Raw genomic sequence first — 46,399 nt, 5'->3', positions numbered from 1 at the left:
CCCTTTCTCCTTGCGCCCGCGCCCGCCCGCCCCCCCCCCCCCGCCCCCCGCCCCCCCCCCCCCCCCCCCCCCCCCCCCCCCCCCCCCCACGGTCCGTTCACGCCATCTTCACCACCGGAAGGCGGCCTAACCGGGCCAGTACGTACGGCCCCACGCGCGCGGCCCCGGCTGCGGCAGCGTCCGCCGCGCCACCCGGGCCGGCGCCGACCATTCGTCCGCCACCCGCGGCGCGCCCGACGGTGCCGAAGCCAGCACCGCCGCGCGCGCTTGGACCACCGCCAGTGCGGCGGCCAGCTCCTCGGGCGTCGGATTCCCCTTGACGACCTTGATCACCACAGGACTGCCTCCTAGCGTCCTAGAGGGGGATGTTGCCGTGCTTCTTCGGGGGCAGGGACTCGCGCTTGGTGCGCAGCTGGCGCAGCCCCTTGACCACGTGGGCCCGCGTCTCGGACGGCATGGTCACCGCGTCGATGTACCCGCGCTCGGCGGCCGTGTACGGGTTCAGCAGCGCGTCCTCGTACTCGCTGATGAGCCGCGCCCGGGTCTCCTCGGCGTTGCCCGCCTCCTCCGCCTCGGCGATGGCGCGGCGGTGCAGGATGTTGACCGCGCCCTGCGCGCCCATGACGGCGATCTGGGCCGTCGGCCAGGCCAGGTTCAGGTCCGCGCCGAGGTGCTTGGAGCCCATGACGTCGTACGCGCCGCCGAACGCCTTGCGGGTGATGACGGTGATCAGGGGGACGGTGGCCTCGGCGTACGCGTAGATCAGCTTCGCGCCGCGCCGGATGATTCCGTTGTACTCCTGGTCCGTGCCCGGCAGGAAGCCCGGCACGTCCACGAACGTCAGCACCGGGATGTTGAAGGCGTCGCACGTCCGTACGAAGCGGGCGGCCTTCTCGGAGGCGTTGATGTCCAGGCAGCCGGCGAACTGCATCGGCTGGTTGGCGACGATGCCCACCGGGTGCCCCTCGACCCGGCCGAAGCCGGTGAGGATGTTCGGCGCGAAGAGCGACTGGGTCTCCAGGAACTCCGCGTCGTCGAGCACGTGCTCGATCACGGTGTGCATGTCGTACGGCTGGTTCGCGCTGTCCGGGATCAGGACGTCGAGCTCGCGGTCGGCCTCGTTGACCTCGGTGTCCGCATCCTCCGGGAAGGCGGGCGGCTCGGAGAGGTTGTTCGACGGCAGGTACGCCAGCAGGTTCTTGACGTACTCGATGGCGTCCTTCTCGTCCCCGGCCATGTGGTGGGCCACGCCCGAGGTGGAGTTGTGGGTGCGGGCGCCGCCCAGCTCCTCGAAGCCCACGTCCTCGCCGGTGACCGTCTTGATGACGTCCGGGCCGGTGATGAACATGTGCGAGGTCTGGTCGACCATCACGGTGAAGTCGGTGATGGCGGGGGAGTACACGGCGCCGCCGGCGCAGGGGCCCACGATCAGGCTGATCTGCGGAATGACGCCCGAGGCGTGCACGTTCCGGCGGAAGATCTCGCCGTACATGCCGAGCGCGCTGACGCCCTCCTGGATGCGGGCGCCGCCGGAGTCGTTGATGCCGACGAGCGGGCAGCCGGTCTTCAGCGCGAAGTCCATGACCTTCATGATCTTCTGGCCGTAGACCTCGCCGAGGGCCCCGCCGAAGACGGTGAAGTCCTGCGAGAACACGGCCACCGGGCGGCCGTCCACCGTGCCGTAGCCGGTGACGACGCCGTCGCCGTAGGGGCGGGTCTTCTCCAGCCCGAAGTTGGTCGACCGGTGCCGGGCGAACTCGTCGAGCTCGACGAAGGACCCCTCGTCCAGCAGCAGGGCGACCCGCTCACGTGCCGTCAGCTTCCCCTTGGCGTGCTGCTTCTCCACCGCGCGCGCTGACCCGGCGTGAGTGGCTTCGTCGATGCGGCGCTGCAGGTCCGCGATCTTGCCCGCGGTCGTGTGCATGTCGATCGGCTCTGAGGGTTGTGACATCGGGGTCGCGGCTCCCTGTGTGGTGTCAACTGCCTGGTCAATTGATTGACTACTGCTGGCTACTGGTGCGTAGCGTATCGGCGGGCATGGCGCTCGGCAGTGCGGCGTTTGACACACCTGATGTGGCTTGCTTGGCCTCGCCGTCTTCCCTAGGGGGCGGATTACCGCCCTCGCGGGCGGGCCTTCCTGCTTCATCACGGACTGCCGCGCCGGGATGACCCCGGCGCGGTCTTCCATCCGCTCCACAGGCAGACACCGCCAGCCCGGCGGTCAGAAGGTTGACTGCCGCGTTGCCGTCCCTGTCATGGGTGCTTCCGCAGCGCTCGCACGTCCAGGTGCGGACATTCAGGGGCATCGTGTCGGCTGTGGCTCCGCAGGTCGAGCACCGCTTCGAACCGGGGAACCAGCGGTCCGCGACGATCAGCTCACGCCCGTACCAGTCAGCCTTGTACCCCAGCATCCGCCGCAGCTCACTCCACGCCGCGTCGGTGACGGCCCGGGCCAGCCCGCGGTTCTTCAGCATGTTGAGGACGCGATCCGGGCGTGGATCCTTCCGATGCGGATCCGGGCCTTGGCCCGGTTGCCGCTGCCCTTCTCCTTCCGTGACATGGATCGCTGCGCGCGGGCCAGCCGGTCCCGGTCCCTGCGCTCGTGCTTCGGGTTGGGGATCTTCTCGCCGGTCGACAGGGTCACCAGCGACGTCAGGCCGACGTCGATGCCCACGGCTCGTGTCGAAGGCGGCATCGGGGCAGGGATGTCCTCGCAGAGCACGGAGACGAACCAGCGCCCGGCTGGATCGCGCGAAACGGTGATCGTCGTCGGCTCGGCGTTCTCAGGCAGCGGCCGAGACCAGACGACGTGCAGCGGGCCGGGCACTTTGGCGAGCGTGAGCAGTCCGTCCCGGTAGCGGAACGCCGAGCGGGTGTACTCGGCCGAGGCCCGGGACTTCCGCTTCGACTTGAACCGCGGGTGCTTCGCCCGCTTTCCCCAGAACGCTGCGAAGGCGCTCTGAAGATGCCGGAGGGCCTGCTGAAGGGGGACGCAGGACACGTCGGCCAGGAAGGCCAGCTCCCGTGTCCGCTTCCACTCCGTGAGCATCGCGGAGGTCTGTGCGTAGTTCACCGGCTGCCGGAGCTTCCAGGCCTCGGTGCGGGCGGCGAGTGCAAGGTTGTAGACCTTTCGCACGCACCCGAACGTCCGGGACAGCTCCGCGGCCTGCGCATCGGTAGGGTAAACGCGGAACTTGAATGCCCGCTTCACCGGTGAACTCCCCACGGTCCGGAAGCTAGGGACAGTCATGATCCGAACACAAGCCCGGGTCAAAGCGTCACGTGGCGACACACCGCCGCTCCGTGGCTCCGGCCTCATGGTGTGTTTCCTCCCCGGCCTGAAGGCCGGGGCTTCCACGCAAGGGGAATCTCGATGCCGTCAGACGCTTCCACAGGCCGCTGGTCGAGCCTCGACCGGCCGCCGCTGAACGCCGCCGCGCTGGAGCGGGCCCTCGTCGGGGACGGAGGGCTGTGGTCCTCGGTCGAGGTGGTCGCCGCCACCGGGTCCACCAACACCGATCTCGCGGCCCGGGCCGGGCAGCTGCCCGAGGGGGCCGTGCTCGTCGCCGAGGAGCAGACCGCCGGGCGCGGGCGGCTCGACCGGAGCTGGGTCGCGCCGGCCCGGTCCGGGCTGTTCTTCTCCGTCCTGCTCAAGCCGGGCGACTCCGTACCGCAGGAGCGGTGGGGGTGGCTGACCCTGCTGGCCGGGGTGGCCGCCGCGACCGGGGTGTCCCGGGCCGCAGGCGTGGACACGGCCCTCAAATGGCCCAACGACCTGCTGATCACCGTGGAGGGGGAGGAGCGCAAGACCGGCGGCATCCTCGCCGAGCGCGTGAGCGACGGGGTCGTCCTCGGCATCGGGCTCAACGTCACCCTCACCGAGGACGAGCTGCCCGTACCGGAAGCCGGGTCGCTGATCCTCGCCAAGGCCGCCGTGACGGACCGGGAGCCCCTGCTGAAGGCCGTACTGCGGTCCCTGGAGCACTGGTACGGGGAGTGGCGGGCGGCGGGCGGGGACCCGGCCGCCAGCGGCCTCCAGGAGGCGTACGCGGCGGACTGCGTCACGCTCGGCCGGCACGTACGGGCGGACCTGCCCGGCGGCCGCACGCTCACCGGGACGGCGGAAGCGGTGGACGCGGACGGGCGGCTCGTCGTCCGGACCGCCGAGGACCGGCACGAGACCGTGGGGGCCGGGGACGTGGTGCATCTGCGGTCGGTGCGGTAGCCCGGCCGCAGCTGCGGGAGTGGGGAGTGAGCTACGGCACACCTGCCGTATGGTTTAGGCGATCCCGGTCCTCCCGGCGATCACCCGGTTCGGCAGGGCAGTGCGCACGGAATGGACAGGAGGCGGCCCTTGACCGTCGACGACTCTACGTCCAGCGCGTCCGCCCCCCGGCCCGGCGGCTCGGGGCACACCGGCTCGGGGTCCACCGGCTCGGGGGCCACCAGTCCGGGCACGCCCATCGGGCGCGACCAGCACACTCCCCACCACGAGGTGGACCACACCGCACAGCCGACGGCGGACCCGCTCGCCATCCGGCTGGAGCAGCTGATCCTGGGCGCGGAGCGCCGCTACACCCCCTTCCAGGCGGCCCGCAGCGCCGGCGTCTCGATGGAGCTCGCCTCCCGCTTCTGGCGGGCCATGGGCTTCGCGGACATCGGCCAGGCCAAGGCCCTGACGGAGGCGGACGTACTGGCGCTGCGCCGGCTCGCCGGCCTCGTCGAGGCCGGGCTGCTGAGCGAGCCGATGGCCGTGCAGGTCGCGCGGTCCACCGGGCAGACCACCGCCCGGCTGGCGGAATGGCAGATCGATTCCTTCCTGGAGGGGCTGACGGAGCCGCCGGAGCCGGGAATGACCCGTACGGAGGTCACGTACCCGCTGGTCGAGCTGCTGCTGCCGGAGCTCGAGGAGTTCCTCGTCTACGTGTGGCGCCGCCAGCTGGCTGCGGCCACCGGCCGGGTCGTGCAGGTGGCAGACGACGAGGAGATGGTCGACCGGCGGCTCGCGGTGGGCTTCGCGGACCTGGTGGGCTTCACCCGGCTGACGCGGCGGCTGGAGGAGGAGGAGCTCGGTGAGCTCGTCGAGTCCTTCGAGACGACCTCCGCGGACCTGGTGGCCGCGCACGGCGGCCGGCTGATCAAGACGCTCGGCGACGAGGTGCTGTACGCCGCCGACGACGCGGCGACCGCGGCGGAGATCGCGCTGCGGCTGATCGAGACGATGGAAGCCGATGCCCAGATGCCGGAGCTGCGCGTCGGCATAGCGTTCGGGACGGTGACGACCCGGATGGGCGACGTCTTCGGGACCACCGTGAACCTGGCCTCGCGGCTGACGTCGATAGCGCCGAAGGACGCGGTGCTGGTCGACGGCGCGATGGCGGAGGAGCTGGGCCGGACGGGCGCGGCGCCGGTTTCGGAGAAGGAGGCCGAGGCCGAGGAGGGCGGCGGGGCGTACCGCTTCGCGCTCCAGCCGATGTGGCAGCGCCCGGTGCGCGGGCTCGGGGTCGTGGAGCCCTGGTCGCTGACGCGGCGGAAGCCTAAGATCCCCGGGTAACGTTCGTTAACCGGGAGGGTCTCTGTGTCTGAGTTCGTGGCTGTGCGCCGGCATGAGGACGGGGTCGCGGAGCTGGTCCTGGACCGGCCGAAGGCGATGAACGCCGTCTCGACGGACATGGCGCGGGCCATCGGCGACGCCTGTGCGGCGCTCGCGGCGGACGCGTCGGTACGGGTGGTCGTGCTCGCGTCGACCGCCGAGCGGGCGTTCTGCGTCGGGGCCGACCTCAAGGAGCGCAATTCCCTGTCGGACGCCGAGCTGGTGCAGCAGCGGCCGACCACGCGGGGCGCGTACGGGGGCGTGCTGGAGCTGCCGATGCCGACGATCGCGGCGGTGCACGGCTTCGCGCTGGGCGGCGGCTTCGAGCTGGCGCTGGCGTGCGACGTGATCGTGGCGGACGAGACGGCGGTGGTCGGCCTGCCGGAGGTCTCCGTGGGCGTGATCCCGGGCGGCGGCGGCACGCAGCTGCTGCCGCGGCGCGTGGGTGCGGCGCGGGCGGCGGAACTGATCTTCACGGCGCGGCGGGTGGAGGCGGCGGAGGCGCTGTCGCTGGGCCTGGTCGACTCGGTGGTCCCGGCGGGCACGGACCGGGCCGAAGCGCTCGCCCTCGCGGCCCGCATGGCTGCGAACTCCCCGGTCGGCCTGCGGGCGGCGAAGCGGGCCCTGCGCCTGGGTCACGGTATGGACCTGACGGCCGGCCTGGAGATCGAGGACGCGGCCTGGCGGACGGTGGCCTTCTCGGGAGACCGCGCGGAGGGTGTGGCGGCGTTCAACGAAAAGCGCAAGCCGCAGTGGCCGGGCGTCTGACGGGGCCACTCGGCGGCGGTCCTGCACGGGGCGTTCGTGGCCCCGGGTCCGGATGTCCGCTTCGATTTTATGCGCGGGGGTGTGTTCCGGCAGGTCGGGCGGCTTCTCCCTGTGGTCCTGCCCCGCGCTCCGATGCTGCATCGAGCAGCACGAGATCGGACGAAACTCCCTAACCTGGGGTGATGGGAGTCGACGGGCGGCTGCGAGCCGTCGTGGGCCTGGCGCAGGCCATGGCCGCCGCGTGCGCGCCGCGGGACAGTGTCCGGGCAGCCGCCCGCGGGGCCCGCCTCGCGATGGACGGCTCGTTCGCGGCGATCTCCGCGTGGGAGCGCGAGCGGGGCCGGCTGCGGGTCCTCGTGAACGAGGGGGAGCTGCGGGCCGGGGAGGAGACGTTCCCCGAGGACGAGTCGTACCCCGTCCACGACTTTCCCGAGATCACCGAGTTCCTGCACGAGCGGTGGGTCGGGGGCGGGGGGCCGCACGCCTGGGTGGAAGGGGCCGGCGGCGGGCGGCCCGGCAGGCGCGGCGAGGCCCTGCGCCGCCGCGGCCGCGGCACCTGCGTCGTCGCGCCCATCGTCCTCAGCGGGCGCGCCTGGGGCGAGCTGTACGTCGCCCGCGACGACGGCCTGCCCGACTTCGACGAGGACGACGCGGAGTTCGCGACCGTCCTGGCCGCCGTCGTCGCGGCCGGGCTCGCGCAGAACGAGCGGCTCGAAGAGGCCCGCCGCCTCGCCTACACCGATCCGCTGACCGGCCTGGCCAACCGCCGCGCCGTGGACATGCGGCTCGACGAGGCCCTGGAGGAGCACCGGCGCAGCGCCGCCGTGGTCAGCCTGGTGGTGTGCGACCTGAACGGGCTCAAGAAGGTCAACGACACCCTCGGGCACGCCATGGGCGACCGGCTGCTGGAGCGGTTCGGTTCCGTGCTCAGCCTCTGCGGGGCCATGCTGCCGGGCGCCCTCGCCGCCCGCCTCGGCGGCGACGAGTTCTGCCTGGTGAGCGTCGGGCCCCCCGCCGACGAGGTGGTCAGGGTGACCGAGGAGCTGTGCCTGCGCGCCGCCGAGCTGGAGCTCGGGGAGGGTGTCGCCTGCGGGGTCGCGTCCACCGGGGACCCGATCGGGCTCGTGAAGTCCTCCCGCCGGCTGTTCCGGCTTGCCGACGCCGCCCAGTACAAGGCCAAGGCCGCCCGCTCGCCGAAGCCCGTCGTCGCAGGCCGGGACACCGCCGTCGTCCGGCTGGCGGATGCCGCCCAGCAGGAGGCGCCCGGAGAGCGCCGCCGCTTCCGCGGCCGGGCGTAGGGCCGGGGGCAGGCCGGGCGTAGGCCTTGTGGCGGAGGCGTAAGGGTCCCTCGTGAAACTTGCTAGTGACATGAAGCGATTCAGTCCGTAGGCTGCTGAATATGGATATGCACACTGTCGTGGTGGGGACCTCCGGGACCACCGCCGAGGACGTCATCGCCGTCGCCCGCGGCAACGCGCGGATCGAGCTGTCCGGCGAGGCGCTCGACGCCCTCGCCCGCGCCCGCGAGATCGTCGACGCCCTCGCCGCCAAGCCCGAACCCGTCTACGGGGTGTCCACCGGCTTCGGGGCCCTCGCCTCCCGGCACATCAGCCCCGAGCTGCGCGCCCAGCTCCAGCGCAACATCGTCCGCTCGCACGCCGCCGGCATGGGCCCGCGCGTCGAGCGGGAGGTCGTGCGCGCCCTGATGTTCCTGCGCCTGAAGACCGTCGCCTCCGGGCACACGGGCGTCCGGCCGTCCGTCGCGCAGACGATGGCCGACGTGCTCAACGCCGGCATCACGCCCGTCGTCCACGAGTACGGCTCGCTCGGCTGCTCCGGCGACCTCGCGCCGCTCTCGCACTGCGCGCTCACCCTGATGGGCGAAGGCGACGCCGAGGGTCCTGACGGGGTCGTGCGCCCCGCGGGCGAGCTGCTCGCCGCGGCCGGGATCGAGCCGGTCGTGCTGAAGGAGAAGGAGGGCCTCGCCCTCCTCAACGGCACCGACGGCATGCTCGGCATGCTGGTCATGGCCCTCGCCGACCTCGACAAGCTGTACAAGTCCGCCGACATCACCGCCGCGCTGACCCTCGAGGCGCTGCTCGGCACCGAGAAGGTGCTGGCGCCCGAGCTGCACGCCATCCGCCCGCACCCGGGCCAGGGCGCCTCCGCCGCCAACATGGCCGCCGTGCTGAAGGGCTCCGGGCTCACCGGGCACTTCCAGGAGGAGTCCGCCCCGCGCGTGCAGGACGCGTACTCGGTGCGCTGCGCCCCGCAGGTCGCCGGCGCCGGCCGCGACACCATGGCGCACGCCGCCCTGGTCGCCTCGCGCGAGCTGGCCTCCGCCGTCGACAACCCGGTGGTGCTGCCCGACGGGCGCGTGGAGTCCAACGGCAACTTCCACGGCGCCCCGGTCGCGTACGTCCTGGACTTCCTGGCCATCGCGGCGGCCGACCTCGGCTCCATCGCCGAGCGCCGCACCGACCGGCTGCTCGACAAGAACCGCTCGCACGGCCTGCCGCCGTTCCTGGCGGACGACGCCGGTGTCGACTCCGGTCTGATGATCGCCCAGTACACGCAGGCCGCCCTGGTCAGCGAGATGAAGCGGCTGGCCGTGCCGGCCTCCGCCGACTCGATCCCGTCCTCCGCCATGCAGGAGGACCACGTCTCGATGGGCTGGTCGGCCGCGCGCAAGCTCCGTACCGCCATCGACAACCTGACGCGGATCATCGCGATCGAGCTGTACGCGGCCACCCGCGCCATCGAGCTGCGTCACGGGCTCACCGCGGCCCCGGCCAGCCTGGCGGCCATCGCGGCTGCTCGGGCGGCGGGCGTGGAGGGTCCCGGGCCGGATCGTTTCCTCGCCCCCGACCTGGCGGCCGCCGACGCGTTCGTCCGTACGGGCGGCCTCGTGGCCGCGGTGGAGCCGGTGACGGGTCCGCTCGCCTAGCCGTATCGCTGCCGCGAAGGGCCGGCCCCGGGAATCGTCTCCCGGGGCCGGCCCTTCGGTGTCTTCGGTGTCCTTCGGTGTCTGCTCGTACGGGCCTACCCGCGCGAGCGGCGTACGGAGAAGGTGACGAACCCGGCCCCGAGGCCCAGGCAGAGCGTGCCGCCCAGCAGGTACGGGGTGGTGTCGATCCCGCCGGTGTCGGCGAGCCCGAGGGGGATCTTGCCGGCGCTCTGCGGGGAGGCGCCCGCGGGATCGGCCTCGAGGGTCGTCACCGATCCGGGCCCGGACACGGACCCGGACACTGATCCGGGCGCGTTCGCGGACTCCGGCGCGGCGGAACCGGAATCGGACGCCGTGGAACCGGGCGCCGCGGACCCCGGTGCGGTGGCGTTGGCCGAGGGCACGAACCAGAGGGCGGCGAGAAGGGTGGTCGCTCCGAGAGCGGTGAGCAGCGGTCGACGTGCGGACACGGGGCGATCCCCCTTGCGGAAGCAGCGAATTGGCCGTGTGCGGTGATGCTACGGACAAGGGCGGGTCGTGGGAAAGTCGGGGCTTCCTCGGGCTTAGTCTCCGTCGTATGAACCCTTCTGACACATCACGATACGTACGGCTTCGGGTGGATTTGGTACTGGAGGTGCCCGACCCCGAGGCGCTCACCGGAGCCGCACTCGAGCACATCGACGCCGACGAGTTCATGCCGGACGAGGAGCGCGGCCACGCCGAGTCGGCCGTACGGGAGGACGAGTCGGAGGCCCTCGCGTACCTCGTCGACCCCACTGACCTGGTCGCGGACATCCCCGGCGTGGAGCTGGCGCAGGCCTCCTGGAGCAGCGAGCCCGTCGAATACGACCCCGAGTCCATGGAGTGGGACCTGGGCGAGGAAGATGGGGACTTCGACGAAGAGACGACCGACAACGCCTGACCGTGTGGTTGCCCACATTCAAACGGAATGTGGAACCGATCCGGGCCTCCAACGCGTTGACTGGTGCGAGGCAGGGGGCGTGTCTCCCTGCCTTGATCGGGGCACCACCCGGCGGCAGCCGGGGGAAGCTCGGGGGTTCAGGCAACGATGGAGTGGCGTGTGAGGACGGACAAGAAGCGGCGGAGAAGGTCCCTCGTGGCCATATCCGCCGTACTCGGTGGCGTGCTGGTGCTCTCGGCGTGCGGCGGTGGCGACGACAAGCCCAAGGGCGGCGGGGACGCGAGCAGCAAGTCCCAGTCGGACGTGGACGCGGCCGCGGCCAAGGACGCCTCCAAGGCCAAGATGACGATCACGCCCAAGGACGGCGCGACCAACGTCGGCCTCAACGACGCGACCGCCGTCGCCGTCAGTGACGGGACCCTCACGGCGGTCGAGCTGAAGACCTCCGAGGGCGCGGCCGTGCCCGGCAAGATAGCCGCCGACGGCAAGAGCTGGAAGCCGGACGCCGCGCTGAAGCGCTCCACGAAGTACGCCCTGTCGGCGACCGCCAAGGACGCCTCCGGCAAGGAAGCGCACGAGAACGCCTCCTTCACCACCATCTCCCCGGAGAACAGCTTCGTCGGCTCGTTCATACCGGACGACGGCCAGACCGTCGGCGTGGGCATGCCGGTCTCGATCACGTTCAACAAGGCGATCAAGGACCAGAAGGCCGTCCAGGCGGCCATCTCCGTCACCTCCAGCAGCGGCCAGGAGGTCGTCGGGCACTGGTTCAGCCCGCAGCGCCTGGACTTCCGCCCCGAGCAGTACTGGCAGGCCGGCTCCACCGTCACGCTGAAGCTGGCGCTGGACGGGGTGCAGGGCGCCCCCGGCGTCCAGGGCGTGCAGAACCGGACCGCCACCTTCAAGATCGGCCGCAGCCAGGTCTCCACGGTCGACGCGAAGACGAAGAAGATGACCGTCACCCGGGACGGCGCGGTCCTCAAGACCATCCCGATCTCGGCGGGCTCCCCGGAGAACCCGACGTACAACGGCCAGATGGTGATCTCCGAGAAGTTCAAGGAGACCCGGATGGACGGCTCGACCGTCGGCTTCAAGAACAGCGAGGGCAAGGGCGAGTACGACATCAAGGACGTTCCGCACGCGATGCGGCTGTCCCAGTCCGGCACGTTCATCCACGGCAACTACTGGGGATCGGACTCGATCTTCGGCAGCGTGAACACGAGCCACGGCTGTGTCGGTCTGAACGACGCCCAGGGTGCCAACGACCCCAACCAGCCCGCAGCCTGGTTCTACGACAACTCGCTGATTGGTGACGTGGTCACGGTGGTCAACTCGCCGGACAAGACCATCAAGCCGGAAAACGGCCTCAACGGCTGGAACATGAGCTGGGCGGACTGGAAGGCCGGCGCGGCCTCCTGATCCCCTGACCTGCGGACCTCTGGTCCCGATCGAACCCCGCGGATGGCGGGGAGCCCCTGACGGAGGCTCCCCGCCATCGGCCGTTTTTCCAGGGGTCAAAGGCCCGTTTCAGGGGCTAAGGTCCGGATCATGCCCCAGCACCTTGCCCCCACCCAGCTGTCCGTACCGCCGACCGACGCCGAGGTGGACGCCTGGGCGGCCGTCCTGACCGCTGCACAGGCCGCCGACCTGCCCGGCGTACCCGTACCGACCCGGACGGAGATCGCGGGGCGGCTCCGCGTGGCGCCGACCACCGGCCGCTTCGCGCACTTCGCGGCGGACGGGGGCGTGGCGAGCCTGCTCCTGTTCACGGACGCCGCCAACGCGCACACCGCCTCGCTGGACGTGCTGCAGGTACGTCCGGACGCGCGGGGGCGGGGGATCGGCACGGCCCTGTGGCACCGGGTCCGCGAGGAACTGCTGGCCGAGGGCCGCACCTCCGTCTCCACGATGGCCGACCTGGGCGGGGCGGGGCAGGCGTTCGCCGAGTCGCTGGGCTTCGAGAACGTGCTGCCGCTCGCCTGGTACGTGCAGGACGTGCGGGACGCGCGGGACGCGCGGGACGTGGCGGCGGGGCCGGGGGCCACGGAGCCCGAACTCCCCGCCGGCTACGAGCTGCTGTGCTGGGAAGGCCTGGTCCCGGACGCGTGGGTGGCCGCGGCCGCCGTCGCCCACGGGTCGATGGAGGACGCGCCGACCGGGGACATGGACGAGCAGACCCCGACCTGGACCCCGGAGCGCGTGCACACGGTGCAGCGGCTGGTCCTGGACCGCGGCGGCCGGATGCTCATGGCCGCGGCGGTGACCCCCGCCGGCGAGGTGGCCGCGTACACGTCCCTGGTGCTCCCGGACCCGGCCGCCCTGCGCGCCCTCCAGTACGACACGGTGGTCGTCCCCGCCCACCGCGGCCGCGGCCTCGGGCGCGCGGTCAAGATCCGCATGCTGGCGGAGGCCGCGGCCCGCTTCCCCACCCTCCGCGAGATCGCCACCTCGGTGGCCGACGAGAACACCCCGATGCGCGCCGTGAACGCCGCCCTGGGCTACCGCCGCGAACGCGGGGCGGGCATCTTCCAGATCAAGCTGTAGCCCCGTCCGGGGACGAAGCGGCGGACGGGGCCGCAGGGGCGGCAGACGGAGCCGACCAGGAGGCCAGCAGCTGGAGCGCGTCCGCCGAGGGCGAGCCCGGCACGGCGTGGAAGGTCACCAGGAACTGCGCCGAATCGTCCGGCAGCGCCAGCGTCTCGAAGGCCAGGTCTAGCTCACCCACCAGCGGGTGCCGCAGCCGCTTCACCCCGTGCGTCTTGTTGTCCGCCACCGTGTGCGCCGCCCACAGCCGCCGGAACTCCTCGTTCTTCACCGACAGTTCCCCGACCAGCGCGGACAGCTGCTCGTCCTCCGGGTGCTGGCCCGCGTACATGCGCAGGTTGCTCACCACCTCGCAGGCCCGGCACTCCCACTCCACGTACAGCTCGGCCGTCGCCGGGTCCAGGAACACCTGCCGTACGAGGTTCCGCTCCTGCGGCGGCAGCGCCCCGAAATCGCCGAAGACCGCGGCCGCCAGCCGGTTCCAGCCGATCACGTCCTGACGCCGCCCCACCAGGTACGCCGGCACCCCCTCCATCGCGTCCAGCAGCGTCCGCAGCTCCGGGCGGACGTGCTGCGCCCGGTGCTGCTTGCCGCGGTGCCGGCGGGGCCGGGGGCTGGCCAGGTGGTTCAGGTGGGCCGTCTCCGTGCCGTCCAGGCGCAGGGCGCGGGCGATCGCGTCCAGCACCTCCGCCGACACGTTCTGCCCGTGCCCCTGCTCGAGCCGCGTGTAGTACGCCACCGATACGCCCGCCAGCTGCGCCAGTTCCTCGCGGCGCAGCCCGGGCACGCGGCGGTGGCGCCCGTAGTCCGGCAGGCCCACGTCCTCGGGGCGCAGCCGTGCACGGCGGGAACGGAGGAACTCGCCGAGCTCGGCACGCTGATCAAGCTGGTCCATGACGCCAGTATCGCCGGGCGTCCCGCGCGGCGCGGTCCTGTTCCTGACCCCGCCAGGGGTAGGACCGCCAGTCCTAGGCAGGACAGGGGCGTGGTTGCCGACGACCCGAGCCGGGATCGTTCGTTGCACGCAGACCGTCCGAAGCAGTGTTCGAGGAGTCTTCACCCATGTCCGTCACCCAGGTCGCCGCCTACGCCGCTCCCGCCGCGAAGGCCCCGCTGGAGCGCACCACCGTCCCGCGCCGCCCCGTCGGCGAGCACGACGTCCTCATCGAGATCAAGTACGCCGGCATCTGCCACTCCGACATCCACCAGGTCCGCGACGGGTGGGGCGAGGGCATCTACCCGATGGTCCCGGGCCACGAGATCGCCGGCGTCGTCACCGAAGTCGGCCCGGGCGTCACGAAGTTCGCGGTCGGCGACCACGTCGGCGTCGGCTGCTTCGTCGACTCCTGCCGTGAGTGCGAGTACTGCCTGCGCGGGCAGGAGCAGTACTGCGCGCAGGGCATGACCGGCACGTACAACGCCCGTGACAGGAAGGGCGACCCGACGTACGGCGGCTACTCCACGCACGTCGTCGTCGACGAGAACTACACCGTCCGCATCCCCGACGGCCTCGCCCTCGACGTCGCCGCCCCGCTGCTGTGCGCCGGGATCACCCTCTACTCGCCGCTCAAGCACTGGCAGGCGGGCCCGGGCAAGAAGGTCGCGATCGTCGGTCTCGGCGGCCTCGGCCACATGGGCGTGAAGATCGCGGCCGCGCTCGGCGCGGAGGTCACCGTCCTCTCCCAGTCCCTGCGCAAGCAGGAGGACGGCCTGCGGCTCGGCGCCTCGCACTACTACGCCACGAGCGACGAGACCACCTTCGAGAAGCTGGCCGGCAGCTTCGACCTGGTCGTCTCGACCGTCTCGGCGCCGCTCGGCCTCGACGCGTACCTCGGCCTGCTGAAGGTCGACGGCGCGCTGGTGAACGTCGGCGCCCCGGAGGAGCCGGTCGAGCTGAACCTGTTCTCCGTCATCACCGGCCGCAAGACCCTCGCCGGCTCGATGATCGGCGGCATCGCCGAGACCCAGGAGATGCTGGACTTCTGCGCCGAGCACGGCCTGGGCTCCGAGATCGAACTGATCCGCGCCGAGCAGATCAACGAGGCCTACGAGCGCGTCCTGGCGAGCGACGTCCGCTACCGCTTCGTCATCGACGCCTCGACGATCTGACGGGCCTGCTCCAGCGCGGCCGCGAGCCGGTCCCGGGCGGCCGTCTGCACGGCGATCCGCGCCTCCAGGACCGCGAGCCGCTCCCGGGCCACCGCCAGTCCCTTCGGGGACGGCGGCCCGGCGGCCACGTCACCGTCCAAGCAGTCCAGGAAGACCCGTACGTCGTCCAGCGTCAGCCCCGCGTCCAGCAGGGTCCGGATGTTGCGGACCCGTACGGCGGCTCCGGCGTCGTAGACGCGGTAGCCGTTGGGACTCCGCCCGGAGGAGATCAGTCCGGCCTGCTCGTAGTGGCGCAGGGCGCGCGGGGTGGTCCCGGTCGCCTCCGCGAGTTCCCCGATCAGCATGCGTCCATGGTGGCCGAGGGGCGGCACCGCCGGGCCGCCGGGGTCGGGCCATCGGGGTCAGGCCGACAGCGCCCCGCCGTCCACCGGGAGCACGACGCCGGTCACGAACGACGCCGCCGGGTCGGCGAGCCGGGTGACCGCCCACGCGACCTCCTCCGGCCGGCCCACCCGCCCCATCGGGGTCCGGGCCACCTGCCAGGCTCGCACCTCGGCGGCCCGTTCGGGGCTCAGCCCCTGGTGCGCGGCGATCGGGGTGTCCACCGCCCCTGGCGCGACTGCCGCGACCCGGACGCCGCGCGGGGCGAGCTCCACGGCCCAGCTGCGGGTCAGGGTGTCCAGAGCGGCCTTGGTGGCGGCGTAGAAGGAGTTCCCGGGCCAGCCGCGCTGCCCGATGGTGGTGGTGATGTTCACGACGACCCCGGCCGCGGCGGCCTCCAGGGCGGGGAGCGCGGCCTGGGTGAGGAGCACGGGGGCCAGCAGGTTGGTGGCCAGCTGCGCGGACAGGTCCGGCTCGGTGAGGCTCCCGAGGGGGCCGCTGCGTACGATCCCGGCGTTGTTGACGAGCACGTCGATGCGGCCGTGGGCGGCCAGGACGGCCCGGACGATCCGCTCGGGCCCGCCGGGGGCGGTCAGGTCGACGGCCAGCGGGTGGATGCCCGGGTGGCCCTCGGCCGTCCCGGCGAGCGCCTCGGGGCGCCGACCGACGACGACCACACGGTCGCCGCCGTCGGCGAAGGCGCGTGCGGTGGCGCGCCCGATACCGGTGCCCCCGCCGGTGACGAGGATGAGCCGCTGTGGGGTCCTGCTGCTGATGTCCATGGAGAGAGGGAACAACCCTCCCCCCAACGACAAGGTCAAGCGTCCGACCTGCAGCCGCTGCCGAACGGGGGGAGCAGCGGTGGATGCTGCGCTCCGTCCGGCGGCGGACTCAACCGTCTACTGCTACGACCAGCCCTGATCAGTACCCGCTGGGGTGGGCGGAAAGCCAGGCGGTATGCCCGTCGCGGATGCGGTTGCGCTCCTCGGGGGTGGCGAGGATGACGTCCGCGCCGCCGTCGTACGGGTGGTGGATGCGGGTGAGGTGGGTGTCCGTCACGAACACGCCGGCGAGCGCGTCGTCGGCCACCGCGCGGAGCAGCCGGTCGAGGCAGCCGTGCTGCCAGCGGCGGCGGTCGGCGTAGAAGTACCAGCGGGTGTGGAAGTCGGGCTCCGGGTCCTCGGTGTCGTCCACCGTGGTCCACAACGTGCCCTCCGGGTGGAGGGCACGGCGCTGCGGAGACGGTTCCGTCCCGTCCGCCGCGTCGGACCATGCGGTGGTCACCACGTACACCTCGCCGCCCGCGAACAGCTCGTCGAGGACCGCGTTGTACCGGTCGAGGACGATCGCGTACTCCTCCTCGTCCTCCGCGTAGCGCTTCGACCCGGGCAGGCTGTGGAAGCGCACCCACCGCTCGGAGTACGCCGTCTTCAGCTCGTGCGGGAGCAGCGGGCCGGGCGGCCGCCCGCCCTGCCAGAGGCGGGTCAGCCGCTCGTGCGCGGGATCGACGAGTGGGGCGCTCACGCTCCGGGCGCCTTCGCCACGCCGATCGGGCAGCTGACGCCCGTGCCGCCTATGCCGCAGTAGCCGCCGGGGTTCTTGTCCAGGTACTGCTGGTGGTGCGGCTCTGCCGGCCAGAAGGGGCGGGCCGCTGCCGGGAGGACCGCCGTCGTGATGTCGCCGTAGCCCGAGGACGTCAGGACCTGCTGGTACGCGGGGCGGGAGGCCTCGGCCTCGGCCTGCTGGGCCTCGGAGTGGGTGTAGATCGCCGAGCGGTACTGGGTGCCGACGTCGTTGCCCTGGCGGAAGCCCTGGGTGGGGTCGTGCGACTCCCAGAACAGCTTCAGGAGGGTGCCGTACGAGACCTGCGTCGGGTCGAAGACCACGCGGACGACCTCGGTGTGGCCGGTCAGGCCCGAGCACACCTCCTCGTACGTCGGGTTCTCGGTGAAGCCGCCCTGGTAGCCGGCCAGCGTGGTCCACACCCCCGGGGTCTGCCAGAACTTGCGCTCCGCGCCCCAGAAGCAGCCCAGGCCGAAGTCGGCCGTGTCGAGCCCCGCCGGGTAGGGGCCCGCGAGCGGGTTGCCGAGGACCGTGTGCCGGTCCGGGAGCGAGAACTGGGGGGTCGCGCGGCCCTGGAGGGCCTCCTCGCGGGTGGGGAGCTCGGGCGTGCGGCGGTACGAGAACATGATTCCCTCCTAGTGGTTCTCCCTTAACGGGCGGGGGCGGGCCGGGATTCCCCCCGGACCGCCCCCGGCCGCCGCGTCAGACTTTCGTCATTTCTTCCGCTACTGCGTCACCGAGCGGCGCACGCTGAAGTCCCTCGCCTGCACGTACCGCGCCCTGGCGTCCGCCGAGTACGTCCACGGCGTCGCCCCGACGTACCCGTCGACGGCACGGAACTGCTCCACGGCCTCCGCGTACCGGTCCTGCCAGTACAGGTTCCAGGCCAGCATGTGCCGCACCCGGGCCACCCGCCGGTCGGCCGGGTCCGCCGCCGCCACGTCCGCGAGCGCCGCGTCCGTGGCCGCCACGATCTCCGGCCGCTTGTAGTAGACGTCCGGGTCGACATCCGACTCCGACATCTCGTACTCCAGGTACGCGTACAGCGGCAGCAGCGACAGCAGCTCACCGGGAGCGCCCGACGCCGCCGCCTGCTGCGCGAACGCCTCCGCCTCCTCGTGGGAGCCGCGCCACTTGCGGCACCAGTACTGCAGGGCGCCGGTGTGCGCCGCCAGCACCTTCGGGCCGCGCTTGACGATCTCCGCCCACAGCTGTCCGTACCGCTCGTGGGAGTACCCCAGTGCCATGGCGACCGGCTGCTCCAGCATGTACGGGACCGGATCCGCCGGGTCGGCGAGCCGCTGGGCCTCGTGCATCGCCTCCTGCGAGGCGGCGATCAGCCGGTGGAAGTTCCGGAACTGCTCCTGCGTCGTGTTGCTCGCGCTCAGCGAGCCGCGCACGTTCCACGCCACCAGCACCGACGCGTCCGCGTGCACCGCCGCCGCCGTCGGGTCCTGCGGCTGCGCCGCCCGCCAGGCCAGCAGCCAGGCGTCGTCCTCGGCGGCCAGCTCGGCCAGTTCCCGTACGCGCCGGATCCGCTCGTCCCAGTTCTGCCCGGCCGCGTCCGCCCAGGCCGCGCCGGCCTGCCAGTCGCCCGCCCGTACGGCGTCCAGCGCGGCCGTGTCCGCCGGCAGGAGCGGGGACCCGTTGTCGGTGTCCAGCTGGTCGGCCGGTACGAAGCCCAGCGCGACCGCCGCCTGGCCGTCGGCACGGCTCGCCGGGCGGCGCCCGCCGGCAACGCCGCCGCCCTTGCGGGCGCGCAGCAGCTTGTACGCGCCGCTGATCAGCAGGATCCCGAGGATGATGAGGCCGATCATCAGACAAGCACCAGCTTTCGCAGGGGTTCGGTGTCGGGCAGGTCCGCGACGAGCGCGTCCAGGGCGAGCTCCAGCTGCTCCTCGAAGCCTTCGGACGCGTACTGCAGGGCGGCCGAGTCGGACCAGGACAGCTGCCACCGGGCCGCGCCGCGGGCCGTCAGCTCGGCGGTGACCAGCTGCTGCAGCGCGCGCCGCAGCACGGGGCGGGTGAACTCGCGGGCGGCGCGGCCCGTGGCGGCCGCGGCCTCCTCGGACTTCGGGAAGCGGTCGGCGATCCGCCAGCGCAGCGCCGGGTCGGCGTCGACGGCGTCCAGCAGGGCCGCCAGCTCCGGGGCGGTGCCCTCGGCGGCAACGGCCTCGCGGATCTCCTCCGCGCCCTGGCCGACGTACCGGGTCATGCTCTCGTGGACGAGGTCCGCCCAGTCCAGGCGGGTGAGCGCGAGCGCCTCCGGGGTCAGGACGGCCTGCTCGAGCGCCGCCAGCGCGGCCTGCGGGGAGGCGAGCAGATCCAGCGCCGGGCGGGCCGCCTGGGCGCCGCGGCCGTCGTCGGGCAGGGCCTCGATGCGGGCGACGCGTTCGGCGAGCGCGGGGTGCGAGTCGTACGGGGAGGTGGGCTCGGTGGACAGCTCGCGGCGCAGGTCGTCCAGCTCGTCCGAGCGGGCGTCGAGCAGCTGCCGCAGGCCGCCGAAGACCTGGCCGGCGGGCGGCAGCAGGCCGGCGCCGACACCGAGGGTGGCGTACGAGTCCATGTAGAAGTCGTGCGCCGGGCCGATGGCGTTGAGCTCGCGCAGCGCCGAGGCGGCGGAGTCGCGTCCGGCGACGCGGACCGAGGCCAGGTCGGCGGCGAGCTCCTGGCGGCGGCTGCCGGCGAGGGTGGCGCGCATGTAGAAGCGCGCGTACGCCGTGTAGATCTTCGCCATGGCCCGGTACATCGCGCCTTGGCCCGTGGTGTCGACGTCCTTGGCCTTCTGGCCCTTGGCGAGCCGCTTCTCGGCCGCCTTCTCCTGCCGGGCCCGTTCCTTGGCGACCTTGGTGTCGGCGCGGTCGTGGAAGTGCCCGATGGTGCGGATCAGCTGGGCGCGGCCGCGGGCGATCAGCGGGGTCAGGCGGGTGTCGAGGTTGGCGTAGTGGCCCATCTCGTGGGCGAGCACGGCGCGCAGCTGCATCTCGTCCAGGCCGGTCATCAAGGGCAGGCCCAGGTAGAGGCGACGGGTGCCGGACATCAGGCCCAGCAGCCGGGCGTCCTCGCTGACGGCCGCGTTGACCTCGTCGATCAGCAGGATCTCGTCCGGGGCGCGGGTGCCGACCTGCTCCGCGATGTCGCGGACGGTCTGCCACAGGGCGGGTTCCTGCTGCTCGGTGACGGGCAGGCCGGGCTTCGGGTCGCCCTTGGGGGTGCGGAGCATGAACATGCCGCGCACGATCGGGACCGCGAGCACCACCGAGACGATGAGGATCTTGACGGCGATGCCGCCGTGCAGCCAGGTGACGGTGGCCCAGTCGGCGGCGGCGAGGACGCCGAGCAGGATGAAGCCGAGCAGGTAGAAGCCTGCGAGCAGGACGAGGGCGCGCAGCGCGCGCAGTGAAGCGCCCATATGGACGGATCCCCCCACGGGATGAAGTGGTGCAGGTGCATGTGCAGATGCTGCGGGTGTACGCGGGTGCGCGCGGGCGGGCGATGGTCGGCCGGGCCCGGGCGGTCACGCCGGGCCATCATGCGGCCCCGCAGATCTTTACAGCAACCTTATTCGCCGGAATTCCGCAGGTGGGAGCCAGGGGGGCGGGGGCTCCCAGCTGCGAGCGGCGCCGACTCAGTGCGGCAGCGTCGCCGGGGAGCCGCCGTTGGCCTCGTAGCCCGCCACCGCCAGGGCGCGGTACACCGCGTACTGCGCCGCCGGGTCCGCGGAGACCGACCACGGCAGGGCGCCGACGTAGCCGTCGATGTGTCGGACCTGCTCCATCGCCTCCGCCCAGCGCTCCATCGGCACCAGGAACGACAGCAGCATGTGCCTCACGTGGGCCAGCATCGGGTCGTCCTGGCGGGCGGTGTGCACCGCGTACAGCGCGCCCTCCACCGCCCGGGTCACGACCGCGCCCTGCCAGAAGTTCGTCAGGACGACCTCCGGGACGTGCTCGTACACCGCGAACAGCGGCAGCGCCGCCAGCAGCGAGCCCTGTGGGGCGCGGGCCGCCGCCGCGTGCGCGAAGGCGTCCGCCTTCTCCCGCGAGCCGTGCCACTTCTCGCACCAGTAGTGCAGGGCCGCCAGGTGCGCGCCCATGTGGGCCGGCGCGACGTCGATGACCTTCGCCCAGAGGGCGTCGAACTCCGCCTCCGAGTACCCGAGCGCCCGCGCGACCGCCAGCTCCGTGATGTACGGGACGGGGTCGCCCGGGGCCAGCAGCGCCGCCTTGCGGCACGCCTCCCGGGCCTCCTCCAGGATGATCCGGTGGTCGGTGGAGCCCACGCCGCCCGAGTGCCGCCACGCCTGCTGCACCAGCAGCTCCGCGTGCACCTGCGCGCCGCCCGCGTCCTTCTCCGCCTCCAGCCGCCAGGCCTTCAGCCACTGCGCGCCCACGCCGGGGCGCTCCACCAGCTCCAGGGCCGCCGCGCCGCCGAAGGCCTGGATCCGCTGCCAGCGCAGCTCGCCCTCCTTCGGGGTCCCGGCCAGCAGCTGGGACGCGGCCTGCCACCGGCCGCTGCGCTGCACGGCTTCGAGGGCGTCCATCAGGTCCTCGTCGGGGCCCGGGACGCGGATGTCCAGGTGCTCCTGGCGGGCGAAACCGTAGTTCTCGGGATCGGCCGCATCAGGGCTGCCCGGCGCGACCAGGCGCACGCCGCCGCCCCGCCGGCGCCGTATGTACGGGCTGAAGGCGGCCACGAGCAGGCCGAGCGCGATCAGGAACCACAGAATCTCCATGCCCCCAAGCGAACCAGACGCACCCGCGCGAAGGCCAATGCCCCACCCGCCGTCCGGCCGGACACCCCATAAGCTCTGCCTCATGAGCGACGACAGCCACGAGCACCAGAGCTTCGAGACCCGCGCGATCCACGCGGGCAACACGGCGGACCCGCTGACCGGCGCGGTCGTGCCCCCGATCTACCAGGTGTCCACGTACAAGCAGGACGGCGTCGGCGGACTGCGCGGCGGATACGAGTACAGCCGCAGTGCGAACCCGACCCGGACCGCGCTCGAGGAGAACCTCGCGGCGCTGGAGGGCGGCCGGCGCGGCCTCGCCTTCGCGTCCGGGCTCGCCGCCGAGGACTGCCTGCTGCGTACGCTGCTCTCCCCGGGCGACCACGTGGTCATCCCGAACGACGCGTACGGCGGCACCTTCCGCCTCTTCGCGAAGGTCGTCTCCCGCTGGGGCGTGGAGTGGTCGGTGGCCGACACCTCGGACGCGGCGTCCGTACGGGCCGCCCTGACCCCGAAGACGAAGGTCATCTGGGTCGAGACCCCGTCCAACCCGCTGCTCGGCATCACCGACATCGCGGTCGTCGCCGACATCGCGCGGTCGGCCGGCGCCAAGCTGGTCGTGGACAACACCTTCGCCTCGCCCTACCTCCAGCAGCCCCTCGCGCTCGGCGCGGACGTGGTCGTGCACTCGCTGACCAAGTACATGGGCGGCCACTCCGACGTGGTCGGCGGCGCACTGGTCACCGCCGACGCGGCGCTCGGCGAGGAACTGGCCTACCACCAGAACGCGATGGGCGCCGTGGCCGGCCCCTTCGACTCCTGGATCGTGCTGCGCGGCATCAAGACGCTGGCCGTCCGCATGGACCGGCACGCGGAGAACGCGGCGAAGGTCGCCGAGATGCTGACCCGGCACCCCAAGGTGCACAAGGTCCTCTACCCGGGCCTGGCCGAGCACCCGGGCCACGAGATCGCCGCCAAGCAGATGCGCAACTTCGGCGGAATGATCTCCTTCCAGGTCACCGGCGGCGAGCAGGCGGCGGTCGATCTCTGCGCCCGCACCAAGATCTTCACCCTGGCCGAGTCCCTCGGCGGCGTCGAGTCCCTCATCGAGCACCCGGGCCGCATGACCCACGCCTCGGTGGCCGGCTCGGCCCTGGAGGTCCCGGCGGACCTGGTCCGCGTCTCCGTCGGCATCGAGAACGCCGACGACCTGCTGGCGGACCTGACCCAGGCCATCGGCTGACCGTCTCGTAAGGCCATCACGGAGGCCTTTACGGCAACGACCGCCGAGCGGTGGTCACCAGCCCTCCAGGGGCGGGGAGACACCGCTCGGCGGGATCTCCCACGGCCGGGCCAGCGAGGCCCACACCGCGAAGGCCACCGCCGCCGCGAACAGCAGGACCCAGCCGGCCCGCCGCAGGGCCCTCCGGCGGCGCAGCAGCCGGTCCCCGCGGGCCGCGGCACTGGCCGCGAGCCCGGCCGGGACCACCGGGTGGGGGCCCTCCAGCAGCTGCCTGACCTGCTCCTCCTTGCGGTCGGGGACACTCATGCGGCCTCCCGCGAGCGCATCGCGGCCACGGCCCGGTTGCACAGCACCCGCACCCGCTCGACCGGCAGCCCCAGCTGCGCCGCGGTGACCTCCTCCGCGACCCCCTCGTACACGCGCAGCACCAACACGAGCCGTTCCAGCGGGTCGAGCCGCGCGAGCAGCCCCCTGCCGCCGTGGTGGCGCCAGCCGGTACGGGCGAAGGCGTCGCACAGCTCCCGGCGGGTGTGGTCGTACGGGTCGTCTCCGCGCACCCGGCGCCAGTGCGCGTACGTACGGGCCAGCGCGTCCGCGAGCAGCCGGCGGGCGGCGGCGGGCTCGGTCTCCGGCTCGGCCGTCAGCAGGACGGCGACATGCATGAGCCGCCCCGCCGCACCCGCGACGAAGGCTTCGAACTCCGCGTAGGCGCGCGGCCCGTGGTCGTCCACAGGCCACATAGTGCGGGCAGCGGGACCGCCCCGGTCAAGGGGTGGGACGCCCCCGGCTCACGCCGTCCTCAGGAAGCGGGGCCGGCCTCCGAGACGGCGCCCATCAGCTCCGACAGCGAACCGTTGAAACGGGTCAGCAGGACGGTGAAGGACTCGCGCTCGTCCTCGCTCCAGTCCTCGGTCACCCGGGCCATCAGCTCGCGCCGCGAGGAGCGGACCTCCTCGAGCCGGGCGAGGCCCCGCGGGGAGAGCGCGAGGACCACGGCCCGCCCGTCCTCCGGGTGCGAGGTCCGCTTGACCAGACCGCTGTCGACGAGCGGCGCGACCTGGCGGGTGACGGTGGAGGAGTCGATGCCCATGCCGCCGGCGAGCGCCTTGACACCCATCGGGCCTTCCAGGTCGAGCCGGTTCAGCAGCAGGTACGCGGCGCGGTCCATCGAGTTGCGGGCCTGGCCGACCCCGCCCAGGCGGGTCTGCTCGGCGCGGCGGGCGAAGACGGCCACCTGGTGCTGGAGCGCGTCGAGGAGACCGGCTTCGGCGGACGCCTCGGCCGCCGTGGGCAGGTCGGAATTGGCCGGGGTGGAAGGCATGGCCGTGAGCTCTCTTCACGTGGGGCCGACAAGGATGGGGGACAGAGTACGCGGCCGTGCGGCGGCTCGTACGCCTCGTACGAGAACTGGTACGGGCGGTGGGGAGCAAGGCCCCGGGGTCGTCCCGGATGGCCGGATTTCGCCCCCTGTGGGCTTACGCCGCCGGGCTGTTGGCGGGGCTGTCGGCGGGACGCCCGGGTGCGGGGCGGGCTTCGGCCGGGCTGTGGGGAGAGCTGCGGGCCGGGCTGTCGGCCGGGCTTCCGGGCGGGCCGTGGGCCGGGCGCCGTGATCCGCTCGGGCTGCGAGACTGGCCGCATGAACTACCGCGTGCCCGTGCCCGTCCCGCAGGTCATCCTCGACGACGTCCGGGGGGCCCAGAAGATGCTCTCGGGCGTCGCCCGGGTCACGCCGATGGAAGGCAGCCGGCACCTGACCGCCCTCACCGGCTCCCCGGTCCACTTCAAGTGCGAGAACCTCCAGCGGACCGGCTCCTTCAAGCTGCGCGGCGCGTACGTGCGCATCTCGGGCCTGCGCCCCGAGCAGCGGGCCGCGGGCGTCGTCGCGGCCAGTGCGGGCAACCACGCGCAGGGCGTGGCCCTGGCCTCCTCCCTGCTCGGCGTCCGCTCGACGGTGTTCATGCCCGTCGGGGCGCCGCTGCCGAAGGTGGCGGCCACGCAGGAGTACGGCGCCGAGGTGCGGATGTCCGGGCAGGTCGTCGACGAGACCCTGGCCGCGGCCCAGGAGTACGCGGACCGCACCGGGGCGGTGTTCATCCACCCCTTCGACCACCGCGACATCATCGCGGGCCAGGGCACGGTCGGCCTGGAGATCCTCGAGCAGTGCCCGGAGGTGCGGACGATCCTCGTCGGCATCGGCGGCGGCGGCCTCGCGGCGGGCATCGCGGTCGCGGTGAAGGCGCTGCGGCCGGACGTCAAGGTGATCGGGGTCCAGGCGGAGGGAGCCGCCGCCTACCCGCCCTCGCTGCGGGTCGGGCACCCGGTCTCGATCGACAACCCGGTCACGATGGCGGACGGCATCAAGGTCGGCCGCCCCGGCGACATCCCCTTCAACATCATCGGAGACCTCCTCGACGGCGTCCGCACGGTCTCCGAGGACGCCCTCTCCAGCGCCCTGCTGCTCTGCCTGGAGCGCGCCAAGCTCGTCGTCGAACCCGCCGGATGCAGTCCGGTGGCCGCCCTGCTGAGCCGGCCCGAGCTGTACGGCGGCGGCCCGGTGGTCGCGGTCCTGTCCGGCGGGAACATCGACCCGCTGCTGCTCCAGCGGATCCTGCGGCACGGCATGGCGGCGGCGGGCCGCTACCTCTCGCTGCGGCTGCGCGTGGCCGACCGGCCCGGGGCGCTGGCCGGGCTCCTGGGGGTGTTGTCCGTGGTGGATGCGAACGTGCTGGACGTGAGCCACGTACGGACCGACCCGCGGCTGGGGCTCACCGAGGTGGAGGTGGAGCTGCACCTGGAGACGAAGGGCCCCGAGCACTGCACCGAGGTCGCGCGCTCGCTGCACGCGGCCGGGTACACGGTCATGGGCTGATCCGAACCGTCCGAACCGAACCGAGCCGGCCGGCCCCCGCGAAACGGCGCGCAGCCCCATGGTGGAACGCGATATGACGCGATAGCGTAAGTCACTCGAACGGCCGGGCGAGGACGGCCCGGCGCCCCTAGGATTGCGTAGGAATGTAACGATTCTGCTGGCCCGCTGCACACTGGGAGAACCCAAATGCCAGGCGCCATCTATGCCGAAGGCCTGGTCAAGACCTTCGGCGAGGTACGGGCACTGGACGGCGTGGACCTCGATGTCCCCGAAGGCACCGTGCTGGGCCTGCTCGGCCCCAACGGCGCCGGCAAGACCACGGCCGTGCGCGTCCTGACCACCCTCCTCAAGCCCGACAGCGGCAAGGCCGTCGTCGCCGGGATCGACGTCCTCAAGCACCCCAACGAAGTCCGCCGCGCCATCGGCCTGTCCGGCCAGTTCGCCGCCGTCGACGAGTACCTGACCGGCCGCGAGAACCTCCAGATGGTCGGCCAGCTCTACCAGATGAGCGGCAAGGCCGCGAAGGTCCGGGCCGGTGAACTGCTGGAGCGGTTCAACCTCGCCGACGCCGCAGACCGCACCGCGAAGACGTACTCCGGCGGCATGCGCCGGCGCCTGGACCTCGCGGCCGCGCTCGTCGTCCGCCCGCCCGTCATGTTCATGGACGAGCCGACCACCGGACTCGACCCGCGCAACCGCCAGCAGCTCTGGGACGTCATCCAGGAGCTCGTGGCCGGCGGCACCACCCTGCTGCTCACCACCCAGTACCTGGAGGAGGCCGACCACCTCGCACACGACATCTGCGTGGTCGACCACGGCAAGGTCATCGCCCGGGGCACCTCCGACCAGCTCAAGGCCCAGACCGGCGGCGAACGCGTCGAGGTCGTCGTCCACGAGCGCAACCACATCCCCGACGCCCGTACGGTGCTCGCCGGCTTCGGCAAGGGCGAGACCACCGTCGAGGAGCACACCCGCAAGCTGACCGTCCCCGTCACCGGCGGCGCCAAGCTGCTCGCCGAGGTCATCCGCGAGCTGGACTCCCGCGGGATCGAGATCGACGACATCGGCCTGCGCCGGCCGACCCTCGACGACGTGTTCCTCTCCCTCACCGGCCACGTGGCCGCCCTGGCCGACGAGGAGAACGGCGAGGGCGCCCCGCCGGACGCCAAGGGCCGCCGCGGCCACAAGGCACCGGCACCGGCATCGGTGCCGGCCGCGGCCTCGGCGCCGGCATCGGAACCGGCCCCGGCATCGAAGGAGGCGGCGCAGTGACCACCACCTCCCCGACCCCGCAGCTCGCGGCACCGCCACCGCGCGGCGGCATCGCCCAGGGCGTCAACGACTCCCTGGTCATCGCAAAGCGCAATTTGATTCGCATGTCCAGAATTCCCGAAATGATAATTTTCGGGGTCATCCAGCCGGTCATGTTCGTCGTGCTGTTCAGCTACGTCTTCGGCGGCTCGATCAGCGTCGACGGCAACACCTCGCCCGCCGCCTACCGCGAGTTCCTGATGGCCGGCATCTTCGCCCAGACCGTCACCTTCGCCACGGCCGGCGCGGGCGCGGGCATCGCGGACGACATGCACAAGGGCCTGATCGACCGCTTCCGCTCGCTGCCCATGGCCCGCGGCGCGGTCCTGACCGGCCGCACCCTCGCCGACCTCGTCCAGACCACCCTCACCCTGGTCGTCCTGGCCGTGGTCGCCCTGCTCGTCGGCTGGCGCACCCACACGAGCGCCGGCGAGGTGCTCGCCGGCTTCGCCCTGCTGCTCCTGCTCGGTTACGCCTTCTCCTGGATCGGCGCGCTGATCGGCCTGTCGGTGCGCACCCCGGAGGCGGCGACCTCGGGCGGGCTGATCTGGCTCTTCCCGCTGACGTTCATCTCGAACGCCTTCGTCCCCTCCGACAACATGCCGACGTTCCTGCGGACCATCGCCGAGTGGAACCCGTTCAGCGCGACCGTCCAGGCGGCCCGCGGACTGTTCGGCAACTTCCCGCCGGGGTACGAGGCCCCGGCGGCCTGGCCGATGCAGCACCCGGTGCTCGCGTCGGTCCTGTGGTCCGTACTGATCATCGCGGTCTTCCGGACCCTCTCGGTCCGCAAGTACCGCTCGGCGACCGCGTAGGGCGCACGGAACATGGCACGGGAAAGCCCCCGCCGGATCGCTCCGGCGGGGGCTTCCTGATGTCGTGGGGTGATCAGCCGGTGAACGGCTTGACGTCGAGGATCTTGACGGTGGCCTTCTTGCCGTTCGGCAGCTCGTACTCGGCGTCCTCGCCGATCTTCTTGCCCATCACGCCGGTGCCCAGCGGGGACTGCGGGGAGTAGGTCTCGAAGTCCGAGGACGCGTACTCGCGCGAGGCGAGCAGGAAGGACATGGTGTCGTCCTCGTCGCCGTCGAAGGCGATGGTGACGACCGTGCCGGGCGCGACCTCGCCGTCGGAGGCGGGTGCGGTGCCGACCTTGGCGTTCTCGAGGAGCTGCGTCAGCTGGCGGACGCGGAGCTCCTGCTTGCCCTGCTCCTCCTTGGCCGCGTGGTAACCGCCGTTCTCGCGCAGGTCGCCCTCCTCGCGGGCGGCTGCGATCTTGGTGGCGATCTCCGTGCGTGCGGGACCAGAGAGGTAGTCCAGCTCGGCCTTCAGCTGGTCGTACGCCGCCTGGGTCAGCCAGGTGACGCTCTCGCTCGTCTGGGTCACGGGTGCTCCTCGTCGGTACAGGGGACTACAAAGCCGCCAGCGGCGGGCGAAACCACGAGCCTAACAATTCGGGAAGAAAAGGGGGAGGACACCATGTGTATGAAGTGTGTCATTGGGCCGCTGAGCAGGAAAGAGCTCAGTCTGCCGTGGGCGTGGTGCCCGTTGCCGCCTGGCAGCCCACCAGTTCGATCATCGTCGCGCGGCCGGTGGTCTTCAGCGAGAGCATCTCGTCCACGCGCGTGCCCTTCTGCCCGAAGGTGAAGTCGGCGCGGCCGACCTCGGCGTGCTCCTTGTTCTGGGAGCTCAGCGTGCACACCCCGGTGACCGAGGCGTCCTTGCGCACCTCCAGGTGCACCTTCACCTCGGTGTCCGAGACCACCTGGAACTTGATCACCTCGGCGCTGACGCTCTGACCGGCGACGTAGTCCCAGCCGATCCAGCCCACCAGTGCCAGCAGCCCGACGCCCAGCACCGACCCGACGATCTTGAGCTTCCGGTCCGCACGCTCGTCCGCCGACCGCCCGTAACGACCCTCGGGCAGCCCCTCGCGCACCGCACTCATTGATCGTTCCTTTCGGGAGGGCCGGACTCCAGCATCCCAGGGGCAGCCCCGGAATTTTTCCACCCCCCGATTCGGTCACTATAAGAGGCGATGCCCTGACGACTTAAAGAGGATCCTGTCTTGACCGAGCAGCTTCGACTGATGGCCGTCCATGCCCACCCCGACGACGAGTCGAGCAAGGGCGCGGCCACCATGGCCAAGTACGTGTCCGAGGGGGTTCCCGTGCTCGTGGTGACCTGCACGGGGGGCGAGCGCGGCTCGATCCTCAACCCCAAGCTCCAGGGTGACGAGTACATCGAGAAGAACATCCACGAGGTCCGCGCCAAGGAGATGGACGAGGCGCGCCAGATCCTCGGCATCGACCAGGAATGGCTGGGTTACATCGACTCCGGCCTCCCGGAGGGCGACCCGCTGCCCCCGCTCCCCGAGGGCTGCTTCGCCCTGGAGGACGTGGACGAGGCGGCCGGCCGCCTCGTGAAGAAGATCCGCGAGTTCCGGCCGCAGGTCATCACCACGTACGACGAGAACGGCGGCTACCCGCACCCCGACCACATCATGACCCACAAGATCTCGATGGTGGCCTTCGAGGGCGCGGCCGACACCGAGAAGTACCCGGAGGCCGAGTTCGGCCCCGCTTACCAGCCGCAGAAGCTCTACTACAACCAGGGCTTCAACAAGCCGCGCACCATCGCCCTGCACGAGGCGCTGCTCTCGCGCGGCATGGAGTCCCCTTACGGGGAGTGGCTGGAGCGCTGGAAGGAGTTCGAGCGCACCGAGCGGACGCTGACCACGCACGTGCCGTGCGCCGAGTTCTTCGAGATCCGCGACAAGGCGCTCATCGCGCACGCCACGCAGATCGACCCGGACGGCGGCTGGTTCCGCGTGCCGATGGAGATCCAGAAGGAGGTCTGGCCCACGGAGGAGTACGAGCTCGCGAAGTCGCTCGTCGACACTTCCCTCCCCGAGTCCGACCTCTTCGAGGGCATCCGGGAGAATGCGTAGCTATGAGCGCTACGCAGGCAGCACTGACCGAGCTCCTTCCGCTGGCGGGTGACACGTTCGACAAGAACAAGGTGACCCCCGGAGTCCTGGGCTTCATCGTGTTCGCGGCCCTCGCCCTCGCGGTGTGGGGCCTGATGAAGTCGATGAGCCGCCACATGGGCAAGGTCGACTTCCAGGAAGCCCCGGAGGCGGGCGCGGCGGCCGCCGCCCCCGCCGCGGACCGGGCTCCGTAAGAGCCGTCCTCCGGGCCGATGGCCGCCGCCCTCCCGCTGCGCGGTGGGGCGGCGACTGCGCGTGCCCGGCGATGGTGCGTGACTGCGGTCGGGCCGGCTGCCGGGCCGTACGGCCCGGCAGCCGTTTCCGCGGTCCGCCGTCTTCGGCCTACCGGGCCGGAGGGCCCGGCAGGCAGGCGGTCATACGGTCGGCGAGGCCGGTGGCATCGGGACGCCCATGATCTCCCGCGAGTGCAGGTTCGGGACCAGCGCGAGGCGCCACGCCTGCCAGCCCTCCGCCGGGTCCACACCCCGCCCCAGCACCACCGCGTAGGTATCCAGGCTGTCCTCCAGGCGCCCGTCCCGCATCGGATGCGGCGACGCGGCCAGCCGGGCCAGCTCCGCCCGGGCCTCGTCCACGCCCGCGCCCGGGAGCGCGTACGGCAGCAGCGTGCAGCGCAGGAACCGGGCCCAGTCCTCCCCGCGCCGGTCCCCGTACGAGATGAACAGCCGGGCCGCCTCCTCGCACAGGCCCAGTGCCTGCGAAGCCCGGCCGTTGCCCGCGTCCACCACCGCCAGCTCCAGGCAGGTCCACGCCTCCCCGTGCGCCAGCCCGATCCGCCGGAAATCCGCCCGCGCATCCACCAGCAGCTGCCGCGCGAACCCGGAGTTCCTCAGGTTCCCCGTCTGCGCCGCCCGCTGGTCGCGCGTCACCCGGCCCGAATGGTGCCGGGCGTGGGCCAGCCCGTACACGTCCCGCATCCGCGAGAACATCGTCCGGGCCCGCTCCAGCTCCCGTACCGCCTGGTCGCGCTCGCCGCCCTCCTCCAGCGCCTGCCCGAGGTAGTACAGCGTCCACGCCTCCCCCCGCGCGTCCTCCTGCTCCCGGTGCCGGGCCAGCGCCTCGCGCAGCCGCTCCGCCGCCGGCCCCGGATCCCCGTCCACCACCCGGGCCCGGCCCAGCTGGGTCAGCGCCCAGGCCTGACCGCGCTCGTCGCGCGTCCGCCCGTACAGCTCGAGGGCGAGCTTCAGCTCCGCCTCCGCCCGCGGCACGTCGCCGAGCCGCAGGTACACCTGCCCCAGCTGGAAGTGGGCCCACGCCTCGCCGTGCACGCTCTCGTTCTCCCGGTGCAGGGCCAGCGACTGCTCCAGCAGCTGCATCGCCTCCGCCAGGTGCGCCCGGTCCCGCTCCACCGCCGCCAGGGCGTGCATCCCCCACGCCCGGTCGCCGGCCAGCTTGTCCGGCTCCTGCAGCACCAGCGCCTCGCGGATGCGGGCCGCGGCCTCCGGCAGCTGCCCCTGGTGGTGCAGGGTGATGCCGAGCGAGATCAGCGCCATGCCCGCGCCCGCGTCCTGCTGCGCCTCGATGTACTGGTCCACCACCGAGGTCAGCGTCGTACGGGCCTTGTCCAGCTCGCCGAGCTGGCGCGCCGCGATACCCGTACGCCACTGCACCGAGCGGACCATCCGCCCCTGGCCGGGCTCGCCCTGCCGGGCCGCCTCCACCGCCTGCGTCAGCTCGTTGATCTCGCCGAGCCGGTACAGGTCGCCGCGCAGCAGGCAGAAGTCGCACAGCGCGCCCAGCAGGTCCAGCACCGCCTGCTGGTCCACGTCCTGCGAGTGCCGCAGCGCGGCCGTGATGAAGCTCGACTCGTCGTCCAGCCACCGCAGCGCCGCGTCCAGCGAGGCGAAGCCGTGCCCCCCGAAGTGGTTCGCCCGCGTCGACATCTTCCCGTCGACCATCCGGATCACCGAGTCCGCGAGCTGCGCGTAGTTCCGGATCAGCCGCCCGTGCGCGGCCGAGGCCTCGGCCCGGTCCTCGTCCGCCGCGAGCCGCGCCGCCGCGTACGAGCGCACCGCGTCGTGCATCCGGAACCGCTCCCCGCGTACCGGGTCCAGCAGGCCCGCCTGCGCCAGCTCGCGCAGCAGCCGCCCGGCCGCCGCCTGGTCCGCGTCGATCAGCGCCGCCGCGGCCGACGGGCCGAGCGAGGCCCGCCCGGCCAGCGTGAGCCGCCGCAGCAGCCGGCGCCGCTCCTCGGGCAGGCGTACGTAGGCCAGGCCGAGGGCGTCCTCCAGCGCATCGGCGCCACCGGGGCCGTCCGCCCCTGCCGCTCCCAGCGGGGCCAGGACGCGCAGGGCCAGCGGAAGCCCGCCGCCGAGGGCGAGCAGCCCCCGCACGGCCTCTTCCTCGTACGGGGCCCCGCCGGCCGCCTCCGCCCCGGCGCGCACCAGCTCCGCGCCCTCCGGCTCCGCCAGCCCCTCCACCGGCAGCTGGTGCACCCACGCCGCCAGGTCCGGCAGCTCCAGCGGCTCCCGCGCCGTCACCAGCACCAGGCTCTCCGACCGCTCCGGCACCAGCATCCGCACCTGCGCCGCATCCACCGCGTCGTCCAGCAGCACCGTCACCGGCAGTCCCTGGAGGTGCTGGTGGTACAGCTCGCCCAGGCGCCGGACCTGCTGATCCGCCGAGGACCCCTCGCGGAACAGCAGCTGCTCGCGCGGGGCGCCCAGCCGGTTCAGCAGGTGCAGCAGTGCCTCCCGGGTCGACAGCGGCGTCTCCCCGCTGAGCGAGCCGCCCCGCAGGTCCACCACGCAGGCCCCACGGAACTGGTCCCGCAGCGCGTCCGCGGCCCGCAGCGCCAGGGCCGTGCGGCCCACGCCCGGCTCGCCGTGCAGCACCACGACCACCGGTCGGGTCTCCGTGCTGGCCCGGGCCGCCTGCACCCACTGCGCGATCCGGGTCAGCTCCGCCCGTCGGCCCGTGAACAGGGTTCCGGACTGCGGGAGTTGACCGAAGGACTGCTCCAGCACGCTGCGCCGCCGGGCCTCCGCGCTGCGGTCGGTCCCGCGCAGCTGGGGAGTCGTGCTCCGGGCGGGCTGCCGGGGCACCCGCGCGGCGGCGGCCACCGCACGCTGCTGCTCCAGGAACGGGCGGATCCCGCGCACCTCCAGCGCCGTCAGCCACTGCAGCCTCAGCTGCTCCGGCCCGCCGGGGCGGCCGCGCACCCCGGCCCGGCGGTTCGCGGCGGGCAGGTGCAGGGCGGTCACCTTGGCGACCGTGGCCGCCGCCCCGGCGATGCCGGTGACGGCCCCGGCGGTCAGCGCGGTGCCCGCCGCCACGCCGAGCGACAGGTCGGCCCCGACGGCGGCGGCCGCCGCCACCGCCGTCACGAGCAGGGCCGTCGAGGTGTTCCCGCGCCGGAAGGCATCGCCGAGGGACTCCTCCCCGGCCGTCGCCTCGTCCAGGGCCCGTACGTACGCCTCGTACTCCTCCGAGGCGCTCGCCGCGAGCGCGTCCAGCGCCTCCAGGCCGCGTGCCAGCAGCGCTGCTTTCTCGACCGGTTGCCCCGTCCCGGCAGCCCGCTGGGCCTCCTCGTCCACGGCCCGCTCCAACAGCCGCTCGGCCTCACCGCGATGGCTGTCCCGCATCGGCATCCCCCTCAAGAGAGCTCCGGCAACGTGCCCCAAGTGTCCGCCGGGACTGCCGCGAGCGCGAGGGAACTTGAGCTAGATCAGAGGGAGTTGGTCCAAGTTCGGTCGCCCGAGTGCATATATGTACGTTCTAGGCTGGGCAGATGAGCCGACGGTGGAAGACCCTCGTACGGTGCGTGCCCGCAGTCCTCGCCGCCCTGGCCGGCTGCGGCGCACAGACCGGGCCCGCACCACGCGGATTCGTACCGCGGTACGAGGAGCCGGCGGCGGCCGACGCCGCCCACGCCCGCTTCCTGCGCGAGCGGCGGCTGCCGGAGCGCACGGCCGACGCCCTCAACGCCTACCTCGACCTCCCGTACGAGGTCACGGTCCTCGTCCGCTCCTGCGCCGGGGAGGGCTCCGGCTACGACCCCGACACCCGGCGGATCGAGCTCTGCTACGACGACCTGGCGGACGAACGGGAGCTCGTCACGACCGACGAGGAGGTGGCCGACGTGATGACCGAGACGCTCTACCACGAAGCCGGCCACGCCCTCGTCGACGCGCTCGACCTGCCGTACGGCGGGGACCGCGCCGAGGAGGACGCCGCCGACCGCTTCGCCGCGATCATGCTGATCCGCGAGGGCCCGGACGGCGAACGCAAGCTCCGCACCGCCGCCGAGGCCTACGCCCGCACGCCCGCGGACCCCGACGCCGGGCGCGACGAGCACGCACCGCCCGCCGCCCGGGCCGCGGCCCACCTCTGCCTGCTCCACGGCGCGGCCCCCGAGCGCCACCCCGACCTGGCCGACCGCACCCGCGGCTGCACCCCCACCTGGCCCCAGGCCCGCGACGCCTGGACCCACGACCTGGCGCCGCTGGTGCGGTGAGCCCGCGGCCTCCCGGACCGCCGCCTCCCCGGCCCCGATCGCATCGAACGGCGACCCACCGCCGCCGCCCCTCCCGTCGGCACTCGGGGTCGCCGTACGGCGCGTGCACCGAACGGCTACCCCGATGGTGACGCCTTCCCGGCTGCCCGGATCGTGATGCCTTCCGACACTCCGTTATAGCGAGTCGAACGATCTACCGCTTCCTTCGATTGCGCGGCGAAGATTGAACCGCCCAATTAGGTGACGTCGTTATAGTTGGCAAAATCGAAGGAATTCTCATGAGCCTGCCCGGGCCTTGGTGGCGTGCAAGTCAAAGCTATGTCTCGGAGATCCTCTCGCTGCTCGCAGCCGCGCCGGATCGAGATTTCTTCCATTGGCGCGGCAAAACCTTCTCCGGTGGCGATCTGATCCGGTCCGTGACTGAAACGTTCCTTGCGCTGCGCAACCGCGGAGTGGGCAAGGGGGATGTGGTGGCGGTCCTGGTCGCACCCAACAGCCCTGAGACGCTCACCGTCCGGTACGCGACCCATCTGCTCGGCGGCGCCGTCTGCTATTTGCGAACCACCAACCCTGGTACCAGGGCAACGGTCCTCCCGTTGGATCACCAGATCCAGATCCTGCGTGAGACCGAAGCCGTGACCATCTATGCCGATGCCGAAGGTTCGGAGCGCGCGGCAGAGCTTGCTGATGGCAGTGGGATACCGGTGACGCGACTTCAGCACGGGGAAGGCAGTGAGGCTGGCCGGGCCGATGTTGCCGACACCCCGGACGCCGTTTCATGGGACCCGAATGTACTGGCCTTCATCAACTTCACGAGTGGCAGCACGGGACGGCCCAAGGGAATCCGGTTGTCGGGCCGGGCGTGGGAAGCCACCGTGCGTGCATGGATGGAAGTCGGTCGTGAGTACGACTGTGCGTCGATCCTGATATCGACCCCTCTGAGTCATGGCGTCGCCCCGATGGCGGACGCGGTCTTCGCCATGGGCGGAGCGCTCTATGTCCATGAGGCCTTCGATGCCGAGAAATTCGTGGACACCGTCTCCGTGGAAAAGGAGATCTCGTGGACGTTCATGGCGTCAAACCACGTGTTCCACGTCCTCGACCATTTGCTTGAGCGAGGAATCGGCGACAGGGAAGCCTTGGAGGCTGCGGGCCTTTCTTCGCTGAAGCGGATTGTCTACGGCGGCAGTCCCGCGGCGCCTGCCAGAATTGCACAGGCTTATCGGATCTTCGGCCCCGCCATGGCGCAGGGCTATGCCGCGAGCGAGTGTGGTCGGATCACGATCCTGACACCTGAGGAGCACGGCGACCCGGATCTCGCGGCCACCGTCGGCCGACCCTTCCCTGGGGTGGAACTTGCTGTCTGCAACTCGGATTCGGGTGCGCAACTGGCGACTGGGGAAATCGGTGAGGTTCGCGTCCGCTCGCCTCAGATGATGGACGCCTATAACGGCGAACCGGAACTGACTGCGCGAGCTCTCCGTGACGGATGGTATTTCACCGGAGATATCGGTCGTCTCGACGAGCGAGGCTATTTGACTCTCCTGGGTCGGGTGGCCCACGTCATCAAGGTCGGTGGCGTCAAGGTTCATCCCATCGTTCTCGAGGCGGAAATTCTTGCCCACCCGGGTGTCCGGCACGCCGCCGTGTACGGCGTGCAGGACGCGGATGGAAGCGAGCACATCCACGCCGCAATCGAATGCGATCCGGCCGAGGCGGTCGAAGTGGAGAACATCCGCGCGAGCATCGCTGAGAAGCTTTCCCCGATTCACGTGCCCGAGCAGTTCCATATCTTGAGCGTGCTGCCGATGAACAGCAGCGGCAAGCCCGACAAGGTGCTCCTGAAGTCGCAGTATTCCTAGCGTGGACCTTTCGGTTCGCAGGTCAATCCAACCGCTACGTCGAGAAGGCGAGTGAATGAACGTTCACCTGGCATCATATCTGAGTGGGAACACTGCTGAAGATCTTGCTGAAAGCAAGCGCGAGTTCCTGGAGATCGGCCGTCGTTCCGGTCATTACCCCATAGCCAGTGCGCGGCGCGACGGGGTGGATTCGGAAGTCAGCGTCTGGTGCAGCAACGACTATCTGGGAATGGGTCAGAACCCCCAGCTCATCGCGGCCATGCATGCGGCGATCGACACCCATGGCGTAGGCTCCGGAGGTTCCCGGAACATCGGTGGAACCAACCACTATCACGTCCTTCTCGAAAACGAGCTGGCGGATCTGCACGGCAAGGAAGCCGCTCTCCTTTTCACGTCTGGATACACGGCCAACGAGGGCTCCCTCTCCGTTCTGGCGGGGCTGCCGAAGGACACCGTCGTATTTTCCGACGCGAAGAACCACGCCTCGATCATCGACGGTCTCCGGCACAGCGGCGCGAAGAAGCACGTCTTCAGGCACAACGACGTCGCCCACCTGGAAGAGTTGATCGCGGCCGCTCCCGCCGACTGCCCGAAGCTCATCGTCGTGGAATCGGTCTACTCGATGTCGGGCAACGTTGCGCCGCTCGCCGCGATCGCCGACATCGCGGACAAGTACGGTGCCACGACCTTCATCGACGAGGTCCACGCGGTCGGCATGTACGGCCCGCAGGGCGCCGGCATCGCCGCCCAGGAAGGCATCGCCGATCGGTTCACGGTCGTGATGGGTACCTTGGCAAAGGGTTACGGAACGGTCGGCGGCTACATTGCGGGACCGGCGGCCCTCGTGGACGCGGTGCGGACCTTTTCGCGCTCGTTCGTCTTCACCACCTCGCTCCCGCCGGCGGTCGCGGCCGGTGCGCTGGCGTCGGTTCAGTACCTGCGGGCCTCCGACGTCGAGCGAAAGCTCCTTTCGGAGAATGCGCAGCTTCTGCACAGCCTTCTGATCGCGGCCGACATCCCGTTCATTTCGACGGACTCCCACATCGTTGCGGCCTTCGTCGGCGATGACGACCTGTGCAAGCGGGCGTCCCAGCTCCTGTTCGAACGGCACGGGATCTACGTCCAGTCCATCAATGCCCCCAGCGTGCCCGCGGGCGAGGAGATCCTGCGGATCGCTCCGTCTGCCGTGCACGATCAGAAGGATGTCGAGACCTTCGCCGACGCTCTTCACGGCATCTGGAAGGAACTGAACATCCCGACCGCGAGCGCCCGAGACTGGTGACCGTGTCAGTTGCCGGCGTGCTGGCCGACACGGCGGCGCAGCGACCCGACCACTCCGCCGTGATCTACGAGTCCGAGCACTTCACCTACGGGTGGCTGTGGGAACAGGCGCGTCGCTACGCCTCCGTGCTGCGAGCCAACGGGGTACGGCCGGGCGACCGGGTCGCCATGCTCCTGGTCGACACCCCGCAGTTTCCCGCTGTGTATTTCGGCGTGCTGGCGGCCGGTGCGGTCGCGATCCCGCTGAACGTCATGGCGACCGCGTCGGAGATCGATCACGTACTGACCGATGCCGACGCCCGTTTCCTGGTGTGCGCCGCCTCCTTGCTCGCCCGGGCGAGGGAGGCGGCGGAGCCGCTCGGCACGGTGCTCCTCACGGTCGGCCCGGGCCCCGCGGGCACGGTCGACCTGGAGAGCGCGGCACGGGACACGGCGCCGATCGAGGCGTGCGCGGTGCGGGAACCCGACGATGTCGCGGTCGTGTTCTACACGTCCGGCACGACGGGTGAGCCGAAAGGGGTAATGCTCACCCACCGGAACATCCTCTACAACGTCGAGAGGATGGTCGCCACTCCGTACATGTTCCGGAGCGACGACGTACTGCTCGGGTGTCTTCCGCTGTCGCACGGCTTCGGCCAGATCTGCGGCATGCTGACCGGATTCCGCGCCGGCATCTCCCTCGTCATGATGCCGAGGTTCTCCGGACGGGAGGCCCTCGCGCTGATGACGGAACACCGGTGCACGGTGTTCATGGGCGTGCCGACCATGTACGTCAAGTTGCTCGATGCGGCGGCCCAGGGAGAGCCGGTTCCTCGGCTCGACCGCGTGTACAGCGGGGGATCGGCGCTTCCGGTCAAGACCCTCGAGGATGTCCGCAGCACGTTCGGATGTCCCGTGTACGAGGGCTACGGGATGACCGAGACCTCCTGCAGCGTCGCCTATCACTATCCCGGCCTGACTTTTCGATCCGGAACGGTCGGTGTTCCGATCACCGGCATCACGGTCGGTATAGCCCGGCCGAATGCCGACGGAATCGATCTCCTGCCCGTCGGTGAGGTGGGCGAGATCGTGGTGCGCGGTCCGAACGTCATGGCCGGATATCTGGACCGCCCGGACATCACCGCCGAGGTCCTGATCGACGGATGGTTCCTCACCGGCGATCTCGGCAGGCTGGACGGCGACGGATACCTCTCGGTCGTCGGCCGTAAGAAGGACTTGATTCTGCGGGGCGGCTACAACGTCTATCCGCGCGAAATCGAGGAGATCCTCCTCGGGCACCCGGCCGTGGCACAGGTGGCGGTGATCGGTGTTTCGCACCCGGTGCTCGGTGAGGAGGTCTGGGCGATCGTCGTGCCCGCCCGGCCGGAGGACGTCACCTCTGGATCGGGCGAAGAGCTCATCGAATGGGGAAAGCAGCGTTTCGCCGCGTACAAGTACCCCCGCCGAGTCGAGTTCACCGACGCTCTCCCGGTGGGATCCAGCGGAAAAGTTCTCAAGCGAGTGCTCGTCTCGCAATACGGGTCGACCACCAGCTCGTAACTGCAAACGAAACAGAATCACATGGGCGTAGCACCCGCGGCACCGCTGCGGGTGCTACGCCTCCGCTCAGGCATCGTACGTAACAATAGGTAGGGCGACCGACCATGGGTGAATTCCAAGCTGACACGTCGACATCGACCGAGGCCATCGCCATCGTCGGTATGTCCTGCCGACTGCCGCATGCGGAGAACCCCGCGCAACTGTGGCAGCTGCTGCGCGACGGCCGCAGTGCGATCGGCGCGCCCCCAGCGGGCCGCCCCGACCTGCCCTCTCGGCCGGGAGGCTATCTCGAGGACGTCAGCGGCTTTGACGCGGGCTTCTTCGGCATCAGCCCGCGTGAGGCGTCGTCGATGGATCCGCAGCAGCGGCTCATGCTCGAGCTCGCCTGGGAGGCACTGGAGGACGCCAGGATCCTCCCGTCCGACCTTGCCGACAGCCGGACCGGTGTCTTCGTCGGCGTCATCGCCGACGACTACGCCGCCCTCACGCACCAGCACGGGGCCGAAGGCATCACCCGCCACACCCTGACCGGTCTCAACCGCGGCGTCATTGCCAACCGGATCTCCTACACCCTGGGTCTGCACGGACCGAGTGCGGCCGTGGACACCGGCCAGTCCTCCTCCCTGGTCGCCGTGCACCTGGCAGCCGAGAGCCTGCGCCGCGGCGAGTCCGCCATGGCCGTCGCCGGCGGCGTCAACCTCAACTTGGTGCCGGACAGCACCATCGGCGCGGAGCGGTTCGGCGCACTTTCACCGGACGGTCTCAGCTTCACTTTCGACGCGAGGGCGAACGGATACGTACGCGGTGAGGGCGGCGCGTTCGTGGTGCTCAAGCCGCTGCACGCCGCCCTGGCGGACGGCGACCCGGTCTACTGCGTGCTGCACGGCAGCGCGATGAACAACGACGGGACGACCGAGGGTCTCACCGTCCCCAGTCCGGCCGGCCAGCAGGACGTCCTGCAGCAGGCGTACGAGCGCGCCCAGGTGTCCGCGGAGCAGGTGCAGTACGTCGAACTGCACGGCACGGGTACCAAGGTGGGCGACCCGATCGAAGCGTCGGCCCTGGGCGCGGTACTCGGTGACGGCCGCGCGGACGGAGCCGAGCTGCGGGTCGGATCGGTGAAGACCAACGTCGGACACCTCGAGGGTGCCGCCGGCATCGTGGGCCTGCTGAAGGCGGCGCTCTGCATACGCCACCGCGAGCTCGTGCCGAGCCTGAACTTCGAAACCCCCAACCCGGACATTGCGTTCGACGAGTGGAAGCTCGCCGTACAGCGGGGCGTCGAGCCGTGGCCGCGGCCGGACGAGCCCCTCTACGCAGGTGTCAGCTCGTTCGGTGTGGGCGGTACCAACTGCCACGTCGTCCTTTCGGACTGGCGCACCGAGGGGGCGGCGCAGGAGGAGTTGCCCGGCGCCGGATCCGGCTCGGGTGTGGTGCCGTGGGTGGTGTCGGGCAAGTCGGCCGAGGCCGTGGCCGGTCAGGCGGGGCGGCTGGCGTCTCTCCTGGAGGGGCGTCCGGGGCTGGACGTCGCGGCGGTGGGTCGATCGCTCGCGGTGTCGCGTACTCGTTTCGATCACCGTGCGGTGGTGGTGGGGGAGACGCGCGAGGAGCTTCTGGCGGGTGTTCGGGCGTTGGCCGCGGGTGTGCCTGCGGCTGGTGTGGTGTCGGGTCGTGCGGTCCCCGGCGGTGCGGGCAAGACGGTGTTCGTCTTCCCCGGCCAGGGCTCGCAGTGGCAGGGCATGGCGCTTGAGCTCTTCGATTCCTCCCCGGTGTTCGCCGCCCGGCTGGTGGAGTGCGAGCAGGCTCTGGCGCCGTTCACGGACTGGTCGCTGCTGGACGTCCTGCGCGGTGCGGACGGTGCGCCGGACTTCGACCGGGTGGACGTGGTGCAGCCCGCGCTGTGGGCGGTGATGGTGTCCCTGGCGGCGCTGTGGCGTTCGGCGGGCGTCGAGCCGGACGCGGTGGTCGGTCACTCGCAGGGCGAGATCGCGGCCGCCGTGGTTGCCGGCGCGTTGTCGCTCGACGATGCGGCGAAGATCGTCGCGTTGCGCAGCCGGGCGATCGTGAAGCTGGCCGGTACGGGTGGGATGGTGTCGGTCGCCCTGCCGGCCGACGAGGTGCGCGAGCTCATCGCCCCCTGGGACGGCGCGATCGACATCGCCGCCCACAACGGCCCCGTGAGCACGGTCGTCTCCGGCGATCCGGAGGCCCTGGCCGACCTCGTCGCTCAAAGCGAGGCCAGGGGATACCGTGCGCGCACCATTCCGGTCGACTACGCCTCTCACTCCGCCCACGTCGACCTGCTCGAGGACGAGCTGCGGGAGCTGCTGGCCGGTGTCACGCCGCGTGCCGGTGACATCAGGTTCTTCTCCACCGTCACCGGGCAGCCGCTGAACGGTGAGGAGCTCGACGGCGGGTACTGGTTCCGCAACCTCCGCCAGACCGTCCAGCTGGAAGAGGCCACCCGTGCTCTGCTCGGTGACGGGCATCGCGTCTTCATCGAGGTCAGTGCCCACCCGGTGCTCACCTCGGCCCTCGGCGACACGGCCGACGAGACCGGCGTCGGCGGCATCGGTGTGGTCGGATCGCTGCGGCGCGACGACGGTGGCCGGGATCGTTTCCTGGCCTCGGTCGCAGCGGCGCACGTCAACGGTGTGGGGGTGGAGTGGGAGCGCTTCCTGCCGGGGTCGGGCCTGGTGGATCTGCCCACGTACGCCTTCCAGCGTCAGCCCTTCTGGCTGGACGGTTCGGCGATCGGGCCGGTCCAGGTCCGGCCCGCCGCGGCGAGGCGGAGCGGTCCGAAGCGGTCCGCGCCGCGCCGCGACGAGCTGGAGCTGGTGCGGGCGCACGTGGCAGCAGTGCTCGGCCACGGATCGGCGCGCGACGTGGACATCGAGACGACCTTCAAGGACCTGGGCTTCGACTCCCTCTCGTCCGTCGAGCTGCGGAACGCGCTGAATACGGCCACCGGGCTCTCGCTGCCCTCCAGCCTCCTCTTCGACTACCCGACCCCGGCGGTGCTGGCCGAACACCTCGGTGATCAGCTCCTCGGCCTGGATCAGGGCCACGGCCAGGATGACGACGCGTACGAGGCCACGGCCCTTGACGAGCCGATCGCCATCGTGGGCATGGCATGCCGGCTGCCGGGAGGGGTCGCCTCTCCTGAGGACCTGTGGCGTCTGGTCAGCGGCGAGGTCGATGCGGTCGACGGATTCCCGACCAACCGGGGCTGGGACCTTGATTCGCTCTTCACCCCCGATCCGGACAGCCCCGGCAAGACCTACGCCACCCAAGGCGGTTTCCTGCACGACGCGGATCGCTTCGATGCCGAGTTCTTCGGCATCAGTCCCCGCGAGGCGGCGGCCATGGAGCCCCAGCAGCGGCTGCTGCTGGAGACGGCCTGGGAGGCCTTCGAGCAGGCGGGCATCGACCCCGCCGCGCTGCGCGGCACCCGCACCGGCGTGTACGTGGGTGCGACGGCACAGGAGTACGGGCCGCGGCTGCACGAGCCGTCCGGCGGATACGACGGCTACCTGCTGACGGGCAACAGCGCCAGTGTGGCCTCCGGCCGGCTGGCCTACACCTTCGGGCTGGAGGGCCCGGCGGTGACGGTCGACACCGCCTGCTCGTCCTCGCTCGTCGCGCTCCACCTCGCCGCGCAGTCGCTGCGCCAGGGCGAATCCTCCGTGGCCGTCGCCGGCGGTGTGTCCGTGATGGCCACGCCCGGCATGTTCGTGGAGTTCTCCCGGCAGCGCGGGCTGTCGCCGGACGGGCGGTGCAAGGCGTTCTCCTCGTCGGCGGACGGTACGGGCTGGGCCGAGGGCGTGGGTCTGCTGGTGCTGGAGCGGCTGTCGGACGCCGAGCGCAACGGACACCAGGTGCTCGCGGTGATCCGCGGTTCCGCCGTGAACCAGGATGGTGCGAGCAACGGTCTGACGGCCCCGAACGGGCCTTCGCAGGAGCGGGTCATCCGCGCCGCGCTGGCCAACGCCCGCCTGTCGGCGTCCGAGGTGGACGCGGTGGAGGCGCACGGCACGGGCACCAAGCTCGGCGACCCGATCGAGGCGCAGGCGCTGCTGGCCACCTACGGCCAGGACCGCGAAGAGCCGCTCCGCCTCGGCTCGCTGAAGTCGAACATCGGTCACACGCAGGCCGCGGCGGGTGTCGCGGGCGTGATCAAGATGGTCATGGCCATGCGTAACGGCGTCCTCCCGGCGACGCTGCACGTGGGCGAGCCGACCTCGCACGTCGACTGGTCGGCCGGCGCGGTGGAGCTGCTGACGCAGGCCCGGGAGTGGCCGGAGCTCGACCGTCCGCGCCGGGCGGCCATCTCGTCCTTCGGCATCAGCGGTACCAACGCACACCTCATCGTCGAGCAGGTCACCGAGATCGAAGCTCCGGTGGAGGAACCGTCGGTGTCGGGTCCGGTGCCGTGGGTGGTGTCGGGCACGTCGCGGGCTGCTCTGTCGGCGCAGGCGGATCGGCTGGTGTCGTTCCTGGAGGAGCGGCCGGAGCTGGACGTCGTGGCCGTGGGCCGTTCGCTGGCCGTATCGCGCGCTCGTTTCGGTCACCGTGCGGTGGTCGTGGGGGAGACCCGTGAGGAACTCCTGGACGCTCTGCGGGCGCTGACCCCGGGCGAGGCGGTCCCGGCGGGTCCGGTCGCGTTCCTGTTCTCCGGACAGGGCAGTCAGCGCGTGGGCATGGGCCGTGAGTTGTACGCGGCGGAGCCGGTGTTCGCGGCCGCCTTCGACGAGGTCGTCGCGGCCTTGGATGCTCACTTGGACGGTTCGCTCGCCGCGGTGATCGAGGGTGGGCCGGAGCTGCTTCAGCGGACGGCCTTCACTCAGCCGGCGTTGTTCGCGATCGAGGTGGCCCTGTTCCGCCTGCTGTCCCACTACGGGGTGACCCCGGACTATCTGGTCGGTCATTCGGTTGGTGAGCTGGCGGCGGCCCATGTGGCGGGTGTGCTGTCTCTCGAGGACGCTGCGCGTTTGGTGTGTGCGCGGGCGCGTCTGATGGAGGGTATGGCCGAGGGTGGGGCGATGGTTGCCCTGAACGCGGGTGAAGCGCGCGTTGCCGGGTGGCTCGAGGGTCGTTCCGGTGTGGACGTGGCCGGGTTCAACAGCCCTGCCAGCACCGTGATTTCCGGTGACGAGACGGCAGTGCTCGAAGTCCTGGAGCTGGCTCGCGGGGAGGGTGTGAAGGCGACGCGGCTGAAGGTGAGCCATGCTTTCCACTCCGCGCACCTGGACGGAATGCTGGCGGAGCTCACCGAGGTCGCCCGGACCCTGACCCACTCTGCTCCCCGGATCCCGGTCGTTTCGAACGTCACCGGTGAGGTGGTCGAGAGGTTCACTGCCGAGTACTGGGCTGTTCAGGCCCGTTCGGCGGTCCGTTTCGCCGACGGCATCGCCACGCTGGCCGGCCTTGGTGTGACGGCGTTCGTGGAACTGGGTCCCGACGGGACGCTCGCGGGTCTGACGGGCGAGTGCCTGGCCGACGCCGAGGGCATCGTCGTGGTTCCGGTGCTGCGCAAGGACCGTGCCGAGAAGCGTTCCCTCCTCGCCGCCTTGGGCGCGGTGCACGCACACGGTGTGGGCGTGGACTGGGAGGGGTTCCTGCCGGGTTCCGGTGTGGTCGAGCTGCCGACGTACGCGTTCCAGCGTGAGCGTTTCTGGTTGGACGCGCCGCGTTCCGGTGATGCGGCGGGTCTGGGTCTGACGGCCGTGGATCACCCGTTGTTGGCTGCGGTGATCACGGAGCCCGATGGTGACGCGGTGCAGTTCTCGGCTTCGGTGTCGCTGTCCACGCATCCGTGGCTGGCTGATCACGCGATCGGCGGGACGGTCCTGGTTCCGGGGACGGTGTTCCTGGAGCTCGCGGGCACCGCGGCCGAGCAGCTGGGTTACGCCACCGTCGAGGAACTCACCCTCCAGGCACCCCTGATCCTCTCGGAGAAGACGGGCGCTCAGCTACGGCTGACCGTCGACCGGGCCGACGCGCGCGGCGATCGTCAGTTCACCGTGTACTCGCGGACCGGCGAAGAGCAGTGGACCGCCCACGCGGTCGGCCTGCTCACGTCCTCCGTCCCCTCGCCGGGCGTTTCCCTGGACCAGTGGCCCCCGGCCGACGGCACCCCCATCCCACTGGACGGCGTCTACGACCGCCTCGACGACCTGGGCTACGGCTACGGGCCGGCCTTCCACGGTCTGCGCGCCGCCTGGCGCGCCGGTGACGACCTCTTCGCCGAGGTCGCCCTGCCCGACCAGCTCCACACCGAAGCCGCGCGCTTCGGTGTCCACCCCGCCCTCCTCGACGCGGTTCTGCACCCGCTCGTACTGGAGGCCGCGGCCTCGACGCAGGACGACAGCACGATCCGTCTGCCGTTCTCGTTCTCGGGCTCGGTGCTGCACGCGGTCGGTGCCACGGTGCTGCGCGTCCGCTGGACCCGTACCGGCCAGGACGCGGCCCGTCTCGCACTCGCCGACGGCGCCGGCGCTCCGGTGGCGACGATCGAGTCGGTCGCCCTGCGGCCGATCGCCCGCGATCAGCTCGCCGTTGCCGGCCCGGCCGTGGAATCCCTGTACCGGGTGGCCTGGGAGGCCGTCCCGGCGGCCGAGCCGGTCGCCGACCAGCGGTGGGTCCGGCTGGGCGAGGCGCCGTACGCCGATCTCGCCGCGCTCCGCGCCGCGGTCGACGCCGGATCCGCCGTACCGGAGTTCGTGGTGATCGGCGAGCAGGAGCTCGTCGTCGGCACCACCGGTGACGTACTCGACCAGACCCACGCCACGGCGGCGCACGGGCTGGAGGCGGTGCAGGAATGGCTGGCCGCACCGCAGTTCGCGCAGAGCCGCCTCGTCCTCGTCGTGCCGGACGGCGCCCTGCACACGGCCCCGCTCGTGGGCCTGATCCGTACTGCGCAGACCGAACAGCCCGACCGACTGGTCCTCGCCCACGTGGACGAGAGTGGTCTGGAGCTGCTGCCCGCCGTGTTGGCCTCGGGTGAGCCTGAGGTGGCGGTGCGGGACGGCGGGCTGTTCGTGCCGCGTCTGGCGCGTGCCGAGGGTGTCGTGCCCGGTGCGGTGGAGGGTCTGGATCCCGAGGGTACGGTCCTGGTGACCGGCGCTCTGGGTACGTTGGGCCGTCTGGTGGCGCGTCGGTTGGTGACGCATCACGGTGCGCGGCACCTGCTGCTGGTGTCGCGTCGTGGCGGTGAGACGCCGGGTGCCGCCGAGCTCGTGGCGGAGCTGGCGGAGTCGGGTGCGCGGGCTC

Annotated in this window: 37 protein-coding genes and 1 pseudogene (1 of these 38 cut by a window edge); 20 read left to right on the top strand and 18 right to left on the bottom strand. The window is 71.6% G+C overall.

The window, feature by feature from the left end:
• Nucleotides 1–126 precede the first annotated feature (126 nt).
• From ACZ49B_RS06490 to ACZ49B_RS06480, 3 genes and pseudogenes are all read right to left on the bottom strand, one after another.
• Nucleotides 127–333, bottom strand: coding sequence for an acyl-CoA carboxylase epsilon subunit (locus ACZ49B_RS06490; RefSeq protein ID WP_468301559.1), 207 nt, complete (start codon nucleotides 331–333; stop codon nucleotides 127–129).
• 22 nt (nucleotides 334–355) lie between these two features.
• Nucleotides 356–1,951: an acyl-CoA carboxylase subunit beta gene (locus tag ACZ49B_RS06485; protein ID WP_468301040.1), complete on the bottom strand. Its 1,596-nt coding sequence runs from the start codon at nucleotides 1,949–1,951 to the stop codon at nucleotides 356–358.
• A 49-nt stretch (nucleotides 1,952–2,000) separates the two neighbouring features.
• A pseudogene (locus ACZ49B_RS06480) lies at nucleotides 2,001–3,250 on the bottom strand (RNA-guided endonuclease InsQ/TnpB family protein).
• A 123-nt stretch (nucleotides 3,251–3,373) separates the two neighbouring features.
• On the opposite strand from ACZ49B_RS06480, the gene ACZ49B_RS06475 reads away from it, so the two are divergent.
• The 5 genes from ACZ49B_RS06475 (at nucleotide 3,374) to hutH (ending at nucleotide 9,308) form a co-directional block, all read left to right on the top strand.
• On the top strand, nucleotides 3,374–4,225 hold the full coding sequence (locus ACZ49B_RS06475) for a biotin--[acetyl-CoA-carboxylase] ligase (RefSeq protein WP_468301037.1): 852 nt from the start codon (nucleotides 3,374–3,376) through the stop codon (nucleotides 4,223–4,225).
• 129 nt (nucleotides 4,226–4,354) lie between these two features.
• Complete coding sequence (locus tag ACZ49B_RS06470) at nucleotides 4,355–5,554, top strand: adenylate/guanylate cyclase domain-containing protein (RefSeq protein WP_468301034.1); 1,200 nt, start codon at nucleotides 4,355–4,357, stop codon at nucleotides 5,552–5,554.
• A 24-nt stretch (nucleotides 5,555–5,578) separates the two neighbouring features.
• Complete coding sequence (locus tag ACZ49B_RS06465) at nucleotides 5,579–6,361, top strand: enoyl-CoA hydratase/isomerase family protein (protein WP_468301031.1); 783 nt, start codon at nucleotides 5,579–5,581, stop codon at nucleotides 6,359–6,361.
• Between the two features lie 182 nt (nucleotides 6,362–6,543).
• Entirely contained in the window at nucleotides 6,544–7,659 is a 1,116-nt protein-coding gene (locus ACZ49B_RS06460; RefSeq protein ID WP_468301028.1) for a GGDEF domain-containing protein, read from the top strand.
• Nucleotides 7,660–7,766: 107 nt separating this feature from the next.
• A complete protein-coding gene (hutH, locus tag ACZ49B_RS06455) occupies nucleotides 7,767–9,308 on the top strand; it encodes a histidine ammonia-lyase (RefSeq protein WP_468301556.1) in 1,542 nt (513 codons plus the stop codon).
• 95 nt (nucleotides 9,309–9,403) lie between these two features.
• On the opposite strand, the gene ACZ49B_RS06450 is transcribed toward hutH, so the two are convergent.
• Complete coding sequence (locus tag ACZ49B_RS06450; protein ID WP_468301025.1) at nucleotides 9,404–9,778, bottom strand: hypothetical protein; 375 nt, start codon at nucleotides 9,776–9,778, stop codon at nucleotides 9,404–9,406.
• Between the two features lie 146 nt (nucleotides 9,779–9,924).
• Here ACZ49B_RS06450 and ACZ49B_RS06445 point away from each other — a divergent pair, with 146 nt between their 5' ends.
• The 3 genes from ACZ49B_RS06445 (at nucleotide 9,925) to ACZ49B_RS06435 (ending at nucleotide 12,774) form a co-directional block, all read left to right on the top strand.
• The gene (locus ACZ49B_RS06445; RefSeq protein WP_468301023.1) at nucleotides 9,925–10,230 is read left to right on the top strand and encodes a hypothetical protein; all 306 of its coding nucleotides are present in this window, start codon (nucleotides 9,925–9,927) and stop codon (nucleotides 10,228–10,230) included.
• Nucleotides 10,231–10,377: 147 nt separating this feature from the next.
• The gene (locus ACZ49B_RS06440; protein ID WP_468301020.1) at nucleotides 10,378–11,649 is read left to right on the top strand and encodes a L,D-transpeptidase; all 1,272 of its coding nucleotides are present in this window, start codon (nucleotides 10,378–10,380) and stop codon (nucleotides 11,647–11,649) included.
• A gap of 129 nt (nucleotides 11,650–11,778) precedes the next feature.
• Nucleotides 11,779–12,774, top strand: coding sequence for a GNAT family N-acetyltransferase (locus ACZ49B_RS06435; protein ID WP_468301017.1), 996 nt, complete (start codon nucleotides 11,779–11,781; stop codon nucleotides 12,772–12,774).
• Here the strand turns inward: ACZ49B_RS06435 and ACZ49B_RS06430 are convergent.
• Nucleotides 12,764–13,669 (bottom strand): helix-turn-helix transcriptional regulator, encoded by a 906-nt coding sequence (locus ACZ49B_RS06430; RefSeq protein ID WP_468301014.1) that lies wholly within the window; start codon nucleotides 13,667–13,669, stop codon nucleotides 12,764–12,766. The two genes, ACZ49B_RS06435 and ACZ49B_RS06430, sit on opposite strands and share 11 nt — an antisense overlap.
• A 167-nt stretch (nucleotides 13,670–13,836) precedes the next feature.
• Here ACZ49B_RS06430 and ACZ49B_RS06425 point away from each other — a divergent pair, with 167 nt between their 5' ends.
• Nucleotides 13,837–14,883, top strand: a complete 1,047-nt coding sequence (locus tag ACZ49B_RS06425) for an NAD(P)-dependent alcohol dehydrogenase (protein ID WP_468301011.1) — start codon at nucleotides 13,837–13,839, stop codon at nucleotides 14,881–14,883.
• On the opposite strand, the gene ACZ49B_RS06420 is transcribed toward ACZ49B_RS06425, so the two are convergent.
• The 7 genes from ACZ49B_RS06420 to ACZ49B_RS06390 form a co-directional block, all read right to left on the bottom strand.
• Complete coding sequence (locus tag ACZ49B_RS06420; RefSeq protein ID WP_468301009.1) at nucleotides 14,850–15,227, bottom strand: MerR family transcriptional regulator; 378 nt, start codon at nucleotides 15,225–15,227, stop codon at nucleotides 14,850–14,852. The two genes, ACZ49B_RS06425 and ACZ49B_RS06420, sit on opposite strands and share 34 nt — an antisense overlap.
• Before the next feature lie 57 nt (nucleotides 15,228–15,284).
• Nucleotides 15,285–16,046, bottom strand: coding sequence for an SDR family NAD(P)-dependent oxidoreductase (locus tag ACZ49B_RS06415; RefSeq protein WP_468301006.1), 762 nt, complete (start codon nucleotides 16,044–16,046; stop codon nucleotides 15,285–15,287).
• Between the two features lie 139 nt (nucleotides 16,047–16,185).
• Nucleotides 16,186–16,788 (bottom strand): DUF3885 domain-containing protein, encoded by a 603-nt coding sequence (locus tag ACZ49B_RS06410; protein ID WP_468301003.1) that lies wholly within the window; start codon nucleotides 16,786–16,788, stop codon nucleotides 16,186–16,188.
• Nucleotides 16,785–17,453 (bottom strand): peptide-methionine (S)-S-oxide reductase MsrA, encoded by a 669-nt coding sequence (gene msrA, locus ACZ49B_RS06405; protein WP_468301000.1) that lies wholly within the window; start codon nucleotides 17,451–17,453, stop codon nucleotides 16,785–16,787. Before msrA ends, ACZ49B_RS06410 begins: the two co-directional genes overlap by 4 nt.
• Before the next feature lie 99 nt (nucleotides 17,454–17,552).
• On the bottom strand, nucleotides 17,553–18,644 hold the full coding sequence (locus ACZ49B_RS06400; RefSeq protein WP_468300998.1) for a hypothetical protein: 1,092 nt from the start codon (nucleotides 18,642–18,644) through the stop codon (nucleotides 17,553–17,555).
• Nucleotides 18,644–20,239: a M48 family metallopeptidase gene (locus tag ACZ49B_RS06395; RefSeq protein ID WP_468300995.1), complete on the bottom strand. Its 1,596-nt coding sequence runs from the start codon at nucleotides 20,237–20,239 to the stop codon at nucleotides 18,644–18,646. The genes ACZ49B_RS06400 and ACZ49B_RS06395 overlap by 1 nt, the downstream gene beginning before the upstream one ends.
• A gap of 216 nt (nucleotides 20,240–20,455) precedes the next feature.
• Nucleotides 20,456–21,562 carry a hypothetical protein gene (locus ACZ49B_RS06390; RefSeq protein ID WP_468300993.1) on the bottom strand — a complete coding sequence of 369 codons (1,107 nt, stop codon included), beginning with the start codon at nucleotides 21,560–21,562 and terminating at the stop codon, nucleotides 20,456–20,458.
• Nucleotides 21,563–21,644: 82 nt separating this feature from the next.
• On the opposite strand from ACZ49B_RS06390, the gene ACZ49B_RS06385 reads away from it, so the two are divergent.
• On the top strand, nucleotides 21,645–22,802 hold the full coding sequence (locus ACZ49B_RS06385) for a cystathionine gamma-synthase (RefSeq protein WP_468300990.1): 1,158 nt from the start codon (nucleotides 21,645–21,647) through the stop codon (nucleotides 22,800–22,802).
• A 54-nt stretch (nucleotides 22,803–22,856) separates the two neighbouring features.
• On the opposite strand, the gene ACZ49B_RS06380 is transcribed toward ACZ49B_RS06385, so the two are convergent.
• Genes ACZ49B_RS06380 through ACZ49B_RS06370 form a run of 3 tightly spaced genes read right to left on the bottom strand, consistent with a single transcriptional unit; the run spans nucleotide 22,857 to nucleotide 24,123 of the window.
• Nucleotides 22,857–23,108: a hypothetical protein gene (locus ACZ49B_RS06380; protein ID WP_468300987.1), complete on the bottom strand. Its 252-nt coding sequence runs from the start codon at nucleotides 23,106–23,108 to the stop codon at nucleotides 22,857–22,859.
• The gene (locus ACZ49B_RS06375; protein WP_468300984.1) at nucleotides 23,105–23,542 is read right to left on the bottom strand and encodes a sigma factor-like helix-turn-helix DNA-binding protein; all 438 of its coding nucleotides are present in this window, start codon (nucleotides 23,540–23,542) and stop codon (nucleotides 23,105–23,107) included. The genes ACZ49B_RS06380 and ACZ49B_RS06375 overlap by 4 nt, the downstream gene beginning before the upstream one ends.
• 59 nt (nucleotides 23,543–23,601) lie before the next feature.
• The gene (locus tag ACZ49B_RS06370) at nucleotides 23,602–24,123 is read right to left on the bottom strand and encodes a MarR family winged helix-turn-helix transcriptional regulator (protein WP_051831981.1); all 522 of its coding nucleotides are present in this window, start codon (nucleotides 24,121–24,123) and stop codon (nucleotides 23,602–23,604) included.
• A 315-nt stretch (nucleotides 24,124–24,438) separates the two neighbouring features.
• Here ACZ49B_RS06370 and ilvA point away from each other — a divergent pair, with 315 nt between their 5' ends.
• The 3 genes from ilvA to ACZ49B_RS06355 all read left to right on the top strand — a co-directional run bounded on the left by ilvA (nucleotide 24,439) and on the right by ACZ49B_RS06355 (nucleotide 27,797).
• Nucleotides 24,439–25,671, top strand: coding sequence for a threonine ammonia-lyase (ilvA, locus tag ACZ49B_RS06365; protein WP_468300980.1), 1,233 nt, complete (start codon nucleotides 24,439–24,441; stop codon nucleotides 25,669–25,671).
• A 186-nt stretch (nucleotides 25,672–25,857) separates the two neighbouring features.
• The gene (locus ACZ49B_RS06360; RefSeq protein WP_468300977.1) at nucleotides 25,858–26,943 is read left to right on the top strand and encodes an ATP-binding cassette domain-containing protein; all 1,086 of its coding nucleotides are present in this window, start codon (nucleotides 25,858–25,860) and stop codon (nucleotides 26,941–26,943) included.
• Nucleotides 26,940–27,797, top strand: a complete 858-nt coding sequence (locus ACZ49B_RS06355) for an ABC transporter permease (protein ID WP_468300974.1) — start codon at nucleotides 26,940–26,942, stop codon at nucleotides 27,795–27,797. Before ACZ49B_RS06360 ends, ACZ49B_RS06355 begins: the two co-directional genes overlap by 4 nt.
• A 73-nt stretch (nucleotides 27,798–27,870) precedes the next feature.
• Here the strand turns inward: ACZ49B_RS06355 and greA are convergent, their stop codons facing one another.
• Both greA and ACZ49B_RS06345 read right to left on the bottom strand, forming a co-directional pair.
• On the bottom strand, nucleotides 27,871–28,368 hold the full coding sequence (greA, locus tag ACZ49B_RS06350; protein ID WP_030155035.1) for a transcription elongation factor GreA: 498 nt from the start codon (nucleotides 28,366–28,368) through the stop codon (nucleotides 27,871–27,873).
• Nucleotides 28,369–28,504: 136 nt separating this feature from the next.
• Nucleotides 28,505–28,930 carry a DUF4307 domain-containing protein gene (locus ACZ49B_RS06345; RefSeq protein WP_468300971.1) on the bottom strand — a complete coding sequence of 142 codons (426 nt, stop codon included), beginning with the start codon at nucleotides 28,928–28,930 and terminating at the stop codon, nucleotides 28,505–28,507.
• A 120-nt stretch (nucleotides 28,931–29,050) separates the two neighbouring features.
• Between ACZ49B_RS06345 and mca the strand changes: the two genes are divergently transcribed.
• Together mca and ACZ49B_RS06335 are read left to right on the top strand one after the other, a co-directional pair.
• Entirely contained in the window at nucleotides 29,051–29,932 is an 882-nt protein-coding gene (gene mca, locus ACZ49B_RS06340) for a mycothiol conjugate amidase Mca (RefSeq protein ID WP_468300969.1), read from the top strand.
• A 2-nt stretch (nucleotides 29,933–29,934) separates the two neighbouring features.
• Nucleotides 29,935–30,165: a hypothetical protein gene (locus tag ACZ49B_RS06335; RefSeq protein WP_468300967.1), complete on the top strand. Its 231-nt coding sequence runs from the start codon at nucleotides 29,935–29,937 to the stop codon at nucleotides 30,163–30,165.
• 180 nt (nucleotides 30,166–30,345) lie between these two features.
• On the opposite strand, the gene ACZ49B_RS06330 is transcribed toward ACZ49B_RS06335, so the two are convergent.
• On the bottom strand, nucleotides 30,346–33,573 hold the full coding sequence (locus ACZ49B_RS06330; protein ID WP_468300965.1) for a tetratricopeptide repeat protein: 3,228 nt from the start codon (nucleotides 33,571–33,573) through the stop codon (nucleotides 30,346–30,348).
• 146 nt (nucleotides 33,574–33,719) lie between these two features.
• Here ACZ49B_RS06330 and ACZ49B_RS06325 point away from each other — a divergent pair, with 146 nt between their 5' ends.
• The 5 genes from ACZ49B_RS06325 to ACZ49B_RS06305 all read left to right on the top strand — a co-directional run.
• On the top strand, nucleotides 33,720–34,445 hold the full coding sequence (locus tag ACZ49B_RS06325; RefSeq protein ID WP_468300963.1) for a DUF4344 domain-containing metallopeptidase: 726 nt from the start codon (nucleotides 33,720–33,722) through the stop codon (nucleotides 34,443–34,445).
• 278 nt (nucleotides 34,446–34,723) lie between these two features.
• Nucleotides 34,724–36,307, top strand: a complete 1,584-nt coding sequence (locus ACZ49B_RS06320; protein ID WP_468300962.1) for a class I adenylate-forming enzyme family protein — start codon at nucleotides 34,724–34,726, stop codon at nucleotides 36,305–36,307.
• 55 nt (nucleotides 36,308–36,362) lie between these two features.
• Nucleotides 36,363–37,589, top strand: a complete 1,227-nt coding sequence (gene hemA, locus ACZ49B_RS06315; RefSeq protein ID WP_468300960.1) for a 5-aminolevulinate synthase — start codon at nucleotides 36,363–36,365, stop codon at nucleotides 37,587–37,589.
• Complete coding sequence (locus ACZ49B_RS06310) at nucleotides 37,586–39,127, top strand: long-chain-fatty-acid--CoA ligase (RefSeq protein WP_468300958.1); 1,542 nt, start codon at nucleotides 37,586–37,588, stop codon at nucleotides 39,125–39,127. The genes hemA and ACZ49B_RS06310 overlap by 4 nt, the downstream gene beginning before the upstream one ends.
• 104 nt (nucleotides 39,128–39,231) lie before the next feature.
• On the top strand, nucleotides 39,232–46,399 hold the 5' end (the start) of the coding sequence (locus ACZ49B_RS06305) for an SDR family NAD(P)-dependent oxidoreductase (protein WP_468300956.1). The gene runs 11,432 nt beyond the window's last position; the window shows 7,168 of its 18,600 coding nt (coding positions 1–7,168); its start codon is at nucleotides 39,232–39,234; its stop codon lies off the right edge, out of view.

It is taken from the genome of Streptomyces sp. NPDC031132 (assembly GCF_055570595.1).
This window is presented reverse-complemented; position numbering and strand designations above follow the sequence as displayed.

What these genes read in the sequence shown, in the direction of transcription:
- ACZ49B_RS06420 (WP_468301009.1), bottom strand. Translation starts at nt 15,227, where the DNA reads ATGCTGATCGGGGAACTCGCGGAGGCGACCGGGACCACCCCGCGCGCC.
- ACZ49B_RS06460 (WP_468301028.1), top strand. Translation starts at nt 6,544, where the DNA reads ATGGGAGTCGACGGGCGGCTGCGAGCCGTCGTGGGCCTGGCGCAGGCC.
- ACZ49B_RS06415 (WP_468301006.1), bottom strand. Translation starts at nt 16,046, where the DNA reads ATGGACATCAGCAGCAGGACCCCACAGCGGCTCATCCTCGTCACCGGC.
- ACZ49B_RS06395 (WP_468300995.1), bottom strand. Translation starts at nt 20,239, where the DNA reads ATGGGCGCTTCACTGCGCGCGCTGCGCGCCCTCGTCCTGCTCGCAGGC.
- ACZ49B_RS06320 (WP_468300962.1), top strand. Translation starts at nt 34,724, where the DNA reads ATGAGCCTGCCCGGGCCTTGGTGGCGTGCAAGTCAAAGCTATGTCTCG.
- ACZ49B_RS06370 (WP_051831981.1), bottom strand. Translation starts at nt 24,123, where the DNA reads ATGCCTTCCACCCCGGCCAATTCCGACCTGCCCACGGCGGCCGAGGCG.
- hutH (WP_468301556.1), top strand. Translation starts at nt 7,767, where the DNA reads ATGCACACTGTCGTGGTGGGGACCTCCGGGACCACCGCCGAGGACGTC.
- ACZ49B_RS06435 (WP_468301017.1), top strand. Translation starts at nt 11,779, where the DNA reads ATGCCCCAGCACCTTGCCCCCACCCAGCTGTCCGTACCGCCGACCGAC.
- ACZ49B_RS06380 (WP_468300987.1), bottom strand. Translation starts at nt 23,108, where the DNA reads ATGAGTGTCCCCGACCGCAAGGAGGAGCAGGTCAGGCAGCTGCTGGAG.
- ACZ49B_RS06440 (WP_468301020.1), top strand. Translation starts at nt 10,378, where the DNA reads ATGGAGTGGCGTGTGAGGACGGACAAGAAGCGGCGGAGAAGGTCCCTC.
- ACZ49B_RS06400 (WP_468300998.1), bottom strand. Translation starts at nt 18,644, where the DNA reads ATGATCGGCCTCATCATCCTCGGGATCCTGCTGATCAGCGGCGCGTAC.
- ACZ49B_RS06425 (WP_468301011.1), top strand. Translation starts at nt 13,837, where the DNA reads ATGTCCGTCACCCAGGTCGCCGCCTACGCCGCTCCCGCCGCGAAGGCC.
- ACZ49B_RS06485 (WP_468301040.1), bottom strand. Translation starts at nt 1,951, where the DNA reads ATGTCACAACCCTCAGAGCCGATCGACATGCACACGACCGCGGGCAAG.
- ACZ49B_RS06335 (WP_468300967.1), top strand. Translation starts at nt 29,935, where the DNA reads ATGAGCGCTACGCAGGCAGCACTGACCGAGCTCCTTCCGCTGGCGGGT.
- ACZ49B_RS06475 (WP_468301037.1), top strand. Translation starts at nt 3,374, where the DNA reads ATGCCGTCAGACGCTTCCACAGGCCGCTGGTCGAGCCTCGACCGGCCG.
- ACZ49B_RS06375 (WP_468300984.1), bottom strand. Translation starts at nt 23,542, where the DNA reads ATGTGGCCTGTGGACGACCACGGGCCGCGCGCCTACGCGGAGTTCGAA.
- ACZ49B_RS06330 (WP_468300965.1), bottom strand. Translation starts at nt 33,573, where the DNA reads ATGCGGGACAGCCATCGCGGTGAGGCCGAGCGGCTGTTGGAGCGGGCC.
- ACZ49B_RS06385 (WP_468300990.1), top strand. Translation starts at nt 21,645, where the DNA reads ATGAGCGACGACAGCCACGAGCACCAGAGCTTCGAGACCCGCGCGATC.
- msrA (WP_468301000.1), bottom strand. Translation starts at nt 17,453, where the DNA reads ATGTTCTCGTACCGCCGCACGCCCGAGCTCCCCACCCGCGAGGAGGCC.
- ACZ49B_RS06325 (WP_468300963.1), top strand. Translation starts at nt 33,720, where the DNA reads ATGAGCCGACGGTGGAAGACCCTCGTACGGTGCGTGCCCGCAGTCCTC.
- ACZ49B_RS06345 (WP_468300971.1), bottom strand. Translation starts at nt 28,930, where the DNA reads ATGAGTGCGGTGCGCGAGGGGCTGCCCGAGGGTCGTTACGGGCGGTCG.
- ACZ49B_RS06360 (WP_468300977.1), top strand. Translation starts at nt 25,858, where the DNA reads ATGCCAGGCGCCATCTATGCCGAAGGCCTGGTCAAGACCTTCGGCGAG.
- ACZ49B_RS06390 (WP_468300993.1), bottom strand. Translation starts at nt 21,562, where the DNA reads ATGGAGATTCTGTGGTTCCTGATCGCGCTCGGCCTGCTCGTGGCCGCC.
- ACZ49B_RS06430 (WP_468301014.1), bottom strand. Translation starts at nt 13,669, where the DNA reads ATGGACCAGCTTGATCAGCGTGCCGAGCTCGGCGAGTTCCTCCGTTCC.
- ilvA (WP_468300980.1), top strand. Translation starts at nt 24,439, where the DNA reads ATGAACTACCGCGTGCCCGTGCCCGTCCCGCAGGTCATCCTCGACGAC.
- hemA (WP_468300960.1), top strand. Translation starts at nt 36,363, where the DNA reads ATGAACGTTCACCTGGCATCATATCTGAGTGGGAACACTGCTGAAGAT.